This window comes from Aeromonas sp. 603404 (assembly GCF_049171775.1).
Taxonomy (GTDB): Bacteria; Pseudomonadota; Gammaproteobacteria; order Enterobacterales; family Aeromonadaceae; genus Aeromonas; species Aeromonas veronii_A.
The window spans coordinates 1-54,138 of the sequence record NZ_JAAKPE010000008.1 but is presented as its reverse complement, the minus strand read 5'-3'; the positions used below and the strand labels follow the sequence as shown (position 1 = coordinate 54,138).

Below are 54,138 nucleotides of genomic sequence, written 5' to 3'. Positions count from 1 at the left end.
TTATTGGGGAAATTCGCTCATATAATCGCCGCCACTATGATGATTCGGAAGGATTCGATGGCAAAGTTGCTGGTGGCCGTATTCGGGCTGCTCTGTTCCTGTCTGGTGTTGGCAGGGGCGGCGCCCCAGGATACCCCACTCAAGCCCGGTATGGAGCCGCTACTCAGCTGGTTCAACGGGGCCTTTACGAGCCGGGAGCAGGCCAGTTACGACAGCCGCTTTACCAGTGCCGAGCTGCGCCTGATGGAGATCTGGCCCGGCTATCAGGGCTATCGCTGGGTCTATGCCGAGCAGTACCTGAGTCTGCGCTCCGTCCGTCCTTTCCGCCAGCGCATCTATCGCTTCTCACCCGCCCCTGACGGGCGGATCCTGATGGCCGAACTGACCATGCCCCGTGCCACCGATTTTGCCGGTGCCTGGCATGATCCCGCCCTGCTCGACAGTCTGACCCCGCAGCAGCTCTCCTTGCGCCACGGTTGCGAGATCTGGCTGACCCGCACCCCCTCCGGCGAATATGCCGGTCATACCCGGGTGGGCCACTGCTCCACCGATTTTGGTGGTGCCACGACGCTGGTGCAGCATATCTGGATTGGCCCCGACAGCGTCAGACTGCTGGATCGCGCCTATGACAACGCAGGGAGCCCGCGCTGGGGTAGCCCGGGTGAGGGGTATGTCTATTTACGTCGTTCCAAAGGGTTTGGCCAGTAGGGGAGAGTGCGTCTGGCTGCGGGAACATGAAGGATGAAAAACAGGGATCGTAAAAAAGGCGCCCATTGGGCGCCTTTTTCAGAATTCTTCAGAAGTAAAATTACTTCTTGGTGGTCATCGCACCGAAACGCTTGTTGAACTTGTCTACGCGGCCGCCGCTAGAAACTTCTTTCTGCTTGCCGGTGTAGAACGGGTGGCACTCGGAGCACACGTCCAGGTTCAGATCTTTACCGATGGTAGAGAAAGTGTTGATGACGTTACCGCAAGAGCACTTGGCGGTGATGGCTACGTAGTCAGGATGGATACCAGCTTTCATGGACAACCTCAATTAATAGGCCGTGTCGCCATCCGATCTCTTGTCGGACACCACACGATTGTTGAACACAGTTTCAAAGGCTGCGAATAATATAGGAAATGCCTGAGATCAGGCAAGTGGCTTCGCAGAAAAAATAGGCAACCCCTGGTGAATTCTTCCCAAACGCTGGATCTGGTTCGTGTCGCTGTCCCGGTACCGTTACGCCGTCACTTCGACTATCTCTCTCCCCTGCCGTTACCTGCCCCCGGTTGCCGGGTCGAGATCCCTTTCGGTCCCCAGACCCTGGTCGGGCTGGTGGTGGATCATCCGGCCGACAGCCAGGTGCCCCGCAACAAGCTCAAGCCCATCAAACGGGTATTGGACACGGCTCCGGTGCTGGGGCCGGATATTCTGGCGCTGATGAACTGGAGCGCCAGCTACTACCAGCATCCGCTGGGGGAAGTGCTGCCCCATGCCCTGCCGGTGTTGGTGCGCAAGGGGGAGCCAGCCGCCTATCGGGAGCTGGAGTTCTGGTTTGCCACCGAGGCTGGCATGGCCATCGACCTTAACGAGCTCAAGCGGGCGGCCAAGCAGCAGCAGGCGCTCGCCCTGCTGCGCAAGGGGCCGCAGACCCCCTCCGCCCTCAAACAGGAGGAGATCCAGAGCGCCGCTCTCACCGCGCTGGAGAAGAAGGGGTTGCTAGAGAAGCGCTCACTGGAGCCGAGCCATGACGGCGATTGGGCTGCCCGCTTCGAGCCGGGGGAGGGGCTGCGCCTCAACGGCGAACAGGCATTGGCCGTCTCTGCCGTTACCAGCCAGAGCGACAAGTTCGGCGCCTTTCTGCTGGATGGCATTACCGGTTCCGGCAAGACCGAGGTCTACCTGAGCATCCTCGAACCCCTGCTCAAGGCGGGCAAGCAGGCGCTGGTGATGGTGCCGGAGATCGGCCTCACCCCGCAGACCATCAACCGCTTTCGCCGCCGCTTCAACGTGCCGGTGGTGGCGATGAACTCCGCCATGAACGACAGGGAGCGGCTCGACGCCTGGCTCGCTTGCCGCGACGGCGCCGCCGCCATCCTGATCGGCACCCGCTCGGCGGTGTTCACCCCGTTTCACAACCTCGGCATCATCATCATCGACGAAGAGCACGACGGCTCCTTCAAGCAGCAGGATGGTTTTCGCTACCACGCGCGGGATCTGGCGGTGATGCGGGCTCATCGTGCCGGTATCCCCATCCTGCTTGGCTCGGCCACCCCGTCACTGGAGACGCTGCACAACGCCCGCACCGGCAAGTATCACCATCTCACCCTGACTCGCCGAGCCGGCAATGCCCAGACCGCCCGGCAGGTGATTCTGGATATCAAAAACGTGCGGTTGCAGGCCGGGCTATCCCCTCAGCTGGAGCAGTTGATGGCGGAGCATCTGGCGGCGGGCAATCAGGTGATGCTGTTTCTCAACCGCCGTGGCTATGCCCCGGCCCTGATCTGCCACCAGTGCGGCTGGAGCGCCGCCTGCGAGCGCTGCGATGCCTGGTACACCTGGCATCAGGCCGGACGACGGCTGCACTGCCACCACTGTGACAGCGTACGCCCCTTGCCCCACCACTGCCCCGAGTGTGGCAGCAACGAACTGATCGGTTCGGGAGTGGGCACCGAACAGCTGGAACAGCTGCTTACCACGGTTTTCCCGCAATATCCGGTAGTGCGCATCGATCGGGACAACACCCGCCGCAAGGGGGAGCTGGAGACCCATCTCGGCGACATCAAGGCGGGTAAGTACAAGATCCTGATCGGCACCCAGATGCTGGCCAAGGGCCACCACTTCCCGGATGTGACGCTGGTGGGTCTGCTGGATGTGGATGGTGCCCTGTTCAGCGCCGATTTTCGCGCCGCCGAGAAACTGGCCCAGCTCTACACCCAGGTGGCGGGCCGCGCCGGTCGCGCCAGCAAACCCGGGTTGGTAGTGCTGCAGAGCCACCATCCGGAGCACGCCCTGCTGCAGGATCTGACCCAGAATGGCTACGGCCACTTCGCCGATACGGCGTTGAAAGAGCGCCGCCTGCTGGGGCTGCCACCCTTCAGCTATCAGGGGCTGTTCCGCGCCGAGGCCAACGGCCGCGACGAGGTGCAGCTGTTCCTCGCCCGCCTCGCCGATACCCTGCGCAGCGCCCGCTATCCCAACGTTCAGGTGCTGGGGCCCATCAGCGGCTTTATGGAGCGCAAGGCGGGCAAATTTCGCATGCAGTTGCTGCTGCAGGGGCCGAACCGGGCACCGCTGGCCCAACTGCTGGATTGGGTGGTGAAGGAGCTGGAAGGCTGGCCCGAGACCAAAAAGGTGCGCTGGAGTCTGGATATCGACCCCACCGAGCTGAGTTGATGGTGGCACCGGAGCCGGTCGCTGGCAGTTATCGTCAGCGACCGATGGGTGATTTCATTTCAAGGCTCAGACCCGCAGATCGATCTGCTGCACCCAGCCTCCTTTACCCTGTTCGGTGAGATAGAGGCCGGATTGGCGCAGCACCCCCTGATTGCCGCTCTCCCCCAGATGGTTGAAGGGGGTGTCGAGGGGGCGCAGCAGGATGGCGCCGATCCCCAGCTCCACCAGAGCGATGGGGGCGTGATCCGGATGCCAGAACTGCAGGGCTGAAAACTGGCTATCCCCCTCATCCAGCACCCCGTTGCCATCCTCATCCAGGGTGGCCAGCTCGCCGAAGCCATTGCCGGAGCGAGCACCAAACAGCTCGCCCCCATCGTCTATGGTGCCGTTGCCATTGCGATCCAGCGCCACAAAGCCGCTGCCTTCACTCAAGCCCGGCAGGCTATCCTCCTTGCCATCCTGATCAATATCGAAAGTGACCCGTGCCTCGGTCAGATCGGCAATCTTGCCATCCAGACTCAGCACCAGCGGATCTTTGAGGGCATTGAGGGTGGTGCGCCGCTGGCTTACCTCCAACTGGCGCCAGTCGAGCACAAAGCCGAGATCGAGCTGAATAGTCTGACCATCCCGAGTCGCTACGCTGGCCGATGCCACCACGTTGAGCTGCTCCTGTTGCAGCAGGGTGTCAGTCACCTCCACCAGTTGATCCGGCTCGGCGGCTTGAGCAGCGGCATCTCCTTGGGTCACTCCATCGCCTCCCTCTTCGGAGGGGTTGATCGGCTTGGGCAGCTCGATTTCGTGGCCCAGCATCGCCTCGATCATCAGCTTGATCAGCCGCTGGCGGTTATCTAGTCCATCGTCGGGAATACCATCCTGCTCTTTGCCGACGTCCGCTGCGGGCGGGGCGGGAGGTGTTGTCGCTTGCTGGCTGGCGGCCGATTGCCTCGCGGTTTGCAGCGTCAGGGCGCTGGTGAGGGTCAGGGTGCTGCTGCGTTCGCCGGCCACTGCCGCGTTGTTGCCTTCCGGTGGATTGACGACGGGTGGCACGGGCCCTAGGTTGCGCACCTTGCGGCTCTGGGCCTGCTGTTGCCGGTATTGCACCTCCCCCTGGAGGTCGTAGTGATCGATGCGCATATATTCGCCCTCGGCGCTATACATCTGGTCAGTTATCGACCTGTTAGTGAGCAGGGCTTAACACCAAATAGGACTAATCAGGGAGGTGGTTAGTACTAGGTTGCAAGGTGGTGGCGTGGCAGGATGGCAAGAGACTGGATGGTGGCGCTCTAGTTGAACATTTTCAGGTAACGCGGCGCACTCTGGCTGACAAGCGGCATCGGTGAGGATAGGGAGAATTACATGGGAAATTGTCTGGTGATGGACGTGGCGGGCTATGGTGGATTCCTGTCTGGCGCCCCTTGCATCAATGATGTTGAGGGCTTCACTCATGCGTAACTGTCTGGTGATGGGAGCGGCAGGATACATCGGTTCCTATCTGGTGCCCCACCTGCAAACGCTGGGCTACAGGGTGATAGCCGGGGCGCGCCGTCCCTGCCGCTTGCCTGAGGGGGTCGAGTTTCGCCTCGCCGATAGCCTCAAGCCGATCACCTTGCTGCCTGCGCTGGCGGGCATAGATACCGTCTTCTATCTGGTGCATGCCATGGGGGCGGGGGCCGATTTTCACCGGCTGGAGCAGCAGGGGGTAAAGAACTTCGCTGCCGCCGCTCGTGCTGCCGGGGTGCGCCGCATCATCTATCTCGGGGCGATCCAGCCGGAGCAGTGCAACAGCCGTCATCTCAACTCCCGCCGCCACTGTGGCGAGTTGTTTCGTGACTCCGGCGTGCCGACGGTGGAGCTGCGCGCCGGTATCATCATCGGGCCCGGTTCGGCGGCGTTCGAGGTGATGCGGGATCTGGTGTTCAACCTGCCGATGATGGTGACGCCCAAATGGGTGCGCTCGCGCACGCCGCCGATTGCGCTGTCCAACCTGCTTCACTATCTGGGCGGGCTGGTGGAGGCCGACGAGGTGGATGGCCGCATCTTCAATGCGGTCGGCCCCGAGCTGCTCAGCTACCAACAGCAGTTGCAGAAGTTCGCCGCTCATATCGGCAAGCGCTGCCCCATCATTCCCATCCCGTTTCTGAGTCCGCGCCTCTCCGCCTGGTGGCTGCAGTTTGTCACCTCTGTGCCGCAGCCGGTGGCCAAGGCGCTGGTGGGGGGTCTCAAGCACGATATTCCGGCCGATGATGGCCCGCTACGTGCCCTGCTGCCGCAGACTCTGCTCAGCTTCGATGAGGCGCTGGCGGAGAGTCTGGCGCTGGAGCAGAAGCTGGGTGCCGAACAGCAGGGGCAGGAGACCCCCCTCGGCCTGCGCTGGCGCCATCCCGAATATGGCTTCTACGACCGCACCGCCAGCGGCGAGGCCATCTGCCTCGCCTCCCCCGAGGTGGTGTGGCAGGTGTTGCAGCAGCTGGGGGGTGAGCAGCGCTACTTCTACATGAACGAGCTGTGGGTGGTGCGCGAATGGATGGATCATCTGATCGGCGGTCCGGCCCGCACCCGTGGCCGCACCAATCCCGATCGCTTCGTGAAGGGTGACATGCTCGACTCCTGGCAGATCCTCGGCGTGGATGAGGGGCGCAGGCTCGATCTCTTGTTCAACATGAAGGCCCCGGGCGTCGGGCGGCTGGAGTTCAACATCCTGCCGGAGGAGTCCGGGTTGACCCGCATCCGGGTCACCGCTCACTGGCACCCGCAGGGCGCCTGGGGGCTGGCCTACTGGCTCGCCATGCTGCCGTTCCACCTCTTCATTTTTCAGGGGATGACAGAGGCCATCGCCCGTCAGGCCGAAGCCAGGGCAGGTATCCCGGTGATGGATTAACCCCTCTTCACATTATCCCCGCTGATAGAGTGCCCCATTCGGGGCATTTTTTATGCGGCGGCCATGCCAGGTTATGGCAGATAGTGGTAGGCGTCTCATGGCAAAGGCTGGCATCATGCCGCGGTCTTGTTTACCGCGGATAGATAATCAGTCAGAAAAAGAAGGGATTATGAAGAAAAAACCGTCAATTTTGGGGGGCGCCTGCATCATTGCCAGCGTCTGCGTGGGGGCCGGCATGCTCGGTCTGCCGAGTTCGGGGGCGGGGGCCTGGACCCTCTGGTCGGTGCTGGCGCTGACCGTCACCATGGTGATGATGACCCTCTCCGGCTGGATGCTGCTGGAATCCTTCCAGCACCACGACATGCGGGTCTCCTTCAATACCGTGACTCGCGAGCTGCTGGGGGAGAAGCTCAATCTCCTCAACAACCTCTCGGTCTACTTTGTTGGCGGCATTCTGCTCTACGCCTATATCACCTCCTCCGGTGCCATCCTGCAGGGCATTCTGGGGATCGACAGCAAGCTCGCGTCCGTGTTGTTCGTGGCGCTCTTCTCTGCGGTGGTGTGGCACTCGACCCGCGCCGTTGACCGCATCTCTGTGGTGCTGATCGCCTTCATGATCCTCAGTTTCGCCCTCGGTGTGGCCGGGCTGCTCGGCAGTATCAAGCTGCCGACCCTGCTCGATCTGGCGGGCAGCGAGAGTCGCTACGCCCCCTATGCCATGGCGATGCTGCCGGTGGCGCTCACCTCGTTCGGCTATCACCACTCTGTGGCCTCTCTGCGTGCCTACTACCAGAACGAGCAGCAGGCCAGATGGGCCATTCTGGGGGGAACCCTGATCGCGCTGGCGCTCTACGTGCTCTGGCTGCTGGGGATCTTCGGCAACCTGCCCCGTCAGGATTTTGCCCCCGTGATTGCCAAGGGGGGGGACGTGAGTGTGCTGCTCTCCGCGCTTTCAGGGGTGATCGAATCGGAGAAGGTGGCCAGCGCCATCAACGGCTTCTCCATGGCGGCCATTCTCTCCTCCTTTATCGGGGTGGGGCTCGGGGTGTTCGACTATCTGGCTGATCTGTTCAAGTTCGACAACAGCCGCGCCGGTCGCTGCAAGACCTGGGCGGTCACCTTCCTGCCGCCGCTGCTGCTCTCCCTGCTCTTCCCGTTCGGTTTCCTGCTGGCCATCGGTTATGCCGGTGCCGCCGCCACCATCTGGACCTGCATCATTCCGGCACTGCTGGTGCTGCGCACCCGGGCGCGGGCCGAGCGGGGCGAAGTGACACCCCACTTCGTTACCCCTGGTGGCAAGCTGATGGCCTGGTTGCTGATCCTGTTCGGATTGGCGACCGCGCTGTTCCACTTCCTGTCGATGGCAAATCTGTTGCCGGTCTATCTGGGCAACTGAGTCAGGTCTACAGCACTGACAGAAAGGGCGGCAAGGCCAACTTGCCGCCCTTTTTGCTCCATTTTTACCCCACATGGCAGGATCTATAACTAAAGTGGTAGTTGTTGGTGGGGTAAGTTGCTGAAATAACTGGTCTGATCTGGCTGATGGCAGCATGATCTGCTGGGCATGCCCACCGCTTTCTTTTATGATCCCCGCCCTTCTGCGTGCCCCCTGCCGGCACCTCATTTGCACCAACCACATCGGGGTCCCCCATGTCCGATCTGCGTCAAGAAGCACTCGATTACCACGCCCAGCCCGTACCGGGCAAAATTGCCATCGCCCTGACCAAGCCAGCCGAAACCGCCCGCGATCTGGCGCTGGCCTACAGCCCGGGTGTCGCCGAGCCGGTACGCGAGATCGCTGCCAACCCGGCCGATGCCTACCGCTATACCGGCAAAGGCAATCTGGTGGCCGTCATCTCCAACGGCACCGCCATTCTGGGGCTGGGCAATCTGGGGCCGCTGGCCTCCAAGCCGGTGATGGAGGGCAAGGCCCTGCTGTTCAAGCGCTTCGCCGGCATCGATGCTATCGACATCGAGGTGAAGCACGAGACCAGCCAGCAGTTCATCGACACGGTGGCGGCTATCGCCGATACCTTCGGCGGCATCAATCTGGAAGATATCAAGGCACCGGAGTGTTTCGAGATCGAGCAGGCGCTGATCGAGCGCTGCGATATTCCGGTGTTCCATGATGACCAGCACGGTACCGCTATCGTCACCGCCGCCGGGCTGCTCAATGCGCTGGAGATCCAGGGCAAGCTCATCAGCGATAGCCGCATCGTCTGCATGGGGGCGGGGGCTGCCGCCACCGCCTGCATGGACCTGCTGATCAAGTGTGGTGCCAGGGCGCACAACATCTTCATGCTGGATCGTCAGGGTGTTATCCACTCCGGCCGCAGCGATCTCAATAAGTACAAGCAGCGCTTCGCCAACGAGACCCCGCTGCGTACCCTGATGGATGTCATCGAAGGAGCTGATGTGTTTGTCGGTGTTTCAGGCCCCGACGTGTTGCCCGCCGAAGCGGTCGCACTGATGGCGCCCAACCCGGTGATCTTCGCCTGCTCCAACCCGGACCCGGAGATCAAGCCTGCGCTGGCCCACGCCGTACGCAGCGACCTCATCATGGGTACCGGCCGCTCCGACTACCCGAACCAGATCAATAACGTGCTCTGCTTCCCCTTCATCTTCCGCGGAGCCCTCGACGCCCGTGCCAGCCGCATCAACGATGCCATGAAGATTGCTGCGGTCGAAGCGATCCGCGCGCTGGCCAAGGAGCTGGTGCCAGCCGAGGTGCTGACCGCCGCCGGGGTTAGCGAGCTTGCCTTCGGCAAGGATTACGTCATTCCCAAGCCGATGGATGCCCGTCTGCTGCCGCGCGTAGCCCGCGCCGTGGCGCTGGCGGCGGTGGCCTCCGGCGTCGCCCGCATCGAGCTACCTGCGGACTACATGCTGTAATCCAGCGTTGCAAACGGCCCCATAGCGGGGCCGTTTTTATCTCTGCTTCTGGCGACAGTCGGAGGCGTAACCCGGGTAACAGGTTGGGGCATATGGAGGCAAATCGGGTTCAAAGGTGGTCAAACAGCGCTCTCCTCTGACACAATATTGCCACTATGACGCTAACGAGAATCAAGATGCAGCAGCCTGTCAGCGGCCGTTTGGCCCACGCCCTCTCCTTCTTGCGCCATGATGGTCGCCACTTTGCCCAGTTTGTCTGGGGCCGTTTCCAGCAGGACAGATTGACGGTTACCGCCGGTTATCTGGCCTATGTCACCCTGCTTTCACTGGTGCCGATGATCGCCGTGGTCTTTGGCATGATGTCCGCCTTCCCGGTGTTCCAGAGCCTCAAGCAGGCGATGGAGCAGTTCGTCTACCACAACTTCGTGCCGACCGCGGGCGATATGCTCAAGGAGTACATCGACGGCTTCGTCGCCAATGCCACCAACACCACTGCTGTGGGGATTGGGGCGCTGGTGGTGGTGGCGTTGATGCTGATCTCCGCCATCGACAAGAACCTCAACTACATCTGGCGCTCGACCCAGGGCCGCCCGCTGGCGCAGGCCTTTGCCATGTACTGGATGATCCTGACCCTGGGGCCTGTGCTTATCGGGGCCAGTATCGCCATCTCCTCCTATATCTTCTCGCTGCGGCTGTTTGGCGCCGAGAGCCTGTTCGGCATCGGTTATCTGCTGTTGCGCGGTTTGCCGTTCCTCTTCTCGGTGCTCACCTTCCTGCTGGTCTATACCGTGGTGCCGAACTGCAAGGTGCGGCTGATCCACGCCTTTATCGGTGCGCTGGTAGCGGCGACCCTGTTCGAGCTGGCCAAGCGCGGCTTTGCCATCTATATCACCAACTTCCCCTCCTATCAGGCCATCTACGGTGCGCTGGCCACCATCCCGATTCTGTTTGTCTGGGTCTATTTAAGCTGGCTGGTGGTGCTGCTCGGTGCGGAGACCACAGCCTGCCTCGGTGAGTACGAGAAGCCGGCGAGCGAGGAGCTTGGCTAAGCCATCGCCTTGGCCACCGGTTTATTGGTAGCATCGACGACCGCCCCTGCAATCGAGCTGGGGCGGTCGTTCTGTTTTGAGAGGAGAGGGATGTGATTGCACTGATTCAGCGGGTCAGCGAGGCCAGCGTGACTGTTGAGGGGGAGGTGACCGGCGCCATCGGTCAGGGATTGCTGGTACTGCTCGGAGTAGAGCAGGGGGATGACGAGGCCAAGGCCGACAAACTGCTGCACAAGGTGAGCGGCTATCGGGTCTTCAGTGACGAGAATGGCAAGATGAACCTCAATGTCGGTCAGGTCGGCGGCAGCCTGCTGGTGGTCTCCCAGTTTACCCTGGCGGCCGATACCAAGAGCGGGATGCGCCCGAGCTTCTCCTGCGGTGCCCACCCGAGCGAGGCCGAACGCCTCTATGACTACTTCGTGGCGAAGGCTGCTGCCAGCGGCATCCCGACCGAAACCGGGCGTTTTGCCGCCGACATGAAGGTGGCGCTGGTCAACGACGGCCCGGTTACCTTCTGGCTACAGGTCTGAGGATGTCTCGTCCCGCGGTGTGACGTGGACGATCACGTTGATAAGCCCCGCAACCGGATAGGGGGTTGCGGGGCCAATCCACTGTTCGATCAGCGTCAGGGCGTGGGTTAGCTCAAGCGCGGTGCGCGGCAGCAGGTTGATGACCAGAGTGCCGCTGAGGCGGGGAGCCAGCGCCCGGTAGAGCCGCTCCTGAAACAGCAGCAGCGGGTTGCCATCCTGACTGAAGAGATCGAGCAGGATGAGGTCGTACTGCTGCTCGCTCTGCTCGAGAAAGGCGAGGGCATCGGCCTGATGGAGTGTCGGAACGGCTTGCCCATCGTGCGCCTGATGCTGGAAAAACTGCTGATAAACGGTCAGCACCTCTTCGTCGAGGTCAACGCACTCGTGGCGAGCATCGGGCCAGCGCTGACTCAGATGGCGGGTGAGATCGCCGCCACCCAGCCCCAGTTCGAGGATTTGCTCAGCCCGCTCCGGTAGCAGGCAGGCGATGACCCGCTGATGGGGCAGACAGAGGGTCGCGGGGTCGGCGAGCGACATGGCGGATTGCACCACGCCATCTATCTCCAGCCAGCGGTGCTGGTCATTTTCCTGTACCGTGAGGCGGCGCTGGGGTTTGACGCTGAGGTGCAACAAGTGATCGGCTTGGTACGCTTGCAGATTGAAGTCCATGAATTTGCACGGCAAGATGGTTTCCGACCAGTGTAACTCAAGGATGAAACTATGTACCGGGTAGTCACCCCTCAGACAGTCGCCGAGCCGGGTACTTACTGCAAGCTGCGCTGGAAACGTCTGTGTAAGCCCTTCCATCTGCCAGTCGGCGCAAACTCAAGGATCGCTTTATGTATCGGGTAGTCACCCCTCAAACGGCAGCCGAGCTGGATGCCTACTACCAGTTGCGCTGGGAACTTCTGCGTAAGCCCTTCAATCTGCCCGTCGGTTCCGAGCGGGACGAATACGACACCGTCGCCATTCACCGGCTGATGTTGGCCCCCGATGGCACTCCCATCGCGGTGGGGCGCCTCTTTATCGGCGGTGACGAGGCGCAGATCCGCTTTATGGCGCTGCGTCCCGAATATCGCGGCCAGGGGCTGGGCGCCAAAATGGTGGAGGATCTCGAGGAGCTGGCCCGCAGCGAGAAGGTGAAACGGCTGGTGATGAACGCCCGTCAGGAGGCGGTGGAGTTCTATCGCAAGTGCGGTTTTCTCGAAGTGGGGGGCGGCCCCGTCTCCTTTGGTCGGATTCCCCATCGCCAGATGATCAAATCCCTGAGCCCGTTGCAGACTATCCAGTACCGGCCGGAGTGGTGTCAGGATCTCACCACCCGCTGGTCGCGCGGGGTACCCATCAGCGAGAAGATGGGGATGCATATCAGCCACTACGATGGCCAGACTTTCCACCTCAAGGCCAATTTGGCGGCCAACTTCAACGTGCATGGCAGCATGTTCGCCGGTAGTGTCTACAGCCAGTGCGTGCTGGCGGGCTGGGGGCTGATCTGGCTGCAGCTTAAAGAGGAGGGGCTGGTGGGCGAGCCGGTGCTGGCCGAGAGCACCATCAAATATCATGGCTCGGTCGATGAGGAGCCCGAGGCGCGAGTGGCCCGCGAGGGGATGCCCGCCGTGCTGCAGCCGCTCAAACGGGGGGAGCCTGCCACCTTCAGCCTCAAGATCCAGCTGTTCAGCGGCAGTAAACTGGCGGCGGAGTTCTGCGGCCACTACGTGGTGCAGCCGCCCCGTCGTCCGGGCCAGTAACCGCGTCGTTTCCCCATCAAACAACAAGGCCTCATTATGAGGCCTTGTCTGTTTTTACCCTTGCCGGCTGTCGCTTGCCTGCCCGGCTTGGGTCTGCACTTGGGCCTGGTTTTGGGCTTTCGGCGCGGGAGCCGGTCGCCAGAGCGGGGCACTGTTGCCTTGCGGAGGATAGCGTACTCCCACTTCCCAGCCGCAGGCGTCCTGCTTCTGAGGGAAGCTCCAAGCCAGCGTGGGTTCCGTCAACGGCCCTCGCCACTGGCCGAGCAGCTCGGCGCAGCGGTTGCCATTGAGGATCCCCAGATCGAGCTGCCACTGCTCGTTGACCAGATCGATCCCCCCTTGCAGCGCCAGCAGATGGGTGATGGTGGAGGCACCAGCCTGCTCGATCTGCAGTTGCCCCTTGTCGATCTTGCCCAGCAGCTTGATGCGGTAGAAGGGGGTGTCACCCTCCTGCATCGCCTGCCACAGCTGATCCGGCGTCAGGGTGGGTGGGGTCGCCCCCTTGAACCACTGATCCAGCAGCGGATCTATCTTTACCTTGTCCCAGAACGGCTCGTCGGCATCGAGGGCAAAGCTGCCCTGCAGGGTCTGGCGCCACTCGCCCGCCGTTTTGCCGTGTTCGGCTTGCAGGTCGGCGCTCACGTCCGCCTTGCCGGCAAAGGAGACCGGGGAGTGGAATAGCTTGCCCCATTGCTGTAGATCCAGCTTGGTCGCCTGCAGTTGGAGGCGGCTGCTCTGGCCCGGTTCGCGGCCCCACTGGCCACTCAGGCTGAGGGAGCCCTCATCCGGCAGCGAGCTGGTGAGCTTGCCCAGTTGCCAGGAGCTGGGGGTCAGCTCCCCATACAGTTCGCCGTTGCGGGCGCTGAGGCCATCCCACACCAGCTCGAACCACTTGCTCTCGATACGAGCACGGCCGAGCAGCGGGCCGGGTTGGTTATCGCGCAGGGCGAGATCGCTCAGATAGAGCTGCCAGCCGGTCAGCGACAGGGGCAGGGTATCGTCGAAGGAGAGCACCTTGAGCTTGTCGAACGCCAGCTTGCGGATATCGACCTGCTGCGGGCGCCAGCTCTGCCAATCCTGCCACCACCCTTGCGGCAGGCTGATATCCATGCCGCTCAGCGCCACGTCTTTCAGGGTCAGCTTCTGCTGCTGGCTATCGAGGGAGAGCTCGACATTGAACTCCCCTTCATAGGCCTTGCCCTGCAGTTCGCCGTCGATCTGCTGGGGCGAGAAGGCGAGCTTGCCCTTGATCTCCTCCAGCTGGAACAGGCCACGGCCCATGTCGCCCAGGGTGCCGCTCAGATAGCCGGTGGGCTGGCTGCCCGCCTGCCAGTTGAAGGCGGTGAGCTGGCCGCTGAAGTTGTTGAAGGAGAGTTCCTGATTGATGTCGTTGAGGCTGACGCCGTCCAGCTGACCACGATCCAGCGATACGCTTGGCAACGGGAAGCGCTGCGGGAAGCCTTGCTGTGTCAGATCCCCCAGCTCGACCCGCATGCCGCGCGCCTTGAGGTCATGCAGTTGCAGGGTGCGAGCGGGCCAGTCCAGCACCATGCCGGTCTCCAGCAGACCGTCAAACAGGTTGGTCACCAGCTTGTCGGTGCGCAGCACTTCTCCTTCCAGCCGTCCTTGCAGGTTGAGACGGGCGAAGGTGAACTGCGGAGTCTCCAGCTGGCCGATATTGAGGCTCAGGTTGGCCTGTGGTTGCCGTTTCGGGTCGATCAGCTCCCAGTCACTCAGGGTGGCATTGAGTCCACGCAGGGTCAGCTCGGGGCTCTCCAGACTGAGCCTGTCTATGGTGCTGTCGCTGATGGTGAGGGAGTGCACCGGCAGGCTAGGTAGCTGGTTGGGCAGCGGCAGCTTGATGGCGGGGCGAATGAGATCGAGATGGGCGATGCGCACGTCGCGGCTCAGCCAGTCGATGCTCTCGACCTCCAGATAGATCTTGTCTAGGGAGACCGCATCGCCGTAACGCACCTGCTCCGCCAGCAGGGTGTAGGGGTGCAGCGGGTTGAACACCAGTCGCCCTATGGTGACCGGCACGCCGGTCTGCTGGCTGATCCAGCTGGCGATGGGGCCTTTGGCGCGCTCGGCGTCGAACAGGCCGAGGGCAACCCAGACAAACAGCAGCAGGAAGGCGAAGGTGTAGAGCAGGCCGCGTAGCCAGGAATTCATGGGTGCTTTCCTCCTGTTTTGGGGTGTGTTGTCAGGCGTTTGAGTAGTGGTCTCGCAGACCGAGCCAACGGCGAATCAAGGGTTCGACATGGCTTGGGTGCCTATCCATAAGGAAGCGCGCCATCTTTTGCACCTGCGGAATAAGCGGTTGATCCCGCACCAGATCGGCGATCTTGAGATCGGCCAGACCGGTCTGGCGAGTGCCGAGCAGTTCCCCCGGGCCGCGCAGTTCCAGATCGCGCTGGGCGATGAGGAAGCCGTCGTTGGTTTCCCGCAGCACCCCGAGCCGGCTCTGGGCCGTCTTGGACAAGGGGGCATGATAGAGCAGCACGCAGTGAGAGGCTACCGCCCCCCGGCCAACCCGGCCGCGCAACTGGTGCAACTGCGCCAGCCCGAGCCGTTCCGGATTCTCGATGATCATCAGGCTGGCGTTGGGCACATCCACCCCCACCTCGATGACGGTGGTGGCGACCAGCAGTTGCAGTATGCCTGCCTTGAACTCCTCCATCACCCGCTGTTTCTCCACCGGCCGCATCCGGCCGTGTACCAGCCCGATATGCAGACCGGGCAACAGGTTCTGCAGCTCGGTAGCGGTATCCTCGGCGGCCTGACACTCCAGCACCTCCGACTCCTCGATCAGGGTGCAGACCCAGTAGGCCTGCTTGCCTTCGGTGCAGGCGAGCTTGACCCGTTCGATCACATCGCCACGACGACTGTCGGGCAGCGCGACTGTGGTGATGGGGGTTCGGCCCGGCGGCAGCTCGTCGATGACCGAGGTGTCGAGGTCGGCATAGGCGGTCATCGCCAGAGTGCGGGGGATGGGGGTGGCGGTCATGATGAGCTGATGGGGATGTACCCCTTCCCGCTCCCCTTTCTCGCGCAGGGCGAGGCGCTGATGCACCCCGAATCTGTGCTGTTCATCGATGATGACCAGCGCCAGACGCTGGAACACCACCTGCTCCTGAAAGATGGCGTGGGTGCCCACCACCATCTTGACGCTGCCATCGGCAATGGCGGCCAGCGCCTCCTCCCGCGCCTTGCCTTTCTGCTTGCCCGCCAGCCAGCCGACTCCGATGCCGAGCGGCTCCAGCCACTTGGCGAAGTTGATGGCGTGCTGTTCCGCCAGCAGTTCGGTCGGCGCCATCAGCCCCACCTGACAGCCGTTGCCGATGGCCTGCAGGGCGGCCAGCGCTGCGACCAGGGTCTTGCCGGAGCCTACGTCACCCTGCACCAGCCGCATCATGGGGTGACTCTGTTGCAGATCCTTGCTTATCTCGGCCACCACCCGGCTCTGGGCGCCGGTCGGCTTGAACGGCAGGGCGCCGAGCAGCTGTTCGACCAGCGCAGGCGCCGGTTTGAGGGCGCGGGCCAGCTGGGTTTGTGCCTGAGCGCGCACCTTCAAGACCGAGAGGTTGTGCGCCAGCAGCTCCTCCAGTACCAGTCGCTGCTGGGCCGGATGTTGGCCGCTTTCCAGCAGCGGCAGCGCCACCGAGGGAGGCGGGCGATGCAGCAGCTTCAGGGCGGCGGCCAGTTCAATCTGATGGGGATAGAGTCCGGCGGGCAGCAGCTCCTCCACGCCGTAGAGGTCGAGCTGGGCCAGCGCCTGATCGGTGAGATTGCGCAGGGTGAGCTGGCGCAGCCCTTCGGTAGTCGGGTAGACGGGGGTGAGCGCCTCTTCGGTCTGACCAGCTTGCTCCTCACCGAGCAGCTTGTACTCGGGGTGGGCCATCTCCAGCCCGTATTTGCCGGGGCGCACCTCGCCAAAGCAGCGCATCAGGCGGCCCGTCGCCAGACTGTTCTTCTGGGCGGCGGTGAAGTTGAAGAAGCGCAGGGTGAGGGTGCCGGTACCATCGCTGATGCGACAGACCATCATGCGGCGGCGCCCCATCACCAGCTGAGTGTCCTGGATTTCGCCCTCGACTGCGCCGTGCAGGCCGGGCGGCAGATCGCCGATGGGCCACACCTGGGTGCGGTCCTCGTAGCGCAGGGGGAGGTGGAACAGCAGGTCCTGTACCGTGGCCAGCCCCAGCCGCTCGAGCTTCTCCAGCATCTTGCTGCCGACACCCTTGAGGCTATCGAGAGGAATTTTATCCAATTTCATCAATTAGATGCCCGAAAACACTGTAAATATGTCCAGATGATAGGGGTTGTTGTGGGGCCGATGCAAGCCGAGTTGCTGCTGGCTGGGCCGTCAAGGCGGGGGAAACGGCGGATATAACAAAGGCCTGCCGAAAACGGGAGGCCTTTGTGCGGCTGCCAACAGGCAAGGTGCGGGCGTATGGCGCCCAAGGTCAGATGATGCGTTTGAGCAGCAGGTGGGCCTTGACCCGGTGGATCCGTCCCAGCAGCTTGCGCACCTGTTCCGGGTAGTCCTGAATCTGCTCCACCTGATCGAAGTGGCTGATCCGCTTGGTGTTGGTCAGGATGTTCTCCCGCTCCGCGTTGAACTGGGGACGCAGCAGGTGGCGACGATCGTGCACCAGCAGGCCATTCTCCAGATCCAGCGCCCAGGCGCGGGGGTTGAGGTTGTTGCCGGTGAGCAGGGCCCACTCGTCATCCACGAAGATCCCCTTGAGATGGTAGGAGTTGCGCTCGCAACACCAGAGCATCAGGTTGAGGCGACCGTCGTCGATGTGGCGCTGGTTGCGCTCGGCAAACTTGCGCAGGTTGGTTTCGTAGAGATAGGGCAGGCCACCGATGGTGGAGAACTTCTCTTCCGGCGGAATGAAGAAGTCGTTGGCGGTCTTGTCGCCCACTACGATGGTCACCTTGCAACCGCGCTGCAGCAGATCCTCGATATCCTTGCTCAACTCCTTGGGGGGGTTGAAGTAAGGGGTGCAGATGAAGATCTCCCGCTCGGTGGCGCGCACCAGATTGCGGATCATCAAGTTGAGCTGATTGTTGCGCTTACCCAGACCCACCATGGGGGTGACGGCCACCTCCTGGGTGTTGACCGGCATGGTGCTGAAACGGTACTGGCTCTGGCGCAGGTTCTGCTTGAAGCGGCGGATCGGCCCCTTCAGCTGTTTGGCGCTGGGGATGTCGCTGTGATCCAGTCGCTGCACCGCGTCGCTCTTCACGAACAGGTCATCCACATAGTTGACCATGCTGCGGGCCAGCTCCGGGCTGGTGATCTGGTGATAGCGATCGAAGCGGTAGCGATCTTGCTGGTGCAGGTAGATGTCGTTGAGGCTGGCACCGGAGTAGAGCACCACATCATCAAAGATGAAGCCCTTGAGGTGGAGCACGCCGAGCAGCTCGCGCCCTTTGACCGGCACGCCGTAGATTTCGATCTGGTGCTCGTGTTCGGCAGCCATGGCCTGATACATCAGGTGGTTGCCGCCCTGCTTGCCTTTGCCGATCAGGCCGCGCTGGGCACGGTGGAAGTCGACGAACAGCTTGATGTCGAGGGCCGGATTGCGCTGCTTGGCGGCGTAGAGGGCGGAGAGGATCTCCCGGCCCGCTTCGTCATCCTGCAGATAGAGCGCGACCAGATAGATGCGCCGGGTGGCACTGGCGATAAGCGCAAGAATGCGGCGTTTGAAATCCTGGGCGCTGTAGAGCACTTCAAACTGATCCGCTGCGACGGCGATCTGGGGCAGGCGCGCCAGCAGTTGTCGATAATGGGCCGATGAATGCATAGATAAACCTGAAATCACGGGGTTAAGCGTTCCACTCGGAGCGATGAATAGGCGATTCTAGCAATCTCGCCCTCTCAGCCAAAGAAAGAATCATCAGAAAGATGAAAAAGGCCTCACGAGTGAGGCCTTTTTGTCAGCATTTCCCCCTTGTCAGAGGAAGCTGTAGATGATCATCGCCATCACGCCGCCGGTGGTGCCGATGATGGTCTCCATCACGGTCCAGGTCTGCAGAGTCTGCTTCTCGGTGAGGCCGAGGTAGCGGTTGGCCAGCCAGAAACCGGAGTCGTTGACGTGGGAGAGCACGATGGCACCGCCGCCGATGGCGATGGTGACGGCCGCCAGCTGGGCACCGTTCAGGCCGAGCGGCTCCAGCATCGGCAGCACCAGACCACAGGCGGTCAGCATGGCGACGGTGGCGGAGCCCTGAATCACCCGCACCGCGGCAGCCAGAATGAAGGCCAGCGCGACGATGGGCAGACCGGAGTCGGCCAGCATGTTGCCCAGAGCGGCACCCACGCCGGAGTCAACCAGCACCTGCTTGAACACGCCACCGGCACCGGTCACCAGAATGATGACGCCTGCCGGCTGGATGGCGCTGTTGCAGACGCTCATCACCTCGTCACGGGACATGCCGCGGCGAATACCCAGCAGGTAGAAGGCGGCCAGACAGGCGACCATGATGGCGGTGAAGGGGTGACCGATGAACTCCAGCCAGTTGTGCAGGGTCGAGCCCGCCTCGACGAAGCGGCCGACGATGGTCTTGAGGCCGATCAGCAGCAGTGGCAAACCGATGAGACCCATGGCCAGCCCGAAGGAGGGCAGGGATTTGCTGTCATCGTGGACGCTGTTTTGGGCATCGGCAGGCAGCGGCACATCGACGATCTTGCTGATGAAGTCACCGAACAGCGGGCCCGCCAGGATCAACGCCGGCACGGCGGCGATCAGGCCGAACAGGATCATGTAGCCGAAGTCGGCACCCAGCTGGGATGCCACCAGGATCGGGCCCGGCGCCGGAATAAGGAACGCCTGACAGGTGGCGATACCGGCCAGCAGGGCGATACCGATCTTCACTACGCTGCCGCCGCCACGACGGACGATGGCGAAGGCGACGCCGATTAGCAACACCACGGCCACGTCAAAGAAGAGCGGCAGGGCGCAGACAAAGCCGGTCAGGGCCATGGCCCAGTTGGCGCGCTTGACGCCGAACTTGCCGAGCAGAGTGTGGGCTACCCGGTCGAGGGCACCGGTCACTTCCATCACCTTGCCGAACATGGCGCCCAGCGCCACCACCACAGCGACGAAACCGAGGGTGCCACCCATCCCTTTCTGGATGGTGGCGGCGATATCGGCCGGGTTCATGCCAGCGGCGAGACCCGCCACCATGGAGACCAGGATCAGGGCTACCACGGCGTGGAGCCGGGCCTTCATCACCAGGAAGAGCAGCAGCACAATCGAGCCGGCGGCTGTCATGATCAGGGAGAGGTCAGACATTGTTATGCGTTCCTTTTTCCAAGTTCAGTCGTGACACCTTGCCGATCCGTCGGCAAACCATATCTTTATGATTTATTTAGATTTATGGCAAGGGCTCAACATCATATGCCCAGGTGACTATGGGTTTGCTCAGTCTGTGGCAGACTTCACATTTTCAATCGTTACCGGTAACATGTTACCGGTAACGTGTTAGATTAGAACCCATCAACAGCTGGTTTTTTGAAAAGTGGGACAGAGGTCAAATTATGGCGGGTAAGTGCATTATCGTGATGGGTGTGTGTGGTAGCGGCAAATCCAGCGTGGGTCTGAAAGTGGCCGAAGCGCTGGGCGCCAAGTTCATCGATGGTGATGACCTGCACCCCAAGGCCAACATCCAGAAGATGGCTGGCGGCAACCCCCTCAACGATGAGGATCGTGCCCCCTGGCTGGAGCGGATCCGCGACGCCGCCTACAGTCTCGAGCAGAAGAACGAGACCGGCATCATTGTCTGTTCCGCCCTCAAAAAGAAGTACCGCGACCAGATCCGCGAAGGCAACGAGTCGGTCAGCTTCATCTTCCTCGATGGCAGCCAGCCGCTGATCCTCGAGCGGATGCGTGCCCGCAAGGGCCACTTCATGCGTGAAAGCATGGTACAAAGTCAGTTCGATACTCTGGAGCGCCCGGATGGCGAAGCCGGTGTATTCCACATTGATATAGACGGCACCTTCGAACAGGTGGTTGACCGCGCCGTCACAGCATTGGAGCAAGCCCAATGATTCATCAGGTAATTTCCGACGTCACCGCTCGCATCCGCGAGCGCAGTGTCGCCCGTCGTCAGGCATTTCTGGCCCGCATCCAGCGTCAGGCAGAGCAGGGCAAGACCCGCGCCGCGCTGGCCTGTGGCAACCTGGCTCACGCCGTGGCCGCCTGCAGCAGTGACGAGAAGGGTCGCATTCTCGATATGACCCGCGCCAACGTCGGCATCGTCACCGCCTACAACGACATGCTGAGCGCCCATCAGCCCTATCAGGGCTATCCGGATCAGATCAAGGCAGTGCTGGCCGAGCTGGGCCACAGCGCCCAGGTTGCTGGCGGCGTGCCCGCCATGTGCGACGGCGTGACTCAGGGTCAGCCGGGGATGGACATGTCCCTCTTCTCCCGCGACCTGATCGCCCAGGCGACCGCGCTGTCGCTCTCTCACAACACCTTTGATGCCACCCTGCTGCTCGGTATCTGCGACAAGATCGCTCCGGGCCAGATCATGGGGGCCCTCTCCCACGCTCACCTGCCGACTGCATTTGTTCCTGCTGGCCCGATGGCGAGCGGCATCAGCAATGACGAGAAGGTGAAGGTGCGTCAGAAGTACGCTGCCGGTGAAGTGGGTCGCGATGCCCTGCTGGAGATGGAGTGCGGCGCCTACCACGCGGCAGGCACCTGTACCTTCTACGGCACTGCCAACACCAACCAGCTGGTATTCGAGGCTATGGGCCTGATGCTGCCGGGCTCCGCCTTTGTGCATCCGCATAGCGAGCTGCGCCGTGCCCTGACCGCCGAAGCGGCCCGCCGCATCAGCGCCATGATCCCGGGTTCTCCGGCCTATCGCCCGCTGAGCGAAGTGCTGGATGAGCGCTCGCTGGTCAACGGTCTGGTGGCCCTGCTCGCCTCCGGCGGCAGCACCAACCACAGCATCCACATGGTGGCGCTGGCCCGCGCGGCCGGTCTGGTACTGACCTGGGATGACATCAGCGATCTCTCCGACGTGGTGCCGCTCTTGGTTCGCATGTACCCGAACGGCCCGGCCGACGTCAACGCCTTCGAACAGGCAGGCGGCGTGCCCGGCCTGATGCGCCGTCTGGCGCAAGAGAGGCTGATCCACATGGATGCCACTCCGGTCTTTGGCGAGATGCAGGATTACCTCAGCCGTCCGGCACTGGTCGATGGCCAGCTGGTATGGCAGCCGGTGGGCGAGAGCGGCGACGCGAGCGTGTTGTCGCCTTCCGGTAGCGTGTTCCAGGCCACCGGCGGCACCAAGCTGCTGGCGGGCAATCTGGGCCGCGCCGTGGTCAAGGTCTCCGCCGTGGCTCCCGAGTATCGGGTGATTGAAGCACCAGCGCGGGTCTTCTCCTCCCAGCATGCGGTGGAAGCGGCCTACAAGGCGGGCGATCTCAATCAGGATGCCGTGATCGTGGTGCGCCACAATGGACCGGCCGCCAACGGTATGCCGGAGCTGCACAAGCTGATGCCGGTGCTCGGCAACCTGCAGAAGGCGGGCTACAAGGTGGCGCTGGTCACCGATGGCCGTCTCTCCGGTGCCTCCGGCAAGATCCCGGCCGCCATCCACGTCACCCCGGAAGCGCTGCACGGCGGGGCCATTGGCCTGCTGGCCGACGGCGATCTGCTGCGGGTTGATGCGGTAAACGGCAGCCTCGACTGCCTGACCGATTTGAGTGGCCGTACCCAGGCCGAGATTGACCTCACTCTGGAACAAGAGGGGTGGGGCCGTGAACTGTTCAGCGTGATGCGTCGCGCGGTATCGAGCGCCGAGTGTGGCGCCACCATCTTTGACTAAGGAAGAGCTATGCAGAACTGGAAAGTGACCCCGGCCGAGGTGTTTGCCGCCTCCCCGCTGGTACCCGTGATGGTTATCAACGAGCTGGATCAGGCCCTGCCGATGGCCAAGGCGCTGCTCGACGGCGGCATCTCTGTCTTCGAAATCACCCTGCGCACCCCGGTGGCGCTTGATGCCATCGCCCTCATTGCCAAGGCGATGCCGGATGCCATGGTCGGTGCCGGTACCGTGCTCAACTGCGAGCAGTTTGACGCAGCCGTTGCCGCCGGTGCCCGCTTCGTCATCTCCCCGGGGATGACGCCGGCCCTGCTGGCCCACGCGGCCAAGAGCACCGCGCCGCTGATCCCGGGTGTGGCAACTCCGTCTGAAGTGATGCAGGCGCTGGAAGCGGGCTATGACCACCTGAAGTTCTTCCCGGCCGAAGCGAACGGCGGCACCAAGGCGCTCTCCGCCATTGCCGCGCCGCTGCCCCAGGTGAAGTTCTGCCCGACCGGCGGTATCGGCCCGAAAAACGTGGCCGACTATCTGGCGCTCAAATGCGTGGCCACTGTCGGCGGCTCCTGGATGCTGCCGGCCGATGCGGTCAAGAGCGGCAACTGGGAAGAGGTGACTCGCCTCTCCCGCGAAGCGGTTGAGTTGGTAAAACGCTAAGCATCAGTTGTGCAGAAAACCAAACAGGCCACCCTCGGGTGGCCTGTTTGTTATCGGCGTGATTTAAGTGGGTGAGGGAAGGGATTAACCCAGACTCTCCCCGACATAGAGGGAGAAGCCGATATCCTTGCGGGTGTCGGGTTGGGATTGGCCGTTGAGACGTGCCAGCAGCATGGTGGCCGCCTCCCGACCGATCGCTTCCCGCGGGGTGGCGATACTGGCCAGCTTGGGGGTCATGGCGTGGCCAATGTCGAGGGCGTTGCAACCGGCGATGGCGATCTGCTGGGGCACCGGGATCCACTTGGCTTGACACTGCAGCAGAGCACCCACCGCCAGGTCATCGTTGGTGCAGAACAGGCCATCGAGGTCGGGATAGCGTACCAGCGCCTGATCCAGCAGCTCGCCCCCCAGAGTGAAGCTGGAGGATTGTTCGGTCAGCAGATGCTGGCCGGTGAGGCCGAAGTCGGTCATCGCCTGATAGTACCCCTCCATCCGCAGCTGGGTACGTACGTCGAGCCGCGCCCCCAGATAGACCACCTTGCGTCGGCCCCGGCGCAGCATCTCTGTTACCATGGCCCGGGCCGCGGCTCTATGATCCATGCCGACCACCATGTCGATGGGGGTTTGTGGCAGATCCATGGTCTCCACCACCGGAATGCCGGCGGTGGCGATCATCTTGCGGGTGCGTTCGGTGTGCTGGCTGTCGGAGAGGATCAGCCCATCCACGTGATAGGAGAGCAGGGACGCGACCTGTTCCTCCTCTCTCTCCGGACTGTAACCGTAGTGGGCCAGCAGGGTCTGGTAGCCAGCCGGTCGGGTCACCGACTCGATGCCATGGATCACCGCCGAGAAGACCTGGTTGGAGAGGGAGGGGATCAGGATGCCGATCGCCTTGCTGGTCGCGTTGGAGAGAATGTCCGGCGCCCGGTTGGGGATATAACCCAGCTCTTCCACCACAGCCGCGATCCGCTCGCGGGTCCCCTCCGCTACGGTCTGCGGGTCGCGCAGATAGCGGCTGACAGTCATCTTGGTCACGCCGGTCTGGTCGGCGATATCTTGCAGGGTGGGGCGGCGCTTGCGGGTGGGGCTCATAGGGGTGTCCAGCGTGGATGTTACATGTAACATTACCGTTTTTGGCGGATAAAGTCAGCATATGAAGCCGTTTTTGCAGGAGTTTTCCGATGATCAGAGGCAAGCAGTTCGTGGATGTCCGGTTCGAGCAACAGGATGTGGAGGGGGAGCAGTTCTCGGAGTGCCGCTTTATCGGCTGCAACTTCTCCTGGCTGGATTTGAGCGATAGCCGCTTCATCGACTGCAGCTTCTACGATCGGGAGAGTGAACGGGGCTGCCTGTTGCAGGGTTGCGATCTGCGCGAGGCCAGCTTCCTGCGCTGCGATCTCACCATGGCCGATTGCAGCCGCAGCCAGTGTCTGGGGTTGGAGATGCGCGACTGTCAGGCGGTCGGTATCAACTTCGGCCACGCCAGCTTCGCCAATCAGATCACCGCCAAAAGCTACTTCTGCGAGGCCCATCTGACCGGCAACAACTTCAGCTACGCCAGCTTCGAGGGTTGCCTGCTGGAGAAGTGCGAGCTGACCGGCAACCGTTGGCAGGGGGCCAACCTGTTTGGTGCCTCGCTGGCGGGTTCCGATCTCAGCGGCTCCGAGTTTGGCCAGATCGACTGGACCAGCTTCAAGCTGCAGGGCTGCGATCTGCGCCAGTGCGACCTGCCGGGGCTGGATCTGCGGCGGGTCGATCTGCAGGGGGTGCAGATCAACGAGGATCAGCAGCAGACCTTGCTGGAGCAGATCGGTCTGGTTGTCTTCCCCTGAGTCGAGCGAAAAATTAGGTAATTTTTCATCAAATTAAGCCGACAGTGGGGAGGGCGCTCCTGAAACGACAAAAGCCTGCGTGATGCAGGCTTTTGCTAGTGAGCGTGTGATGCGTTTGTCGGCCGGGTTGACTCAACCCTTGGCCAGCCATTTGGTCGGGTTGATCGCCTCGCCCTGATAGCGAATTTCGAAGTAGAGGCCCGGTCTGTCCTGACCGCCACTGTCACCGACCAGTGCCACCGGTTCACCCTGTTCCACATTCTGGCCAACCTGACGCAGCAGCGACTGATTGTGACCGTAGAGGCTCATATAGCCCTTACCGTGATCGATTACCAGCAGCATACCGAAGCCATCGAGCCAGTCGGCGTAGACCACCTGGCCCGGCGCGACCGCCTTGACCTGGGTTCCTTCGCTGGCGCCGATCAGGGTGCCTTTCCACTTGAGCTGGGCGGTGCGCGGCGAGCCGTAGGCGATGAGGATCGGCCCCTGTACCGGCCAGCGCAGGCTGCCATTGGTCTTGAGCCCGCTGTAGTAACCTGCGGTCCCAATCCCCGAGCCTCGCTCCGGTTTGGTACTGGACATCTCTTCGACCGGTTCTGCCGGTTTGACGGTTTTGTTCTGCTGGGCGGCGAGTCGTTGTTGCTCGGCGCGGCGCTGTTCGGCCAGCTTGCGCTGACGCTCCTGCTCCGCTTTCAGCTTGGCCAGCCGTTCCCGCTCGGCCCGTTCACGGCGCTCCTGCTCTTCACGCTTGCGACGCAGCTCTTCCAGCCGGGCTTTCAGCGCCTTCTCCGCCTTGACCAGCTTGGTGAGCTTCTGCTCGTCATCCTGTACCGACTGCTGCAACTGGTTGCGCACCTTGGCCCGGCTCTGCTGGCTGGCCAGCAGGGTCTGGTGATGCTCTTGCTGTTCGGCAAGCAGGGTTTGCAGTCTGGTTTCGGTCTCTTTGGTTGCCTGCTGGTTTTTCGCCAGCTTGTCGCGGGTGACGCGCAGGGCGTCGATGGCCTCGATGCGGGCCTTGTTGAGGTAGTCGTAGTAGTCGAGGGAGCGGCTCAGTTTGGCCGGATCCTGCTGATTGAGCAGCAGTTTCAGGTAGTCGTGGTTGCCCGCCTGAAAGGCGCTCTCCGCCTGTTTGGCCAGCAACTGCTTTTGATGTTTGGCTTGAACTTCCAGCGCCAGCTTGTCTTTTTGCAGGGTCGCCAGCTTCTGCTGGTTCTGCTTCAACTGCTGTCTGGTCTGGTTGAGTTTGGCGGCGGCGGCCGAGATGGCCTGCTCGTCAGCCTTGAGCTGGGTATTGAGCTTGGCAAGCTCCTGCTTGCTGAGCTTGATGGTCTTCTGTTGCTCTTTGATCTGGGACTGCATGGTGCCCAGCTGCTGATTGGCGGCCAAAGCCGATTTGCTGGCGCCAAACAACAGGCAAAAAAACAGCGCGCCGGCCAACAGGCCGACGCGACTGGTTTTCTGTGAAATAACTTCGCATCCCCGCATGGGGAAGGATTATTTCAGAATCATCAGGGGCTTGCCAGTCATTTCCGGCGGCACCGGCAGACCCATCAGGGTCAGCATGGTGGGGGCCAGATCGGACAGTTTGCCACCTTCAACTACCTCGGCTTTGCGACCGAAATAGATGAGCGGAACCGGCAGATTGGTGTGGGCGGTGTGGGCCTGACCAGTCTCTTCGTCCAGCATCTTCTCGGCGTTGCCGTGGTCGGCAGTGATCAGGCACTCGCCACCCACTTCGGCCAGCGCGTCGGTGACACGACCGATGCAGTGGTCAACGGCTTCACAAGCTTTGACTGCGGCATCAAACACACCGGTGTGACCAACCATGTCGCCATTCGGGTAGTTACAGATGATGACGTCGTACTTGCCGCTCTTGATGGCCGCAACCAGCTTGTCGGTCAGCTCTTCGGAGCTCATCTCCGGCTGCAGGTCATAGGTCGCCACTTTCGGGCTGGCCACGATCTCGCGATCTTCGCCGGTGAAGCAGGACTCTTCGCCACCGTTGAAGAAGAAGGTGACGTGAGCGTACTTCTCGGTTTCGGAGATGCGCAGCTGGGTCTTGCCCTGCTTGGCCAGCCACTCACCCAAGGTGTTGACCAGAGCGGTCGGCGGGTAGGCACAGGCAGTTTTGATGTCGGCCGCGTATTCGGTCAGCATCACGAAGTTCAGCTTCGGCTCAACGGCACGAGCGAAGCCGGTGAAGTCGGTGTCAACGAAGGCGCGGGTGATTTCACGGGCACGGTCGGCACGGAAGTTCATGAAAATCAGCGCATCGCCATCTTCCATCGGTGCAGCTTCGCCGATGCGGGTGGCTTTGACGAACTCGTCGTTCTCGTCGCGGGCATAGGCGGCAGCCAGTGCTTCGGTGGCGCTATCGGCGGTGAACTCGCCCTTGCCCTGGGTCATCAGGTCATAGGCTTGCTGCACGCGATCCCAGCGGTTGTCACGGTCCATGGCGAAGTAACGGCCGATCATGGAGGCGAAACGACCCTTGCCCAGCTTGGCGAACAGGGCGTCGAACAGCTCGATGGAGGACTGGGCGGAGCGCGGCGGAACGTCGCGGCCATCCAGGAAGGCGTGCAGGTAGATCTTCTCGGCGCCACGCTTGGCGGCCATTTCGATCATGCCCATGATGTGCTCTTCGTGGCTGTGTACGCCACCCGGGGACATCAGGCCCATGATGTGAACTGCTTTGCCGTTGGTCACGGCAGCGTCAACAGCCTTGGCCAGCTCGACGTTCTGGAAGAATTCGCCATCCTGGATGTCTTTGGAGATGCGGGTCAGCTCCTGATAGACGATGCGACCGGCACCGATGTTGACGTGGCCCACTTCGGAGTTGCCCATCTGGCCATCCGGCAGACCGACGTCCAGGCCGGAACCGGAGATCAGGGTGCTGGTGTAGTCACGGGCCAGACGATCGAGGTTGGGAGTCTTGGCGGCAGCGACGGCGTTGTGCTCTTGCTTGGTGCTGTAGCCCCAACCGTCCATGATGACCAGAACCAAAGGTTTCTTAGCTGTTGACATAAGACTATGTCCTCTCGGATTGGAAAAAATGCGGGAAATGAAACTAGCGTAATATTACTACATCTGCCGAAATAGTCACCTGATAGCCAAGGGGCGCTCCCGCGGCCCCGCAAGCCACGCCCTTCCTGCCATGCTCGCTGCCCAATGATGATGGGAGCCTGCTCGCGCTTTGCCGCCAAGATGGCTGATCTTATCAATACCCCCATGTATACTCGGGCCCTTGTCTTGGTCCCTGGATAGTAGAAGATGCAAGAGTATTTGGATTTTGCGGCCCGTAACCCGCTGCTGACCGCAGCCTGGTTGGGTCTGGCTGGCACCCTGGTTTACACCACTGTGCGTGCCCGTTTGTCACCGGTAAAAACCGTCAACAATCACACTGCGACCCTGCTGATCAACCGCGAGAATGCCACCGTGGTGGATATTCGCAGTCAAGAAGAGTACGCCAAGGGCCATCTGGCCGGTGCCCAGCACCTGCCGCTGACCCAGATCCAGAGCAATAATCTGGGCCCGGTTGAAAAGCATAAAGATGCCCCCATCATAGTGGTGTGCGAGTCGGGAATGACTGCGGGCGGCGCGGGCCGTCAGCTGAGCAAAGCTGGCTTCAAGCAGGTTTATGTGCTCGGCGGTGGCATGGCCCAATGGCGTGCAGAAAATCTGCCGGTAACCAAGAAACGCTGATTTAAGCAGGGCCTGAGCCCACTTATCCATATAACAAGGAATCAAACGAAATGGCTGACGAGATCAACAACCAGGAAGTACAACCGGAATTCCACATCCAGCGTGTTTACACCAAGGATGTCTCTTTCGAAGCGCCGAACACCCCGCACATCTTCCAGAAAGAGTGGCAGCCGGACGTCAAGCTGGATATGGATACCAAGACCAACATCCTGGCTGAGAACGTGTACGAGGTTGTCCTGACCCTGACCGTAACCTGCAAACTGGAAACCGAAACTGCCTTCCTGTGCGAAGTACAGCAAGCTGGTATCTTCACCATCGGTAACCTGCCGGAGCCGCAACTGGCTCACTGCCTGGCTGCCTTCTGCCCGAACATCCTGTTCCCGTATGCCCGCGAAGCCGTGGCCAACATGGTGAGCAAGGGTTCCTTCCCGCAGCTGAACCTGGCACCGGTCAACTTCGATGCCCTGTTTGCCCAGCACATGGCGCAAGCACAGGCCCAGCAGGCGACTGCGGAAGCCTGATAATGGCTGACCAGATCGCTATCTCGGTCTTGGGGGCGGGGTCTTATGGCTCCGCCCTTGCCATTTCTCTGGCGCGCAATGGTCATCCGACCCTGCTGTGGGGTCACGACCCCGCTCATGTCGCCGAGCTGGAACAAGACCGCTGCAACAAGGCATTTTTGCCTGATGTCCCTTTTCCCGCCGATCTGCAGCTGACTGCGGATCTGCAACGTGCGGTACAAGCTGCCCCCGTGCTGCTGCTGGTCGTGCCGAGCCATGTATTTGGTGATGTACTGACCCGGATCAAACCCTTCCTGCGCCCCGATACCCGTATCGCCTGGGCCACCAAGGGTCTGGAGCCGGACAGTGGCCGTCTGCTGCAGGATGTAGCCCGTGAAGTGCTGGGTGACGAGATACCGCTGGCGGTGATCTCCGGTCCCACCTTCGCCAAGGAGCTGGCTGCCGGTCTGCCGACCGCCATCTCGGTCGCCTCGACTCACGACGAGTTCGCCGACGATCTCTCCCACCTGCTGCACTGTGGCCGCTCGTTCCGGGTCTATACCAATCCGGATTTCGTCGGTCTGCAACTGGGTGGGGCGGTCAAGAACGTCATCGCCATCGGTGCCGGCCTCTCCGACGGGCTCGGGTTTGGCGCCAATGCCAGAACCGCGCTCATCACCCGGGGTCTGGTGGAGATGCAGCGTCTAGGTGCGGCGCTGGGTGCCGATGCCAAAACCTTTATGGGGATGGCGGGGCTCGGGGATCTGGTGCTCACCTGTACCGACAACCAGTCGCGCAACCGTCGCTTCGGGCTGGCCCTCGGGGCTGGCAAGGATGTGAACACCGCCATGACCGAGATCGGTCAGGTGGTGGAGGGATATCGCAACACCAAAGAGGTGCATCTGCTGGCGGCCCGCTGCGGCGTCGAGATGCCCATCTGCGAGCAGATCTTCAAGGTGCTCTACGAGGGTAAGAACCCGAAAGAGGCGGCCATCGCCCTGCTGTCGCGAGACAAGAAGGACGAGTAATCTGCCGATTGCCCATGCAAAAGGCCCTACCAGATGGCGGGGCCTTTTCTTTGCTGCAAGGGCTGCAAATCAGTAGTAGGAGTGGTCGCCGCGCTGGTGCTCGGTGGCGTCTTTCACACCGTTGAGCTCACCCGGGAACTTCTCCAGCAGCTGCTTCTCGATTCCCTCTTTCAGGGTGTAATCGACCATGGAGCAACCGTTGCAACCACCGCCAAACTGCAGGATGGCCAGTTTGTCTTCAGTCAGCTCGACCAGGGTGACTTTGCCACCGTGACCGGCCAGCATAGGGTTCACTTCGGACATCAACACGTACTCGATGCGCTCGATCAGCGGCGCGTCGTCGGCCACTTTACGCATCTTGGCGTTCGGTGCTTTCAGGGTGAGCTGGGAGCCCATCTGATCGGTCACGAAGTCGATGGTGGCATCCACCAGGAAGGGGGCGCTCAGGGGATCGACCATGCAGTCGAAGCCGCTGAAGGGCAGGTGTTGATCTTCCGGGTCCACGGCATCGGGCGGGCAATACGATACGCCACACTCGGCATTCTGGGTTCCCGGATTGACCACAAACACCCGGATATTGGTGCCATCAGGCTGTTTTTCCAGCAGTTTACGGAAATGGGCCTGGGCGGCGTCGGAAATGCTGATCATCACTATCCTCATAAACCTGAGTGTACGACTAGGGTATTCATGATAACGCGGTTATTAATGCTTGGGTAGCATGCCGATGGCTACTTGCTGTGCCGCAGGGTACGACAGATTGCCCACACTTCCACCTTTGTGATGCCGCTCTCATGGAGCAAACGGCTGAGCTGACCGGCGGTGGCGCCTGTGGTCACGACGTCATCGAGCAGGGCGACATGGCGATAGTGGTGGGGGCGGATCCGGAATGCCCCGCGCAGATTGCGCCGCCGCTGCCCGGCGCTCAGGGTTGTTTGTTGCGGGGTCGACTTGATGCGCTGCAGTAGGGTGTTGTCGCAGGGAATGTCGGTGAACTCGCCAAGGGCTTGTGCGATCTCCTCCGCCTGATTGAACCCACGCCGCCATTGCCGCCACCAGTGCAGGGGAACCGGAATGATCGCCTCCGGCGGCTCGCAGCCATCCAGATGATCGGCCAAGAGGCGTGCCAGTAGCGGTGCCAGCAGGATCTGACCGGAATATTTGAGCCGGGGGATCAGCATGGGGTAGGGGGCCCGGTAGTCGCCAATCACCTGCAACCGCTCCCAGGGGGGAGGTCTGCGCTGGCAGCGACCACAGACCGGTATGCTCTCTTCTATACAGGCAGCCAGCGGTGCGGCGCAGAGGCGGCATCTTGGCTCTGATTGATGCAACGCCTGCCGACACCAGCTGCAGAGCAGGGGCTCGTTGTCGCAAGGCTGATGGCAGAGCAGGCAACTCCCTTGCCAGTCACCGTGGCTGCCGAGCAGCGGGCTTGCTTTAGCGAGCAGTCGCTTTAACATGCTGACCCCAAGAGCATGAACAGGGATCTTGAGTCTAGATGAGCATATCGGTAGAGCAGTTTGGCCAGGGGCCCGATCTGGTGCTGTTGCACGGTTGGGGGATGAACGGCGCGGTCTGGCATGGCATTGCCCAACAGTTGGCGTCCCACTATCGGGTTCATCTGGTGGATTTGCCCGGCTTTGGCAACAGCCTGCTGGCAGACGAGGTGGATTATAGCCTGCCCTGGCTTGCCGAGCAGGTGGCTGCTATCTTGCCGCAGAATTGCCATCTGCTTGGCTGGTCGCTCGGCGGTCTGGTGGCAAGCCAGTTGGCGCTGACTCATCCCGATCGGTTGCACTCCCTGATCACGGTAGCCAGCTCTCCCTGCTTTATGGCGCGGGACGAGTGGCCCGGAATTGCCCCCAAGGTGCTGACCGGTTTCAACCAGATGCTGGCGGGGGATTTTCGCCAGACCATAGAGCGCTTTCTGGCGATCCAAGCAATGGGCAGTGAACATGCCCGGGACGATATCCGTCAGTTGCGCCACTGGCTGGCCGAGCGGCCGGTGCCCGAGTTTGCCGCACTCGAGGCCGGACTGAGGCTGTTGGCCGAGATTGATCTGCGCGAACCGCTGCTGGAGCTGGATCTGCCCTGGTTGCGGATCTATGGGCGACTGGATTCATTGGTACCCAAGGCGGCCATTCCCCTGCTGGATGATCTCTATCCTGCCAGCCGCAGCGTGACCCTCAATAAGGCCTCACACGCACCTTTTATCTCCCACCCTGACGAATTCATTGAAATCGTTCGAGATTTTGTTGGATAAAAAATAGTCAACAAGCTTCATTAATCCTCTGGTCTGGCGGATAATTAAGCTGTGACCAGAGGAGTAACATCATGCGTATTGATTCTGCTTTCAACAGCGGGGTACAGGGATTTCAGCGAGCCGAGCAGATTGCCGACAAGGCATCCAATCAGATCGCCCGTCTCAACACCCCCAGCGGGGATCAGGTGCAAGTGACCGATGAGCTCGTCAATCTCAAGGTGGCCGAGCTGCAGGCTGGCGCTTCCGCCAAGGTAGTGCAGACCGCCAGCGATATGATGGGAACCCTGATCGACATCCGGGTGTGAGATGAACATCAATGTCAGTCTGCCTCCGCTTATCCCGACACAGCTGCAACCCCAGGTGGAAGCGGCGAGGACGGATAATCGCCGGGCAGAACTGATCCCGCAGGCCCGGGCGGGCCAAGCCTCCGTTGCCGAATCCGAAGTCGGCTCCCAGAAAGAGAAATCCAAAGCCGGTCAGGCCTCCAGCAATCAGACCTCCCAGAACAGCCGTGAAACCGGGCAATTAGCGCCGACGACACTGCCAGACAATCGCTTTGTCGAGGCCACCGGTGAGGATGGGCAGCGCAAGCAGCAAGATCCCAAACAGCAGGAGCAGCAACAGCGGCAAGAGCAGCAGGTTCAGGATCTTGTCGAGCGTGACAAGGAGGTGCGTACTCACGAGCAGGCTCACCAGTCTGCGGGTGGAGAGTACGCCAGCTCGCCCACCTATCAGTTTACGCAAGGGCCGGATGGCAAGCGTTATGCTACGGGTGGCGAAGTCCAGATCGATACCAGTGTCGTACCCGGTGACCCTGCGGCTACCATCGCCAAGATGCAGCAGATCCGCTCTGCAGCGCTGGCGCCTGCCGAGCCTTCCGCGCAGGATTTGGCCGTTGCACGCAGCGCCGCCGCGAGTGAAGCCAAGGCGCGCAAAGAGCTGATGGCCGAGCAGAGCGCGAAATCGGGCGGTGTGCTGAGTGCCTATATGGACAAGCGCAACAGCGTCATCGCGGGCCACTATCAACAGGCTGTCAGCCCGGCTTCTACCCAGTCCCTCAGTCTGCATATCTGAATCACCCTCGCCAAACTTTCAGCTGCTTTGCCTGTTTTGCAACTAACCTGAAGATCAGGCCCATTCCAATTTCACAGGAGCTGTCATGCATTTCGATGAAGTCAAAGCGGAAGATTTCACCACCTTCTCCCGTGTACCGCCCCCCCACCTGCAGATGGAGCAGTTTCTGATGCAGCTCGGAGGAGGAGGAACTGAAGGAACCAGTTTCAAGAAGAAAGTGATGCTGGCGGCTGGCTGGAGCCACACCGGCGTCGTCTCTTACGGCAAGTATCCGCAAGAGGCCTGCAAGGCATTCAACCGACTGCGGGAGGTGCTGGCCCAGCATGGAGAGCCCGAGAGCATACTTGCTGCCCTGACGCAGTAATCCTGAGCTTCGCGTGTAAAAAAGCCCCTTGCGGGGCTTTTTGCATTTAGAGACGTTCCGGACGGTGTCGTTACTTTTTCGCTTTGGAGAGCGCTGCCGCGAAGGCGTTGCCCATGGCACCACCCATAGGGGGGCTTTGGCGCGGCTCATTTCTTGGCTTGGCGTTGCCAGCACTGCTGTTGCGCGCTTCAGCCGACTTGCGGGCAGCTTGTCCCGCTTTCTCGTCGAGGCGCATGGTCAGGCTGATCCGCTTGCGCGAGGCGTCCACTTCCAGCACCTTGACCCGCACAATGTCGCCCGCCTTGACCACCTCGCGGGGATCCTTGACGAAACGGTCGGTCAGGGAGGAGATATGCACCAGCCCGTCCTGATGAACACCGATATCGACGAAGGCGCCGAAGTTGGTGACGTTGGTGACCACCCCTTCTAGTACCATCTCTGGCACCAGGTCGCTGATCTGCTCCACCCCTTCCTTGAAGGTCGCGGTTTTGAACTCGGGGCGCGGGTCGCGGCCCGGCTTGTCCAGCTCGCCGATGATGTCGGTGACGGTAGGTACGCCGAATTGCTCATCGGTGTAATCGGCCGGTTTCAGGCTGCGCAGCAGGCTGCTGTTGCCGAGCAGACTCTCCACGGTCTGCTCCAGCTTGGCGAGGATCCGCTCCACCACCGGATAGGACTCGGGGTGCACCGCCGAGCTGTCGAGGGGATTGCTGCCGCCGCGAATGCGCAGGAAGCCGGCGCACTGTTCGAAGGCTTTTGGGCCGAGTCGGCTCACTTTCAGCAATTGCTGACGGCTCTTGAATGCGCCGTGCTCATCCCGGTAGGCGACGATGTTCTGGGCCAGCGTCTGGGAGAGGCCGGAAACCCGGTTGAGCAGGGCGACCGAGGCGGTATTCACATCGACCCCGACCGCGTTCACGCAATCCTCGACCACCGCATCCAGTCGGCGGGCCAGCTGGCTCTGGCCGACGTCGTGCTGATACTGGCCCACCCCGATACTCTTGGGATCGATTTTGACCAGTTCGGCCAGCGGGTCTTGCAGGCGGCGGGCGATGGAGACGGCGCCACGGATCGAGACGTCGAGATCCGGGAACTCCTGGGAGGCGAGTTCGGAGGCGGAGTAGACCGAGGCCCCCGCTTCGCTCACCACTATCTTCTGCGCCTTGGCGGCGGGGTAGCGCTCGAACAGGTCGCTGACCAGGCGGTCGGTCTCCCGCGAAGCGGTACCGTTGCCGATGCTGATGAGCTCGACCTTGTGTTTCTGGCACAGCTCGCTCAGGGTCTTGAGGCTCTGATCAATCTGGCGTTTTGGTTCGAACGGATAGATGGTGGCGTGATCGACCAGTTTGCCGGTGGCATCCACCACGGCAACCTTGACCCCGGTGCGGATGCCCGGATCCAGCCCCATGGTGCAGCGCATGCCCGCTGGGGCCGCCATCAGCAGATCCTTGAGGTTCATGGCGAACACCTTGATCGCCTCCTCCTCTGCCGACTCGCGGATGCGACCGATCAGCTCGGTCTCCATTTGAAGCGACAACTTGATCTTCCAGGTCCAGCTCACTACCCCCTGCAGCCATTTGTCGGCCGGGCGGTTCTGCAGATTGAGCTTGAGGTGGTGGGCAATGATCCCTTCGCAGGGGCTGGCACTCTCGTCGTCACCGGTGACCAGCGCCAGATTGAGGATCCCCTCATTGCGGCCGCGCAGCATGGCCAGCACCCGGTGGGAGGGGGCCTTGTGCAGGGGTTCGTCGTGTTCGAAATAGTCCTTGAACTTGGCCCCTTCCTGCTCCTTGCCTGCCACCACGCGGGCGCGCAGGGTGGCATTTTGCCACAGGTAGTCGCGCAGCTTCTCCAGCAGGTCGGCCTGCTCGGCGAAGCGCTCCATCAGAATATAGCGGGCGCCGTCGAGGGCAGCCTTGCTGTCGGCAATGCCCTGTTCGGGATTGAGGAAGGTGGCTGCAGCTTGCTCGGGATCCTGCATCGGGTCGCTGAGCAGCAGGTTGGCCAGCGGCTCCAACCCGGCTTCGATCGCCATCTGCCCCTTGGTGCGGCGTTTGGGCTTGTAGGGGAGGTAGAGATCTTCCAGCCGGGTCTTGCTGTCGGCACCATTCAATTCGCGCATCAGCTCGGGGGTCAGCTTGCCCTGCTCTTCGATGGAGCGAATGATCACCTGACGGCGATCTTCCAGTTCACGCAGATAGCCGAGGCGGCTCTCTAGGGTGCGCAACTGGCTATCGTCCAGACCGCCGGTCACCTCTTTACGGTAACGGGCGATAAAGGGCACGGTCGAGCCTTCATCCAGCAGGCGCACTGCGGCCTGCACCTGCTCCGGGCGAGCATTGAGCTCACCGGCAATCTGTCTCTCTATGGTTTGCATCATGATGTTGTTGAGGGCCTCTGTGGTCGAGTCCGCGCCATCAGGCGCCAAGTGTGAGCACTATATGGGGTCGTGTTGCGGGATGCCACCCTGCGCCGGGGTCTGCACCCGTCAGACTGATAAGTCGCAGGGGAGAGCGCATATCTTGCCATTGCACCTGTGACTCAGGATGTGCCTGTGGCAAGCAGCTCACCAGTAGTCCGGCTATTTGGGGTAGCTGATCTCGTTGATATACCAGCAGACGTCACCAACTGGCGTACGGACGATGGCTTCATCACCGACCTCTTTCTTGAGCAGGGCGCGGGCCATGGGGGAGTCGATGGAGATGTAATCCTTGCGCTCGAAGATCTCGTCATAGCCGACGATGCGAAAGCGCTTGGTCTCGCCCTCTTCGTTTTCCACCTCGACCCAGGCACCGAAGAAGACTTTGCCCTCCTGCGCGGGGGCATAGTCGACGATCCCCAGCTCTTCGAGACATTTGCGCAGGTAACGCACCCGCCGATCGATCTCCCGCAGTCGCTTCTTGTTGTACTGGTAGTCGGCATTTTCGCTGCGATCCCCCAGGCTGGCGGCCCATGCCACCTTTCTGGTGACCTCGGGGCGCTCCTGACGCCAGAGGAAATCGAGCTCTTCTTTCAGCTTGTTGTAGCCTTCGCGGGTGATCAGCTTTGTCTTCATGGTGATGCGGACCTGGTCAAAGAGGGGTAATCATCGCTAACTGCTCGGGAATATTAGCTTTTGTCCTCCTTCTGTCGAGAGAAATTGCGCCAGCTTGGCGGGAGCCATTCAGCGGTACTGGTCTGGAGGAGGGCTTGACGGCCGTCACGCTCTGATCATGGGTAATAACCGGTAACATATTTATGCTTTTCTCCCGCGATATCCCCCCCTAGTATGGTGGGCAGCTAAAGAATGAAGAGGCAAAGCAATGAGTCAGCAGCAATACAAGGTCCTGGTCGTGGACGATGACCTGAAATTACGTTCCCTGTTGGAGCGCTATCTCACCGAGCAGGGATTCGTAGTGCGCGGCGTGGCCAATGGCGAGCAGGCCGATCGCTTGCTGACTCGTGAAAATTTCAGCCTGATGGTGCTCGACCTGATGTTGCCGGGGGAGGATGGGCTCTCCATCTGCCGTCGTCTGCGGGAAGCGGGCAACCAGATCCCGGTGCTGATGCTCACCGCCAAGGGGGATGAAGTGGATCGCATCGTCGGGCTCGAGATGGGGGCTGATGACTATCTGCCCAAGCCGTTTAACCCCCGCGAACTGCTGGCGCGGATCCGTGCCGTGCTGCGCCGCCATACCGTCGAGCTGCCGGGGGCTCCCTCTGCTGCAGAAAAGGTGGTCAACTTCGGAGCTTTTCAACTCAATCTCGCGACCCGCGAGCTGAGTCGGGATGGCGAGCCGATGGCGCTCACCAGCGGTGAATTTGCGGTGCTCAAGGTGCTGGTCAGCCATCCGCGCGAGCCGCTCTCCCGCGACAAGCTGATGAATCTGGCCCGTGGTCGTGAATACACCGCCACCGAGCGCAGCATCGACGTGCAGGTCTCTCGCCTGCGCCGCCTGCTGGAACAGGATCCGGCCCAGCCCCGCTACCTGCAGACCGTGTGGGGTCTGGGGTATGTCTTTGTGCCAGATGGTGACGGTGCATGAAAAAGGTCGGCAGCATGTTCTCGCGCATGCTCTGGTTTCTGGCCGCCGTTCTGGTGGTCTATCAAGCAGTCTCCTACGTCACCTTCTACAACTATCTGCTGGCGCCAACCGTCAAGCAGATCAGTCACTTGCTGGCCAATCAGGTCAAGCTGATCTTTCCGGTCAACACTGAACAACTGGCGCTGAGCGAAGATGCCGAGGCGCTGGTCTATGTGACGACCGGTACCGACATCTATACCCAGAGCGAGGCGGTGCAGCATGGCTTCAACGATGCCAAGCCGTACCCCTATCTGGAGGAGAACATCAGTCGCGAACTGGGTGGCCCGGCCAAGGTGCGGGTCGAGATCCAGGATCACTACATCATCTGGATCCAGCCGCCGCAGGCCAGCAAAATCTGGGTGCGGATCCCGCTGACCGAGATCGAAGATGACGATATCGAACCCCTCATCATCTATCTGAGCGTGCTGCTGGTGATCACCCTGTTTGCGGCCTGGCGCTTTGCCCGGCAGCTGGTGCGCCCGCTCGAGGATCTCGAGGCTGGCGCGGTTGCAGTGGCCAGAGGGCATTTCCCGGAGGCACTGGGGGAGCTGGGCTCAAGGGAGGTGCGGCGGCTGACCCGCACCTTCAACCATATGTCCCACTCCATCAAGAGCCTGATCGAAGAGCGTAATTTGATGATGGCGGGGGTCTCCCACGATTTGCGTACCCCGCTGACCCGCATCCGGCTGGCGACCGAGATGATGTCCTCCGGTGACGAGTACCTCAAGGAGAGCATCAACGCCGACATCGATGAGTCCAATGCCATCATCGATCAGTTCATCGACTACATCCGCCCGGATGAAGGGCAGGATCTGGAGCCGATCGACCTGACCCAGCTGGTGCACGATACCTTGCTGATCTACTCGGAGCAGGGGCTGGAGGTCGATCTGGCGCTGCCGCAAGAGGCGGTGCGGGTGGCCTGCAATCCGGTCAGTATCCGGCGGGTGTTGAACAACCTCTCAAGCAACTCGCAGCGTTATGGGGCGAGCCGCTTGCATGCCGAGCTCAAGGACGACGGGCACTGGGTGCGCTTGCGCCTTTCCGATGATGGCCCCGGGATTCCAGAGCAGGACTACTCCCGGGTGCTCAAGCCGTTTACTCAGGGTAATGTGGCGCGTACCGATGGCGGTAGTGGCTTGGGGTTGGCGATCGTGGCCAAGATAGTCGCCCAGCACCATGGCACTATCCGGTTGGGAAGTTCGGATCTCGGCGGCCTGCTGGTCGAGATGCGGCTGCCGAAACATCAGCCACAGGAGTGGATGGATTGAGAGAAGGGCGTATCCGTGGATACGCCCTTCTGCATTGTCAGCTCTTGGTTTCGACTGATGCTCGATAGCGTTTGCCGTACTTGAGCTGCTGGATCAGCAGGGCGGCAACGATGAGCGCCAACCCGATGGGGGTGGCCGGATGGATGGCTTCGCCGATCAGCAGATTGAGCAGCACCAGCGAGGCAAACGGAGAGATGAAGATGAGGTTGCTGATGGGGGCCGTGTTGGTGGCATGGCGCAGCGCCATCAGCCAGAGCACGAAACCGAAGCCCATTTCGAACAGTCCCACATAGATGGCACCAGCCCATCCCTGCCAGGCGGTCATGGCAAAATCGGAGAGCAACCAGGTCGCCACGACGATAAAAGGCAGGCTGATCATAAAGCCGAGCAACAGGCTGACAATGGGATCGCCCTGATTGCGGGTGTTGAGGATCCAGTAGCTGGCCCAGATGAGGGTCGAGACCAGCGCCAGCGTCACGCCGAGGGGGCTGTCGAACTGGAGGCCGAATACATCCCCTCTGGTGGCGATCACCAGCGCGCCAAAATACCCCAGCACGATAGCGACGCCATCACGCCGACGCAGCTTCTGGCCGAGGAAGGGGACGGCCAGCAGACTGAGGGTAATGGCCCAGGTGTAGTTGAGGGTCTGTGCCTGCTGGGCAGGCAGCAGATCATAGGCTTTGAACAGCAACAGGTAATAGAGAAAGGGATTCAGCACGCCCAGAGTCAGGTAGTAGAAAGGGCGGGCCTTGATGTAGCTCCCCAGCAGCGGCAGTTTGCCCTGTTTGGCGACGACGGCTGTCAGCGTGAGAGTCGAGGTGAAGGCGGCCACAAGCAACAGTTGCACAGGTTCGAAATAGGCGAGGGAGATCTTGAAGGCGGTGGCGACCGTCGACCAGAGGGCAACGGCGCAAAGGCCATACTGATAGGCTTTCTTTTGATCTTTGAGCATGGGATGTCGTTCCACTGACAGAGGCAAGCGCACAGTCTACCAGTCTGCTTGTAACATTGTCGTTACCTTGGTGTCGGCAGCAGAGTGTGTTGCCGCAGGCGAGATCCATCTGTCACATAAAACTGCGCATAATCTGTTCGCTCTCCCTTGCGCAAATTTGAAAAATCCGTATAATCCCCTCCGCTTACCCATGAGGTAAGCCAGACGATATGTCTGCTGCTGAGTTTCCTGTTTACAGGAGCCAGCCATACAGTCCTCCCGATATGGGGGGAAACGTGAAAAATCACACCTCTGGCGGGAGTAATCTCGGTCGGGCGGTGTTGATTTATGTTCTTTTATCTATTGGAGCTCTGTCAATGCAGAACCAAAGAATCCGTATCCGCCTGAAGGCTTTTGATCATCGCCTGATTGATCAATCCACTGCGGAAATCGTTGAAACTGCTAAGCGCACTGGCGCGCAGGTTCGCGGTCCTATTCCGCTGCCGACTCGCAAAGAGCGCTTCACCGTCCTGATCTCCCCGCACGTCAACAAAGATGCGCGTGATCAGTACGAGATCCGCACTCACAAGCGTCTGGTAGACATCGTTGAGCCGACTGACAAGACCGTAGACGCCCTGATGCGTCTGGATCTGGCAGCTGGTGTAGACGTCCAGATCAGCCTGGGTTAATTACGGAAAGAGGTTGATAACAATGACAATCGGTCTTGTAGGTCGCAAAGTGGGTATGACTCGCATCTTCACTGAAGATGGCGTTTCTATCCCGGTGACTGTTATCGAAGTTGAAGCTAACCGTGTAACTCAGGTCAAATCTGTAGAAACCGACGGCTACAACGCTATTCAGGTTACCACTGGCGCCAAGAAAGCCAGCCGTGTGACCAAGCCGGAAGCTGGCCACTTCGCCAAAGCTGGTGTAGAAGCCGGTCGCGGTCTGTGGGAATTCCGCCTGAACAACGGTGAAACTTTCACTGTTGGTAGCGAGCTGAAAGTAGATCTTCTCGCTGACGTTAAGCTGGTAGACGTTACCGGCACATCCAAAGGTAAGGGCTTTGCTGGTACTGTTAAGCGCCACAACTTCCGCACCCAGGATATGACCCACGGTAACTCCTTGTCTCACCGCGTTCCGGGTTCTATCGGTCAGAACCAGACTCCGGGTCGTGTATTCAAGGGCAAAAAGATGGCTGGTCACATGGGTGCTGAGCGTGTAACGACTCAGAACCTGGAACTGGTTCGTGTTGACGCTGAACGCAACCTGCTGCTCATCAAAGGTGCAGTACCGGGTGCAACCAACGGCAACGTGATCGTCAAACCTGCCGTCAAAGCGTAACGTCTGAGGAGATAGTAATGGAATTGGTAATGAAAGACGCCAAGAGCGCTCTTGAAGTTTCCGAGACTACCTTCGGGCGCGAATTCAACGAAGCTCTGGTTCACCAGGTCGTCGTTGCATATGCCGCTGGTGCCCGTCAGGGTACTCGTGCGCAGCTGACTCGCTCTGAAGTGTCTGGTGGCGGCAAAAAGCCGTGGCGTCAGAAGGGTACTGGTCGTGCCCGTGCTGGCTCCATCCGTTCGCCCATCTGGCGTTCCGGTGGTGTGACTTTTGCTGCTAAGCCGCAAGATCACAGCCAGAAAGTAAACAAGAAGATGTACCGCGGCGCTATCCGTAGCATTCTGTCCGAGCTGGTACGTCAAGAGCGCCTGATCGTTGTTGAGAAGTTCGGCATCGAAGCTCCGAAGACCAAAGAACTGATCGCCAAGCTGAAAGAAATGGAACTGACTGACGTTCTGATCGTGACTGCTGAAGTCGATGAGAACCTGTTCCTGGCTGCTCGCAACCTGTACAAAGTTGACGTGCGTGACGTTGCCGGTATCGACCCGGTCAGCCTGATCGCTTTCGACAAGGTTCTGATGACTGCTGATGCAGTTAAGCAAATCGAGGAGATGCTGGCATGATCCGTGAAGAGCGTCTGCTGAAAGTTCTGAAGGCTCCGCACATCTCTGAAAAGAGCACCATGGTTGCAGAAAAGCAGAACACTATCGTGTTCAAAGTTGCTGTTGATGCTACCAAGGCGGAAGTCAAAGCTGCAGTTGCGAAACTGTTCGAGGTCGAAGTTGAGACCGTCCGTACCCTGAACATGAAGGGTAAGACCAAGCGCGCAGGTGCACGCGTAGGCCGTCGTTCCGATTGGAAAAAGGCTTATGTGACCCTGAAAGCTGGTCAGGACATCGACTTCATGGGCGCAGCCGAGTAAGAGGAGTTCTCAAAAATGGCAATCGTTAAGTGCAAGCCTACTTCTCCGGGCCGCCGCCACGTCGTCAAGATCGTCAATCAAGAGCTGTACAAGGGCAAGCCCTTCGCCGCTCTGCTGGACAGCAAAAGCAAGTCCGGTGGTCGTAACAACAACGGCCGTATCACTACCCGTCATATCGGTGGTGGTCACAAGCAGCACTACCGTATCGTCGACTTCAAGCGCGACAAAGACGGTATCCCGGCTAAAGTAGAGCGCCTGGAATACGATCCGAACCGTACCGCTAACATCGCTCTGGTGTTGTATGCAGACGGTGAGCGTCGTTACATCCTGGCTCCGAAAGGCCTGAAAGCTGGTGACGCGATCGCTTCTGGTGCTGATGCAGCCATCAAGGTAGGTAACGCCCTGCCGATGCGCAACATCCCGGTTGGTTCTACCGTTCACGCTGTAGAGATGAAGCCTGGTAAAGGTGCCCAGCTGGCTCGTTCCGCTGGTACTTTCATCCAGATCCTGGCTCGTGAAGGTAACTATGTAACTCTGCGTCTGCGTTCCGGCGAAGTACGTAAAGTTCTGGCCGAGTGCCGCGCTACCATCGGTGAAGTCGGTAACTCCGAGCACATGTTGCGTCAACTGGGTAAAGCCGGTGCAAACCGCTGGCGTGGTATTCGTCCGACCGTTCGCGGTATGGCGATGAACCCGGTTGACCACCCGCACGGTGGTGGTGAGGGTCGTAACAAGGGCATGCAGCCTGTGTCCCCATGGGGCCAGAAGGCTAAAGGCTTCAAGACCCGTAAGAACAAGCGTACCGACAAGTACATCGTACGTCGTCGTAACAAGTAATTGTTAACATAGAGGAATCACCATGCCACGTTCTCTCAAGAAGGGTCCATTTATTGACCTGCACTTGCTGAAGAAGGTAGAGAAAGCGGTGGAAAGCGGGGATAAAAAGCCGGTTAAAACCTGGTCCCGTCGTTCAATGATCATCCCGAACATGATCGGTTTGACCATCGCTGTCCATAATGGTCGTCAGCACGTTCCGGTTTTCGTTACCGAAGAAATGATCGGTCACAAACTGGGTGAATTCGCACCGACTCGTACTTATCGCGGCCATGCTGCTGATAAGAAGGCTAAGAAGCGCTAAGGGATAAATGATGGAAGCTATCGCTAAACACCGTTATGCCCGTACTTCTGCCCAGAAAGCTCGTCTGGTAGCCGATCAAGTACGTGGTCTGTCCGTAGACAAGGCTCTGAATATCCTGACCTTCAGCCCGAAAAAGGCTGCAGTGCTGGTTAAGAAAGTGCTGGAATCTGCCATTGCAAACGCTGAGCACAACGAAGGCGCCGATATCGACGCGCTGCGTGTTGCTACTATCATGGTCGACGAAGGTCCCTCCATGAAGCGCATCCGTCCGCGTGCCAAAGGTCGTGCGGATCGTATCCTCAAGCGTACCGCTCACATCACTGTAGTGGTATCCGACGCTAAGGCTGGGAGATAAGCAATGGGTCAGAAAGTACATCCTAATGGCATTCGCCTGGGTATTACCAAGCCTTGGAATTCTACCTGGTTCGCGAACACCAAAGACTTCGCTGACAACCTGTACAGCGATTTTCAAGTACGCCAGTTCCTGACCAAGGAACTGAAAAACGCGTCCTTGTCCAAGATCACCATTGAGCGTCCGGCCAAGAGCATCCGTGTGACCATTCACACCGCTCGTCCGGGTGTTGTAATCGGTAAGAAAGGCGAAGACGTTGAGAAGCTGCGCAAAGCTGTAGCCACTATTGCTGGCGTGCCTGCTCAGATCAACATTTCCGAAGTCCGCAAGCCGGAGCTGGATGGCAAACTCGTTGCCGACAGCATCACTTCCCAGCTGGAGCGTCGTGTAATGTTCCGTCGTGCTATGAAGCGCGCCGTACAGAACGCAATGCGCCTGGGTGCCAAGGGCATCAAAGTGGAAGTTTCCGGTCGTCTGGGCGGCGCTGAAATCGCGCGTACCGAATGGTACCGTGAAGGTCGTGTGCCGTTGCACACCCTGCGTGCCGACATCGACTACGCAACTTCTGAAGCCCACACCACTTACGGTGTGATCGGCGTTAAAGTTTGGATCTTCAAGGGCGAAGTTCTGGGCGGTCTGGCTGCTGTTAACGCTGCCGCTGCTCAAGAGCAAGCTCCTGCAAAGCCCAAGCGTGACAACAAGCGCCGCGCTGCTAAGTAAGGAGATTCGGTAAATGTTGCAACCTAAGCGTACTAAATTCCGCAAGACCCACAAGGGTCGTAACCGCGGTCTGGCCACCTCTGGTAACGAAGTATCCTTCGGTACCTTTGGCCTGAAGGCGACATCCCGTGGTCAACTGACTGCTCGTCAAATCGAAGCAGCCCGTCGTGCCATGACCCGTCACGTTAAGCGTCAAGGTAAGATCTGGATCCGTGTGTTCCCGGACAAGCCCATCACCGAAAAGCCCCTCGAAGTTCGTATGGGTAAAGGTAAGGGTAACGTGGAATACTGGGTTTGCCCGATCCAGCCTGGCAAGGTTCTGTACGAGATGGACGGTGTACCTGAGGCTCTGGCGCGTGAAGCGTTTGCCCTGGCCGCAGCTAAGCTGTCTGTTCAGACCACTTTCGTAATTAAGACGGTGATGTGATGAAAGCCCAAGATCTGCGTCAAAAGAGCGTCGAAGAACTGAACCAGGAGCTGCTGGGCCTGCTGCGTGAGCAATTCAACATGCGCATGCAAGCGTCCACCGGCCAGCTGGCTCAGACTCACACTCTGAAACAAGTGCGTCGTGACGTCGCACGTATCAAGACTGTACTGACTGAGAAGGCAGGTGCGTAATGACTGACAAGATCCGTACTCTGCAAGGTCGTGTAATCAGCGACAAGATGGACAAGTCCATCACTGTTGCTATCGAGCGCAAGGTAAAGCACCCGATCTACGGTAAGATCATCAAGCGCACTACCAAGCTGCACGTGCATGACGAAAACAACGAGTGCAAAGCTGGCGACCTCGTGGAAATCCGCGAATGCCGCCCGCTGTCCAAGACCAAGTCCTGGACCCTGGTTGCCGTTGTAGAAAAGGCCTAATCGGTACTTTGTAGTCCAAGCGGCCCCTTTCAGGGGCCGTTTGTTTTTTAGGCTACCTTTTCTGAAAATCCTGTGTTATAGTTTCGCGCCTTTTGAAGGCAGCCAGATCCCATTAGGGATAAGAAGTAAACAAAGCGGAGCACTAAGATGATCCAGATGCAAAGTATGCTGGGTGTTGCCGACAACTCCGGCGCTCGCAGTGTAATGTGTATTAAGGTTCTGGGTGGCTCGCACCGCCGTTACGCCGGCATCGGCGACATCATCAAGGTTTCCATCAAGGAAGCCATTCCTCGCGGTAAAGTGAAGAAAGGTGATGTGTATAACGCGGTGGTCGTACGCACCCGTAAAGGCGTTCGTCGTCCGGACGGCTCTGTCATCCGTTTCGACAACAATGCGGCTGTGTTGCTTAACAACAACCAACAGCCAATCGGTACTCGTATTTTTGGCCCGGTGACCCGTGAACTGCGTAATGAGAAGTTCATGAAGATTGTGTCCCTGGCACCCGAAGTACTGTAAGGAGTCGAACGATGGCAGCTAAAATCCGTCGCGAAGACGAAGTGATTGTTCTTACCGGCAAAGACAAGGGCAAGCGTGGCAAAGTCACTCAAGTCCTGATTGCAAAAGGTAAGGTAATCGTGGAAGGCATCAACCAGGTGAAGAAACACCAGAAGCCGGTACCCGCACTGGGTCAGGCTGGCGGTATCGTCACCAAAGAAGCCCCCATCGATGTATCAAACGTAGCGCTGTTCAACTCTGCCACTGGCAAAGCTGACCGCGTTGGTTTCCGGATTGAAGACGGCAAAAAAGTCCGTTTCTTCAAATCCACCGGCGAACTTGTGAAGTAATTGGAGTTTAACGATGGCGAAACTGCATGATTACTACAAATCCGATGTAGTAAATGAACTGTCCAAGCAGTTCGGTTACAAGACTATCATGCAAGTCCCTCGGATCGAGAAAATCACCCTGAACATGGGTGTTGGTGAAGCGATCTCTGACAAGAAATTGCTGGAAAATGCTGCTGCCGATATGGCTGCCATTTCCGGTCAGAAGCCGCTGATCACCAAAGCTCGCAAATCTGTTGCGGGCTTCAAGATTCGTGAAGGCTACCCGATAGGTTGTAAAGTAACCCTGCGTGGCGAGCGTATGTGGGAGTTCCTGGAACGGCTGATCTGCATCTCCGTACCGCGTATCCGTGACTTCCGTGGCCTGAACGCTAAAGCGTTCGACGGTCGTGGTAACTACTCCATGGGCGTGCGTGAGCAGATCATCTTCCCGGAAATCGACTATGACAAAGTCGATCGCGTCCGTGGTCTGGATATCACCATCACCACTTCCGCGAATACCGATGAAGAAGGCCGTGCTCTGCTGGCTGCCTTTAACTTCCCATTCCGCAAGTAAGGTTAGGGTTATGGCTAAAACATCCATGAAAGCGCGCGAAGCAAAGCGTGCCAAGCTGGTAGCCAAGTACGCGACCAAGCGTGCCGAGCTGAAAGCTATCATCGTTGACATGAACGCTTCTGAAGAAGCGCGTTGGGATGCTGTACTGCAACTGCAACAGCTGCCCCGTGATTCCAGTCCGTCCCGCCAGCGTAACCGTTGCAATATTACTGGTCGTCCGCACGGTTTCCTGCGCAAGTTTGGCCTGTCTCGCATCAAGGTGCGTGAGCATGCCATGAAGGGCGAAATTCCGGGCCTGAAGAAGGCTTCTTGGTAACGAATCTCGGGAGTTAGACTTATGAGCATGCAAGATCCGATCGCGGATATGCTGACCCGCATCCGTAACGGTCAGGCGGCGAGCAAAGTTGCGGTTTCCATGCCTTCTTCCAAGCTGAAAGTGGCTATCGCCAAAGTGCTGAAAGAAGAAGGTTACATCGCTGGCTACTCCGTAGCTGGTGACGTGAAGCCGGAACTGGAAATTGAACTGAAATATTTCCAGGGCAAGCCAGTTGTAGAACTGATCCAACGCGTGAGCCGTCCCGGCCTGCGTATTTACAAGCGCACTACTGATCTGCCGAAAGTTATGGGCGGTCTCGGTGTTGCTATCGTGTCCACGTCTAAAGGTGTGATGACTGACCGTGCTGCCCGTAAAGCAAGCATGGGCGGTGAGATCATCTGCTACGTCGCTTAATAGGAGGTAGGAAATGTCTCGTGTTGCTAAGGCACCCGTCACTATTCCTGCTGGCGTAGAGGTGACTCTGAACGGCCAGGAACTGTCCATCAAAGGTGGTAAAGGTTCCCTGGTTCGCTCTATTCACGCCGGTGTAGAAGTGACCAAAGAAGACAATGTACTGAAGTTCGCCCCGCGCGACGGCATCGCTGGTGCTGACGCTCAGGCCGGTACTGCCCGTGCATTGGTCAACAACATGGTAATCGGTGTTACCCAAGGCTTCGAGCGCAAGCTGCAGCTGGTTGGTGTAGGTTATAAAGCCTCCATCAAGGGCAATGCTGTTGCGCTGGCTCTGGGCTTCTCTCACCCGGTAGAGCATGCGCTGCCGGCTGGTGTGACCGCTGAGTGCCCGACTGCCACAGAAATCGTTCTGCGTGGTGTCGACAAGCAGCTGGTTGGCCAAGTCGCCGCCGATATCCGTGCTTACCGCGCTCCGGAGCCCTACAAGGGCAAGGGTGTACGCTATGCCAACGAGCAAGTGCGTACTAAAGAAGCTAAGAAGAAGTAAGGTAACACTATGGACAAGAAAGCAGCTCGTCTCCGTCGTGCTACTCGTGCTCGGAAAAAGATGCAGGAACTGGGAGCTACCCGTCTGGTTGTTCACCGTACCCCGCGTCATATCTATGCGCAGGTTATTGCAGCCAACGGTTCCGAAGTTCTGGCCTCTGCTTCCACAGTAGAGAAAGCCATCAGTGAAGCTCTGAAATACACCGGTAACGCAGATGCGGCTACCGCTGTAGGTAAAGCTATCGCTGAGCGTGCTATTGCCAAAGGCGTTCAGAACGTATCTTTCGATCGTTCCGGTTTCAAGTATCACGGTCGCATCGCTGCCCTGGCAGCTGCCGCACGTGACGCTGGTCTTCAGTTCTAAGCTAGGAGTCGAAGATGGCTAAAGTCGAATCTCAAGCCGGCGAACTGCAAGAAAAGCTCATTGCAGTAAACCGTGTTTCGAAAACTGTTAAAGGTGGTCGTATCATGTCCTTCACCGCGTTGACCGTGGTGGGTGATGGTAACGGCCGTGTAGGTTACGGTTACGGTAAAGCCCGTGAAGTTCCGGCTGCTATTCAAAAAGCAATGGAACAGGCCAAGCGTAACCTGAACAAGGTTGAACTGAACAACGGCACCCTGCACCACCCGGTGAAAGGTGTTCACTCCGGTTCCACCGTGTTCATGAAGCCGGCCTCTCAAGGTACTGGTATCATCGCAGGCGGCGCCATGCGTGCCGTTCTGGAAGTTGCTGGTATCCACAACGTGCTGGCTAAGACCTACGGTTCCACCAACCCAATCAACGTTGTTCGCGCAACTGTAGACGCTCTGGTTCACGGTCAGTCACCGGAACAGATCGCTGCCAAGCGTGGTCTGCGCGTTGAAGAAATTCTGGGGTAATGCGACATGGCTAACACTGTAAAAGTAACTCAAACTCGCAGCTCTATCGGCCGTCTGCCAAAGCACAAGGCGACTCTGCGTGGTCTGGGTCTGCGTCGCATTGGTCACACCGTTGAGCTGGAAGATACTCCTTGCGTACGCGGTATGATCAACCAGGTTTATTACATGGTTAAGGTGGAGGGCTAAGCATGCGTCTGAATACTCTGTCTCCGGCCGCTGGTTCCAAGCGCGTTAAGCACCGTCCGGGCCGTGGTATCGGTTCTGGTCTGGGCAAGACCGGTGGTCGTGGTGTTAAAGGTCAAACCTCTCGTTCCGGTGGCGGTAAAGTCCGCAACGGTTTCGAAGGCGGCCAGATGCCTTTGAAAATCCGTCTGCCGAAGTTCGGTTTCTTCTCTCGCAAATCTTTGGTATCTGCCGAAGTGCGCCTGAACGAAATCGCCCTGGTAGAAGGTGATGTAGTCGACGTGAGCACTCTGAAGCAAGCCGGCGTTCTGACCAAGAACATCGTGTTCGCTAAAGTTGTTCTGTCTGGCAACATTGACCGTGCTGTGACCGTTCGTGGTCTGTCCGTCACCAAAGGTGCACGTGCAGCCATCGAGGCCGCTGGCGGTAAAATCGAGGAATAATCAGTACAATGGCTAAGAAACCAGGATTGGATGTTAAAGCACAGGGTGGTCTGAGTGAACTGAAGAGCCGTCTGCTCTTCGTTCTCGGGGCGATTATCGTTTTCCGTGCAGGCTCTTATGTGCCGATTCCTGGTATTGACGCCGCCGTACTGGCCGAGTTGTTCCAGCAACAGAAGGGCACCATCATTGAGATGTTCAACATGTTCAGTGGTGGTGCACTATCGCGTGCTTCTATTCTTGCGTTGGGGATCATGCCGTACATTTCGGCGTCGATCATTATCCAGCTGCTGACAGTGGTTCATCCTGCTCTTGCTGAACTCAAGAAAGAGGGTGAATCCGGCCGTCGCAAGATTAGCCAATATACCCGTTGGGGCACGCTGGTTTTGGGAACTTTCCAGGCCATTGGTATTGCAACCGGTCTGCCGAATATGATGCAAGGACTCGTGACTCATCCGGGTTTGGGCTTCTATTTCACAGCGGTTGTGAGTCTGGTCACCGGTACCATGTTCTTGATGTGGTTGGGTGAGCAGATTACCGAGCGTGGGATTGGTAATGGTATCTCGTTGATTATTTTCACAGGTATCGTTGCTGGTCTGCCGCATGCCATTGGCGCTACGGCCGAACAGGCACGTCAAGGGGAATTGCACATCCTGCTGTTGTTGTTGCTGGGCTTGATTGTTTTCGCAGTGACTTACTTTGTGGTGTTCGTGGAGCGTGGTCAGCGTCGTATCGTCGTTAACTATGCCAAGCGTCAACAAGGCCGCCAGGTATTTGCCGCGCAAAGCACGCACCTGCCGTTGAAAGTGAATATGGCTGGTGTGATTCCTGCGATTTTCGCATCCAGTATCATCCTCTTCCCGGGTACCATTACCTCCTGGTTTGGTCAGGGTGAGGGTAAAGTCGCTGATATCCTGCAACAGGTCTCTATGGTCCTGCAGCCGGGTCAGCCGCTTTACGAGATGCTGTATGCAGCAGCCATTATCTTTTTCTGTTTCTTCTATACCGCGCTGGTGTTCAACCCCCGCGAGACAGCAGATAACCTGAAGAAGAGTGGAGCCTTTATCCCGGGGATCCGCCCGGGCGAGCAGACAGCACGTTATATCGATAAGGTTATGACTCGCCTGACATTGGCAGGTGCGCTCTATATAACCTTTATCTGTCTGGTACCCCAGTTCCTGATGACTGCCTGGAACGTACAGTTCTACTTCGGTGGCACTTCGCTGCTGATTATTGTGGTGGTTATCATGGACTTCATGGCTCAGGTACAAACCCATATGATGTCTCATCAATATGGTGACGTCCTGAGGAAGGCCAACCTGAAGGGCTACGGCCGCTAAAGGTCGGCGTAGTTACGGAGTTAAGCAATGAAAGTTCGTGCTTCCGTTAAGGCAATCTGCCGTAACTGCAAAATCATCAAGCGTCACGGTGTGGTGCGTGTGATTTGCAGCGAGCCAAAGCATAAACAGCGCCAAGGCTAATTTTTTACGGTTAGTACTTGCAACAAATAGTTGTGCTGGCTAATATAGCCAGCCAACTTTTGTTGTGTATTGGTTGACCGCCACGTATCCGCTCACGGGCTTTGTGGTGGTCGTAATCTACTATATGTAGGAGTGAATAGTGGCCCGTATCGCTGGCATTAACATTCCTGACCATAAGCATGCAGTCATTGCTTTGACTGCGATTTATGGCGTCGGTCGTACCCGCTCCAAGGCCATTTGTGCCGCAGCCGGTATCGCTGAGAATGTGAAAATTAAAGACCTGGACGAAGCTCAGATCGAGAGTCTGCGTGAACAAGTAGGTAAATTCACCGTTGAAGGTGACCTGCGTCGTCAGATTTCCATGAACATCAAGCGATTGATGGATCTGGGTTGCTACCGTGGTTTGCGTCACCGTCGTAGCCTGCCTGTTCGTGGTCAACGTACCAAGACCAACGCTCGTACCCGTAAGGGTCCGCGCAAGGCTATCAAGAAGTAACGGGAAGGTAGAAAATGGCTAAAACTCCGACTCGTGCTCGCAAGCGCGTTAAAAAGCAAGTGAGCGACGGTATTGCGCACGTTCATGCATCTTTCAACAACACAATCGTGACCATTACTGACCGTCAGGGCAATGCTCTGTCTTGGGCTACTTCTGGTGGTTCCGGTTTCCGTGGTTCTCGTAAGTCCACCCCGTTCGCTGCTCAGGTAGCTGCCGAGCGCGCTGGTGAGATGGCCAAAGAATATGGCGTCAAGAACCTGGAAGTCATGGTCAAAGGTCCGGGTCCCGGTCGTGAGTCTTCCATCCGCGCCCTGAACGCGGCTGGTTTCCGCATCACTAACATTACTGATGTGACTCCGATCCCGCACAACGGTTGTCGTCCTCCCAAGAAGCGCCGCGTGTAACGCTGTAGCTACTTGGTCTAGGATTGTTGGAGAAAGAAGATGGCAAGATATATCGGTCCTAAGCTTAAGCTTAGCCGTCGTGAGGGCACAGACCTCTTCCTGAAGTCTGGTGTTCGTGCGATTGATTCTAAGTGCAAGATTGACACCGCTCCTGGTCAGCACGGCGCTCGCAAGCCCCGTCTGTCCGATTACGGTGTGCAACTGCGCGAGAAACAAAAAGTTCGTCGTATCTACGGCGTATTGGAAAAACAGTTCCGCAACTACTACCGCGACGCTGCCCGTCAAAAGGGTAACACCGGTGAAAACCTGTTGCAGCTGCTGGAAGGTCGTCTGGACAACGTCGTATACCGCATGGGCTTCGGTGCTACCCGCGCTGAATCTCGTCAGCTGGTGAGCCACAAGGCCATCATGGTAAACGGCCGCGTTGTGAACATTCCTTCTTTCCAGGTTTCCCCTGAGGACGTGATCTGCGTTCGTGAGAAGGCTAAGAAGCAAGCGCGTATCAAAGCTGCCCTTGAGGTTGCTGGTCAGCGCGAGAAGCCGACTTGGGTAGAGGTTGATGCCGCTAAAATGGAAGGTGCCTTCAAGCGCCTGCCAGAGCGTTCCGACCTGTCTGCCGACATTAACGAACAGCTGATCGTCGAGCTTTACTCCAAGTAAAGCTAGCTTCTAAAGAGAGGACACAATGCTGGGTTCTGTAACAGATTTTCTTAAACCGCGGCTAGTTGACATCGAGCAAGTTAGCCCGACTCATGCGAAAGTGACTCTTGAGCCACTTGAGCGTGGCTTTGGTCACACGCTGGGCAACGCCCTGCGTCGTATTTTGCTGTCTTCTATGCCCGGTTGTGCAGTTACTGAAGTCGAAATTGACGGGGTACTGCATGAGTACAGCAGCAAAGAAGGTGTACAGGAAGACATTCTTGAAATCCTGCTCAACCTGAAAGGTATCGCTGTGAAGCTGGAAGGCAAGGACGAGGTAACTCTGTCCCTGACCAAGTCTGGAACAGGCCCCGTTACCGCAGGTGATATCACTCACGGTGATGAAGTCGAGATCGTAAACCCGGAGCACGTAATCTGCCACCTGACTGGTGCCAATGCTGAAATCAGCATGCGCCTGAAAGTTCAGCGCGGTCGTGGTTATGTGCCTGCTTCTGCTCGTGTTCACAACGATGACGAAGAGCGTCCTATCGGTCGCCTGCTGCTGGACTCCGCGTTCAGCCCCATCGTTCGTATTGCCTACAATGTTGAGGCAGCACGTGTGGAACAGCGTACCGACTTGGACAAGCTGGTCATCGACATGGAGACCAATGGTACCCTGGATCCTGAGGAAGCTATCCGTCGTTCTGCCACTATTCTGGCTGAGCAACTGGAAGCCTTCGTGGATCTGCGCGATGTCAGCGTGCCCGAGAAGAAAGAAGAGAAACCCGAGTTTGATCCGATTCTGCTGCGTCCTGTCGATGATTTGGAGCTGACAGTTCGTTCTGCGAACTGTCTGAAGGCAGAAGCTATCCACTATATTGGTGATCTGGTACAGCGTACCGAAGTTGAGTTGCTTAAGACTCCTAACCTCGGTAAGAAGTCCCTGACTGAGATCAAGGACGTGTTGGCCTCCCGTGGTCTGTCTCTTGGCATGCGCCTTGAGAACTGGCCGCCCGCCAGCATCGCTGACGAGTAATCCAGATTACGGGTTTCACAGATTTAGTTAGAAGGATAAGGTCATGCGCCATCGTTTGAGTGGTCGTCAACTGAACCGGAACAGCAGCCATCGTCAGGCTATGTTCCGCAACATGGCCAGCTCCCTGGTTCGTCATGAGATCATCAAGACGACTCTGCCTAAGGCAAAAGAGCTGCGTCGTGTAGTTGAACCGCTGATCACCCTTGCCAAGACTGATAGCGTTGCTAATCGTCGTCTGGCATTTGCCCGCACTCGCGACAACGCGATCGTGGCTAAGCTGTTCAATGAACTGGGCCCGCGCTACCTGGAGCGCGCCGGCGGTTATACTCGCATTCTGAAATGCGGTTTCCGTGCTGGCGACAACGCCCCTATGGCTTATATTGAGCTGGTAGACCGCCCGGCAGCTGCTGAAGCAGCTGCTGAGTGATAAAGAAAAAGCCGGGCTTGTCCCGGCTTTTCTTTTAATCCATTCTGACACTGCCTCAACTGCCTCAACTGCCTCAACTGCCTCAACTGCCTCAACTGCCTCAACTGCCTCAACTGCCTCAACTGCCTCAACTGC

The 54,138-nt window shown here is 59.3% G+C and carries 64 protein-coding genes; 49 read left to right on the top strand and 15 right to left on the bottom strand.

The window, feature by feature from the left end; genetic code table 11:
• The first annotated feature begins 57 nt into the window (after positions 1-57).
• Complete coding sequence (locus G5306_RS12365; protein ID WP_268012668.1) at positions 58-708, top strand: chromophore lyase CpcT/CpeT; 651 nt, start codon at positions 58-60, stop codon at positions 706-708.
• A 100-nt stretch (positions 709-808) separates the two neighbouring features.
• On the opposite strand, the gene rpmE is transcribed toward G5306_RS12365, so the two are convergent.
• A complete protein-coding gene (gene rpmE, locus G5306_RS12360; protein WP_005340673.1) occupies positions 809-1,024 on the bottom strand; it encodes a 50S ribosomal protein L31 in 216 nt (71 codons plus the stop codon).
• Between the two features lie 147 nt (positions 1,025-1,171).
• Between rpmE and priA the strand changes: the two genes are divergently transcribed.
• Entirely contained in the window at positions 1,172-3,379 is a 2,208-nt protein-coding gene (gene priA / locus G5306_RS12355; protein WP_421312921.1) for a primosomal protein N', read from the top strand.
• 66 nt (positions 3,380-3,445) lie between these two features.
• Here priA and G5306_RS12350 read toward each other — a convergent pair whose 3' ends face one another.
• The gene (locus G5306_RS12350) at positions 3,446-4,537 is read right to left on the bottom strand and encodes a hypothetical protein (protein ID WP_421312920.1); all 1,092 of its coding nucleotides are present in this window, start codon (positions 4,535-4,537) and stop codon (positions 3,446-3,448) included.
• Between the two features lie 286 nt (positions 4,538-4,823).
• Here G5306_RS12350 and G5306_RS12345 point away from each other — a divergent pair, with 286 nt between their 5' ends.
• The 5 genes from G5306_RS12345 to dtd all read left to right on the top strand — a co-directional run bounded on the left by G5306_RS12345 (position 4,824) and on the right by dtd (position 10,728).
• The gene (locus G5306_RS12345; protein ID WP_069527629.1) at positions 4,824-6,257 is read left to right on the top strand and encodes a DUF2867 domain-containing protein; all 1,434 of its coding nucleotides are present in this window, start codon (positions 4,824-4,826) and stop codon (positions 6,255-6,257) included.
• A 169-nt stretch (positions 6,258-6,426) separates the two neighbouring features.
• Entirely contained in the window at positions 6,427-7,653 is a 1,227-nt protein-coding gene (locus G5306_RS12340) for an aromatic amino acid transporter (protein ID WP_100652317.1), read from the top strand.
• Between the two features lie 254 nt (positions 7,654-7,907).
• Complete coding sequence (locus tag G5306_RS12335) at positions 7,908-9,149, top strand: malic enzyme-like NAD(P)-binding protein (RefSeq protein WP_368208629.1); 1,242 nt, start codon at positions 7,908-7,910, stop codon at positions 9,147-9,149.
• A 176-nt stretch (positions 9,150-9,325) separates the two neighbouring features.
• A complete protein-coding gene (locus G5306_RS12330; RefSeq protein WP_005340664.1) occupies positions 9,326-10,198 on the top strand; it encodes a virulence factor BrkB family protein in 873 nt (290 codons plus the stop codon).
• 92 nt (positions 10,199-10,290) lie between these two features.
• Positions 10,291-10,728: a D-aminoacyl-tRNA deacylase gene (gene dtd / locus G5306_RS12325; RefSeq protein ID WP_368208630.1), complete on the top strand. Its 438-nt coding sequence runs from the start codon at positions 10,291-10,293 to the stop codon at positions 10,726-10,728.
• Here the strand turns inward: dtd and G5306_RS12320 are convergent.
• Positions 10,717-11,397, bottom strand: coding sequence for a spermidine synthase (locus G5306_RS12320; RefSeq protein WP_368208647.1), 681 nt, complete (start codon positions 11,395-11,397; stop codon positions 10,717-10,719). The genes dtd and G5306_RS12320 overlap by 12 nt on opposite strands.
• Positions 11,398-11,567: 170 nt before the next feature.
• On the opposite strand from G5306_RS12320, the gene G5306_RS12315 reads away from it, so the two are divergent.
• Positions 11,568-12,476, top strand: a complete 909-nt coding sequence (locus G5306_RS12315) for a YiiD C-terminal domain-containing protein (RefSeq protein WP_421312919.1) — start codon at positions 11,568-11,570, stop codon at positions 12,474-12,476.
• Positions 12,477-12,530: 54 nt separating this feature from the next.
• Here the strand turns inward: G5306_RS12315 and G5306_RS12310 are convergent, their stop codons facing one another.
• The 4 genes from G5306_RS12310 to gntU all read right to left on the bottom strand — a co-directional run bounded on the left by G5306_RS12310 (position 12,531) and on the right by gntU (position 19,780).
• On the bottom strand, positions 12,531-14,648 hold the full coding sequence (locus G5306_RS12310) for an AsmA family protein (protein WP_421312918.1): 2,118 nt from the start codon (positions 14,646-14,648) through the stop codon (positions 12,531-12,533).
• Between the two features lie 31 nt (positions 14,649-14,679).
• Positions 14,680-16,749 carry an ATP-dependent DNA helicase RecG gene (recG, locus tag G5306_RS12305; protein WP_421312917.1) on the bottom strand — a complete coding sequence of 690 codons (2,070 nt, stop codon included), beginning with the start codon at positions 16,747-16,749 and terminating at the stop codon, positions 14,680-14,682.
• Between the two features lie 190 nt (positions 16,750-16,939).
• Positions 16,940-18,289 carry a CDP-diacylglycerol--serine O-phosphatidyltransferase gene (pssA, locus tag G5306_RS12300; protein ID WP_005342654.1) on the bottom strand — a complete coding sequence of 450 codons (1,350 nt, stop codon included), beginning with the start codon at positions 18,287-18,289 and terminating at the stop codon, positions 16,940-16,942.
• A 150-nt stretch (positions 18,290-18,439) separates the two neighbouring features.
• Positions 18,440-19,780 (bottom strand): gluconate transporter, encoded by a 1,341-nt coding sequence (gene gntU, locus G5306_RS12295; RefSeq protein WP_069527617.1) that lies wholly within the window; start codon positions 19,778-19,780, stop codon positions 18,440-18,442.
• Positions 19,781-20,025: 245 nt separating this feature from the next.
• Here gntU and G5306_RS12290 point away from each other — a divergent pair, with 245 nt between their 5' ends.
• Genes G5306_RS12290 through G5306_RS12280 form a run of 3 tightly spaced genes read left to right on the top strand, consistent with a single transcriptional unit; the run spans position 20,026 to position 22,979 of the window.
• Positions 20,026-20,535, top strand: a complete 510-nt coding sequence (locus G5306_RS12290; protein ID WP_005340649.1) for a gluconokinase — start codon at positions 20,026-20,028, stop codon at positions 20,533-20,535.
• Positions 20,532-22,328 (top strand): phosphogluconate dehydratase, encoded by a 1,797-nt coding sequence (gene edd / locus G5306_RS12285; protein ID WP_337073731.1) that lies wholly within the window; start codon positions 20,532-20,534, stop codon positions 22,326-22,328. Before G5306_RS12290 ends, edd begins: the two co-directional genes overlap by 4 nt.
• A 9-nt stretch (positions 22,329-22,337) precedes the next feature.
• A complete protein-coding gene (locus tag G5306_RS12280; RefSeq protein ID WP_005342660.1) occupies positions 22,338-22,979 on the top strand; it encodes a bifunctional 4-hydroxy-2-oxoglutarate aldolase/2-dehydro-3-deoxy-phosphogluconate aldolase in 642 nt (213 codons plus the stop codon).
• Between the two features lie 84 nt (positions 22,980-23,063).
• On the opposite strand, the gene G5306_RS12275 is transcribed toward G5306_RS12280, so the two are convergent.
• The gene (locus G5306_RS12275; RefSeq protein WP_076493932.1) at positions 23,064-24,071 is read right to left on the bottom strand and encodes a substrate-binding domain-containing protein; all 1,008 of its coding nucleotides are present in this window, start codon (positions 24,069-24,071) and stop codon (positions 23,064-23,066) included.
• An 89-nt stretch (positions 24,072-24,160) separates the two neighbouring features.
• On the opposite strand from G5306_RS12275, the gene G5306_RS12270 reads away from it, so the two are divergent.
• On the top strand, positions 24,161-24,811 hold the full coding sequence (locus tag G5306_RS12270; protein ID WP_042059194.1) for a Qnr family pentapeptide repeat protein: 651 nt from the start codon (positions 24,161-24,163) through the stop codon (positions 24,809-24,811).
• Positions 24,812-24,943: 132 nt separating this feature from the next.
• On the opposite strand, the gene envC is transcribed toward G5306_RS12270, so the two are convergent.
• Entirely contained in the window at positions 24,944-26,296 is a 1,353-nt protein-coding gene (gene envC, locus G5306_RS12265) for a murein hydrolase activator EnvC (protein ID WP_421312916.1), read from the bottom strand.
• A gap of 9 nt (positions 26,297-26,305) precedes the next feature.
• Entirely contained in the window at positions 26,306-27,835 is a 1,530-nt protein-coding gene (gpmM, locus tag G5306_RS12260) for a 2,3-bisphosphoglycerate-independent phosphoglycerate mutase (protein ID WP_204384904.1), read from the bottom strand.
• Between the two features lie 246 nt (positions 27,836-28,081).
• Between gpmM and G5306_RS12255 the strand changes: the two genes are divergently transcribed.
• The 3 genes from G5306_RS12255 to gpsA are packed head-to-tail and all read left to right on the top strand — an operon-like array spanning position 28,082 to position 30,041.
• Entirely contained in the window at positions 28,082-28,513 is a 432-nt protein-coding gene (locus G5306_RS12255; protein ID WP_005340640.1) for a rhodanese-like domain-containing protein, read from the top strand.
• 50 nt (positions 28,514-28,563) lie between these two features.
• The gene (gene secB, locus G5306_RS12250) at positions 28,564-29,034 is read left to right on the top strand and encodes a protein-export chaperone SecB (RefSeq protein WP_005340639.1); all 471 of its coding nucleotides are present in this window, start codon (positions 28,564-28,566) and stop codon (positions 29,032-29,034) included.
• Positions 29,035-29,036: 2 nt separating this feature from the next.
• Complete coding sequence (gene gpsA / locus G5306_RS12245; protein WP_005356865.1) at positions 29,037-30,041, top strand: NAD(P)H-dependent glycerol-3-phosphate dehydrogenase; 1,005 nt, start codon at positions 29,037-29,039, stop codon at positions 30,039-30,041.
• A gap of 69 nt (positions 30,042-30,110) precedes the next feature.
• On the opposite strand, the gene nfuA is transcribed toward gpsA, so the two are convergent.
• Together nfuA and G5306_RS12235 are read right to left on the bottom strand one after the other, a co-directional pair.
• A complete protein-coding gene (gene nfuA, locus G5306_RS12240) occupies positions 30,111-30,689 on the bottom strand; it encodes a Fe-S biogenesis protein NfuA (protein WP_005340636.1) in 579 nt (192 codons plus the stop codon).
• A gap of 80 nt (positions 30,690-30,769) precedes the next feature.
• Positions 30,770-31,498: a ComF family protein gene (locus G5306_RS12235; protein ID WP_421206243.1), complete on the bottom strand. Its 729-nt coding sequence runs from the start codon at positions 31,496-31,498 to the stop codon at positions 30,770-30,772.
• Between the two features lie 38 nt (positions 31,499-31,536).
• On the opposite strand from G5306_RS12235, the gene bioH reads away from it, so the two are divergent.
• The 4 genes from bioH to G5306_RS12215 all read left to right on the top strand — a co-directional run bounded on the left by bioH (position 31,537) and on the right by G5306_RS12215 (position 33,739).
• Entirely contained in the window at positions 31,537-32,301 is a 765-nt protein-coding gene (bioH, locus tag G5306_RS12230) for a pimeloyl-ACP methyl ester esterase BioH (protein ID WP_371167210.1), read from the top strand.
• A 71-nt stretch (positions 32,302-32,372) separates the two neighbouring features.
• Positions 32,373-32,606, top strand: a complete 234-nt coding sequence (locus G5306_RS12225) for a flagellar hook protein FlgE (protein ID WP_042054219.1) — start codon at positions 32,373-32,375, stop codon at positions 32,604-32,606.
• Position 32,607: 1 nt separating this feature from the next.
• Entirely contained in the window at positions 32,608-33,375 is a 768-nt protein-coding gene (locus tag G5306_RS12220) for a putative metalloprotease CJM1_0395 family protein (protein WP_279476717.1), read from the top strand.
• Positions 33,376-33,460: 85 nt separating this feature from the next.
• On the top strand, positions 33,461-33,739 hold the full coding sequence (locus tag G5306_RS12215) for a hypothetical protein (RefSeq protein ID WP_005355353.1): 279 nt from the start codon (positions 33,461-33,463) through the stop codon (positions 33,737-33,739).
• Between the two features lie 70 nt (positions 33,740-33,809).
• Here G5306_RS12215 and G5306_RS12210 read toward each other — a convergent pair whose 3' ends face one another.
• On the bottom strand, positions 33,810-36,119 hold the full coding sequence (locus tag G5306_RS12210; protein ID WP_371167211.1) for a Tex family protein: 2,310 nt from the start codon (positions 36,117-36,119) through the stop codon (positions 33,810-33,812).
• 201 nt (positions 36,120-36,320) lie between these two features.
• Entirely contained in the window at positions 36,321-36,794 is a 474-nt protein-coding gene (gene greB / locus G5306_RS12205; RefSeq protein WP_005355349.1) for a transcription elongation factor GreB, read from the bottom strand.
• 247 nt (positions 36,795-37,041) lie between these two features.
• Here greB and ompR point away from each other — a divergent pair, with 247 nt between their 5' ends.
• Positions 37,042-37,764 carry a two-component system response regulator OmpR gene (gene ompR / locus G5306_RS12200; RefSeq protein WP_005340625.1) on the top strand — a complete coding sequence of 241 codons (723 nt, stop codon included), beginning with the start codon at positions 37,042-37,044 and terminating at the stop codon, positions 37,762-37,764.
• Positions 37,761-39,071 carry a two-component system sensor histidine kinase EnvZ gene (gene envZ, locus G5306_RS12195; RefSeq protein ID WP_421312915.1) on the top strand — a complete coding sequence of 437 codons (1,311 nt, stop codon included), beginning with the start codon at positions 37,761-37,763 and terminating at the stop codon, positions 39,069-39,071. Before ompR ends, envZ begins: the two co-directional genes overlap by 4 nt.
• A gap of 37 nt (positions 39,072-39,108) precedes the next feature.
• Here the strand turns inward: envZ and G5306_RS12190 are convergent, their stop codons facing one another.
• Complete coding sequence (locus tag G5306_RS12190) at positions 39,109-40,023, bottom strand: DMT family transporter (protein WP_005355344.1); 915 nt, start codon at positions 40,021-40,023, stop codon at positions 39,109-39,111.
• 356 nt (positions 40,024-40,379) lie between these two features.
• Between G5306_RS12190 and rpsJ the strand changes: the two genes are divergently transcribed.
• The 28 genes from rpsJ (at position 40,380) to rplQ (ending at position 54,003) form a co-directional block, all read left to right on the top strand.
• Positions 40,380-40,691: a 30S ribosomal protein S10 gene (gene rpsJ / locus G5306_RS12185; RefSeq protein ID WP_005307944.1), complete on the top strand. Its 312-nt coding sequence runs from the start codon at positions 40,380-40,382 to the stop codon at positions 40,689-40,691.
• Positions 40,692-40,713: 22 nt separating this feature from the next.
• Positions 40,714-41,346, top strand: coding sequence for a 50S ribosomal protein L3 (gene rplC, locus G5306_RS12180; protein WP_005340620.1), 633 nt, complete (start codon positions 40,714-40,716; stop codon positions 41,344-41,346).
• Between the two features lie 17 nt (positions 41,347-41,363).
• Positions 41,364-41,969, top strand: a complete 606-nt coding sequence (rplD, locus tag G5306_RS12175) for a 50S ribosomal protein L4 (protein ID WP_005340616.1) — start codon at positions 41,364-41,366, stop codon at positions 41,967-41,969.
• Entirely contained in the window at positions 41,966-42,268 is a 303-nt protein-coding gene (gene rplW, locus G5306_RS12170) for a 50S ribosomal protein L23 (RefSeq protein ID WP_005307955.1), read from the top strand. The genes rplD and rplW overlap by 4 nt, the downstream gene beginning before the upstream one ends.
• Positions 42,269-42,283: 15 nt before the next feature.
• Entirely contained in the window at positions 42,284-43,105 is an 822-nt protein-coding gene (gene rplB / locus G5306_RS12165) for a 50S ribosomal protein L2 (RefSeq protein WP_005340614.1), read from the top strand.
• A gap of 22 nt (positions 43,106-43,127) precedes the next feature.
• On the top strand, positions 43,128-43,406 hold the full coding sequence (gene rpsS, locus G5306_RS12160; RefSeq protein WP_005307960.1) for a 30S ribosomal protein S19: 279 nt from the start codon (positions 43,128-43,130) through the stop codon (positions 43,404-43,406).
• A 10-nt stretch (positions 43,407-43,416) separates the two neighbouring features.
• Positions 43,417-43,761, top strand: coding sequence for a 50S ribosomal protein L22 (rplV, locus tag G5306_RS12155; RefSeq protein ID WP_005319741.1), 345 nt, complete (start codon positions 43,417-43,419; stop codon positions 43,759-43,761).
• A 3-nt stretch (positions 43,762-43,764) separates the two neighbouring features.
• A complete protein-coding gene (rpsC, locus tag G5306_RS12150; RefSeq protein ID WP_005307962.1) occupies positions 43,765-44,478 on the top strand; it encodes a 30S ribosomal protein S3 in 714 nt (237 codons plus the stop codon).
• A gap of 13 nt (positions 44,479-44,491) precedes the next feature.
• Complete coding sequence (gene rplP / locus G5306_RS12145; protein WP_005340612.1) at positions 44,492-44,905, top strand: 50S ribosomal protein L16; 414 nt, start codon at positions 44,492-44,494, stop codon at positions 44,903-44,905.
• Entirely contained in the window at positions 44,905-45,096 is a 192-nt protein-coding gene (gene rpmC / locus G5306_RS12140) for a 50S ribosomal protein L29 (RefSeq protein ID WP_005307965.1), read from the top strand. Before rplP ends, rpmC begins: the two co-directional genes overlap by 1 nt.
• Positions 45,096-45,344: a 30S ribosomal protein S17 gene (gene rpsQ / locus G5306_RS12135; protein ID WP_005307966.1), complete on the top strand. Its 249-nt coding sequence runs from the start codon at positions 45,096-45,098 to the stop codon at positions 45,342-45,344. The genes rpmC and rpsQ overlap by 1 nt, the downstream gene beginning before the upstream one ends.
• Positions 45,345-45,491: 147 nt before the next feature.
• Entirely contained in the window at positions 45,492-45,860 is a 369-nt protein-coding gene (rplN, locus tag G5306_RS12130) for a 50S ribosomal protein L14 (RefSeq protein ID WP_005307975.1), read from the top strand.
• A gap of 11 nt (positions 45,861-45,871) precedes the next feature.
• Entirely contained in the window at positions 45,872-46,189 is a 318-nt protein-coding gene (rplX, locus tag G5306_RS12125; protein ID WP_005307977.1) for a 50S ribosomal protein L24, read from the top strand.
• Positions 46,190-46,202: 13 nt separating this feature from the next.
• Positions 46,203-46,742, top strand: a complete 540-nt coding sequence (gene rplE / locus G5306_RS12120) for a 50S ribosomal protein L5 (RefSeq protein WP_005331162.1) — start codon at positions 46,203-46,205, stop codon at positions 46,740-46,742.
• A gap of 10 nt (positions 46,743-46,752) precedes the next feature.
• Positions 46,753-47,058, top strand: a complete 306-nt coding sequence (rpsN, locus tag G5306_RS12115; protein WP_005340609.1) for a 30S ribosomal protein S14 — start codon at positions 46,753-46,755, stop codon at positions 47,056-47,058.
• A gap of 21 nt (positions 47,059-47,079) precedes the next feature.
• A complete protein-coding gene (rpsH, locus tag G5306_RS12110) occupies positions 47,080-47,472 on the top strand; it encodes a 30S ribosomal protein S8 (RefSeq protein ID WP_005307980.1) in 393 nt (130 codons plus the stop codon).
• Positions 47,473-47,485: 13 nt separating this feature from the next.
• A complete protein-coding gene (gene rplF / locus G5306_RS12105) occupies positions 47,486-48,019 on the top strand; it encodes a 50S ribosomal protein L6 (protein ID WP_005307981.1) in 534 nt (177 codons plus the stop codon).
• A 9-nt stretch (positions 48,020-48,028) separates the two neighbouring features.
• A complete protein-coding gene (gene rplR / locus G5306_RS12100; protein WP_005340606.1) occupies positions 48,029-48,382 on the top strand; it encodes a 50S ribosomal protein L18 in 354 nt (117 codons plus the stop codon).
• A gap of 14 nt (positions 48,383-48,396) precedes the next feature.
• Positions 48,397-48,897 carry a 30S ribosomal protein S5 gene (gene rpsE, locus G5306_RS12095; protein ID WP_005342686.1) on the top strand — a complete coding sequence of 167 codons (501 nt, stop codon included), beginning with the start codon at positions 48,397-48,399 and terminating at the stop codon, positions 48,895-48,897.
• Positions 48,898-48,903: 6 nt separating this feature from the next.
• Positions 48,904-49,083, top strand: a complete 180-nt coding sequence (gene rpmD, locus G5306_RS12090; protein ID WP_005307985.1) for a 50S ribosomal protein L30 — start codon at positions 48,904-48,906, stop codon at positions 49,081-49,083.
• Positions 49,084-49,085: 2 nt separating this feature from the next.
• The gene (rplO, locus tag G5306_RS12085) at positions 49,086-49,523 is read left to right on the top strand and encodes a 50S ribosomal protein L15 (protein ID WP_005342691.1); all 438 of its coding nucleotides are present in this window, start codon (positions 49,086-49,088) and stop codon (positions 49,521-49,523) included.
• A gap of 8 nt (positions 49,524-49,531) precedes the next feature.
• Positions 49,532-50,860, top strand: coding sequence for a preprotein translocase subunit SecY (secY, locus tag G5306_RS12080; RefSeq protein WP_005307989.1), 1,329 nt, complete (start codon positions 49,532-49,534; stop codon positions 50,858-50,860).
• 27 nt (positions 50,861-50,887) lie between these two features.
• Entirely contained in the window at positions 50,888-51,001 is a 114-nt protein-coding gene (gene rpmJ / locus G5306_RS12075) for a 50S ribosomal protein L36 (RefSeq protein WP_005319705.1), read from the top strand.
• Between the two features lie 139 nt (positions 51,002-51,140).
• Positions 51,141-51,497 (top strand): 30S ribosomal protein S13, encoded by a 357-nt coding sequence (gene rpsM / locus G5306_RS12070; protein ID WP_005307991.1) that lies wholly within the window; start codon positions 51,141-51,143, stop codon positions 51,495-51,497.
• Between the two features lie 14 nt (positions 51,498-51,511).
• Entirely contained in the window at positions 51,512-51,901 is a 390-nt protein-coding gene (gene rpsK / locus G5306_RS12065) for a 30S ribosomal protein S11 (RefSeq protein WP_005307993.1), read from the top strand.
• A 39-nt stretch (positions 51,902-51,940) separates the two neighbouring features.
• On the top strand, positions 51,941-52,561 hold the full coding sequence (gene rpsD / locus G5306_RS12060) for a 30S ribosomal protein S4 (RefSeq protein ID WP_005342696.1): 621 nt from the start codon (positions 51,941-51,943) through the stop codon (positions 52,559-52,561).
• A 25-nt stretch (positions 52,562-52,586) separates the two neighbouring features.
• A complete protein-coding gene (locus G5306_RS12055; RefSeq protein WP_005307997.1) occupies positions 52,587-53,576 on the top strand; it encodes a DNA-directed RNA polymerase subunit alpha in 990 nt (329 codons plus the stop codon).
• Between the two features lie 43 nt (positions 53,577-53,619).
• Positions 53,620-54,003, top strand: coding sequence for a 50S ribosomal protein L17 (gene rplQ / locus G5306_RS12050; protein WP_005307999.1), 384 nt, complete (start codon positions 53,620-53,622; stop codon positions 54,001-54,003).
• Positions 54,004-54,138: the final 135 nt, after the last annotated feature.

Coding starts and splice junctions, on each gene's coding strand:
- G5306_RS12190 (WP_005355344.1), bottom strand. CDS start 40,023: ATGCTCAAAGATCAAAAGAAAGCCTATCAGTATGGCCTTTGCGCCGTT.
- G5306_RS12280 (WP_005342660.1), top strand. CDS start 22,338: ATGCAGAACTGGAAAGTGACCCCGGCCGAGGTGTTTGCCGCCTCCCCG.
- rpsK (WP_005307993.1), top strand. CDS start 51,512: ATGGCTAAAACTCCGACTCGTGCTCGCAAGCGCGTTAAAAAGCAAGTG.
- rpmE (WP_005340673.1), bottom strand. CDS start 1,024: ATGAAAGCTGGTATCCATCCTGACTACGTAGCCATCACCGCCAAGTGC.
- G5306_RS12235 (WP_421206243.1), bottom strand. CDS start 31,498: ATGTTAAAGCGACTGCTCGCTAAAGCAAGCCCGCTGCTCGGCAGCCAC.
- rplV (WP_005319741.1), top strand. CDS start 43,417: ATGGAAGCTATCGCTAAACACCGTTATGCCCGTACTTCTGCCCAGAAA.
- G5306_RS12340 (WP_100652317.1), top strand. CDS start 6,427: ATGAAGAAAAAACCGTCAATTTTGGGGGGCGCCTGCATCATTGCCAGC.
- gpmM (WP_204384904.1), bottom strand. CDS start 27,835: ATGTCAACAGCTAAGAAACCTTTGGTTCTGGTCATCATGGACGGTTGG.
- secY (WP_005307989.1), top strand. CDS start 49,532: ATGGCTAAGAAACCAGGATTGGATGTTAAAGCACAGGGTGGTCTGAGT.
- G5306_RS12225 (WP_042054219.1), top strand. CDS start 32,373: ATGCGTATTGATTCTGCTTTCAACAGCGGGGTACAGGGATTTCAGCGA.
- G5306_RS12310 (WP_421312918.1), bottom strand. CDS start 14,648: ATGAATTCCTGGCTACGCGGCCTGCTCTACACCTTCGCCTTCCTGCTG.
- gpsA (WP_005356865.1), top strand. CDS start 29,037: ATGGCTGACCAGATCGCTATCTCGGTCTTGGGGGCGGGGTCTTATGGC.
- nfuA (WP_005340636.1), bottom strand. CDS start 30,689: ATGATCAGCATTTCCGACGCCGCCCAGGCCCATTTCCGTAAACTGCTG.
- recG (WP_421312917.1), bottom strand. CDS start 16,749: ATGAAATTGGATAAAATTCCTCTCGATAGCCTCAAGGGTGTCGGCAGC.
- rplD (WP_005340616.1), top strand. CDS start 41,364: ATGGAATTGGTAATGAAAGACGCCAAGAGCGCTCTTGAAGTTTCCGAG.
- bioH (WP_371167210.1), top strand. CDS start 31,537: ATGAGCATATCGGTAGAGCAGTTTGGCCAGGGGCCCGATCTGGTGCTG.
- rplP (WP_005340612.1), top strand. CDS start 44,492: ATGTTGCAACCTAAGCGTACTAAATTCCGCAAGACCCACAAGGGTCGT.
- G5306_RS12345 (WP_069527629.1), top strand. CDS start 4,824: ATGCGTAACTGTCTGGTGATGGGAGCGGCAGGATACATCGGTTCCTAT.
- rplF (WP_005307981.1), top strand. CDS start 47,486: ATGTCTCGTGTTGCTAAGGCACCCGTCACTATTCCTGCTGGCGTAGAG.
- G5306_RS12335 (WP_368208629.1), top strand. CDS start 7,908: ATGTCCGATCTGCGTCAAGAAGCACTCGATTACCACGCCCAGCCCGTA.
- rplR (WP_005340606.1), top strand. CDS start 48,029: ATGGACAAGAAAGCAGCTCGTCTCCGTCGTGCTACTCGTGCTCGGAAA.
- rpmD (WP_005307985.1), top strand. CDS start 48,904: ATGGCTAACACTGTAAAAGTAACTCAAACTCGCAGCTCTATCGGCCGT.
- rpmC (WP_005307965.1), top strand. CDS start 44,905: ATGAAAGCCCAAGATCTGCGTCAAAAGAGCGTCGAAGAACTGAACCAG.
- G5306_RS12055 (WP_005307997.1), top strand. CDS start 52,587: ATGCTGGGTTCTGTAACAGATTTTCTTAAACCGCGGCTAGTTGACATC.
- secB (WP_005340639.1), top strand. CDS start 28,564: ATGGCTGACGAGATCAACAACCAGGAAGTACAACCGGAATTCCACATC.
- rplO (WP_005342691.1), top strand. CDS start 49,086: ATGCGTCTGAATACTCTGTCTCCGGCCGCTGGTTCCAAGCGCGTTAAG.
- rplW (WP_005307955.1), top strand. CDS start 41,966: ATGATCCGTGAAGAGCGTCTGCTGAAAGTTCTGAAGGCTCCGCACATC.
- ompR (WP_005340625.1), top strand. CDS start 37,042: ATGAGTCAGCAGCAATACAAGGTCCTGGTCGTGGACGATGACCTGAAA.
- rplQ (WP_005307999.1), top strand. CDS start 53,620: ATGCGCCATCGTTTGAGTGGTCGTCAACTGAACCGGAACAGCAGCCAT.
- G5306_RS12210 (WP_371167211.1), bottom strand. CDS start 36,119: ATGATGCAAACCATAGAGAGACAGATTGCCGGTGAGCTCAATGCTCGC.
- rplN (WP_005307975.1), top strand. CDS start 45,492: ATGATCCAGATGCAAAGTATGCTGGGTGTTGCCGACAACTCCGGCGCT.
- G5306_RS12320 (WP_368208647.1), bottom strand. CDS start 11,397: ATGGACTTCAATCTGCAAGCGTACCAAGCCGATCACTTGTTGCACCTC.
- G5306_RS12255 (WP_005340640.1), top strand. CDS start 28,082: ATGCAAGAGTATTTGGATTTTGCGGCCCGTAACCCGCTGCTGACCGCA.
- rpsE (WP_005342686.1), top strand. CDS start 48,397: ATGGCTAAAGTCGAATCTCAAGCCGGCGAACTGCAAGAAAAGCTCATT.
- G5306_RS12330 (WP_005340664.1), top strand. CDS start 9,326: ATGCAGCAGCCTGTCAGCGGCCGTTTGGCCCACGCCCTCTCCTTCTTG.
- gntU (WP_069527617.1), bottom strand. CDS start 19,780: ATGTCTGACCTCTCCCTGATCATGACAGCCGCCGGCTCGATTGTGCTG.
- G5306_RS12315 (WP_421312919.1), top strand. CDS start 11,568: ATGTATCGGGTAGTCACCCCTCAAACGGCAGCCGAGCTGGATGCCTAC.
- envC (WP_421312916.1), bottom strand. CDS start 26,296: ATGCGGGGATGCGAAGTTATTTCACAGAAAACCAGTCGCGTCGGCCTG.
- G5306_RS12215 (WP_005355353.1), top strand. CDS start 33,461: ATGCATTTCGATGAAGTCAAAGCGGAAGATTTCACCACCTTCTCCCGT.
- rplC (WP_005340620.1), top strand. CDS start 40,714: ATGACAATCGGTCTTGTAGGTCGCAAAGTGGGTATGACTCGCATCTTC.
- rplX (WP_005307977.1), top strand. CDS start 45,872: ATGGCAGCTAAAATCCGTCGCGAAGACGAAGTGATTGTTCTTACCGGC.
- rplB (WP_005340614.1), top strand. CDS start 42,284: ATGGCAATCGTTAAGTGCAAGCCTACTTCTCCGGGCCGCCGCCACGTC.
- rplE (WP_005331162.1), top strand. CDS start 46,203: ATGGCGAAACTGCATGATTACTACAAATCCGATGTAGTAAATGAACTG.
- G5306_RS12220 (WP_279476717.1), top strand. CDS start 32,608: ATGAACATCAATGTCAGTCTGCCTCCGCTTATCCCGACACAGCTGCAA.
- rpmJ (WP_005319705.1), top strand. CDS start 50,888: ATGAAAGTTCGTGCTTCCGTTAAGGCAATCTGCCGTAACTGCAAAATC.
- edd (WP_337073731.1), top strand. CDS start 20,532: ATGATTCATCAGGTAATTTCCGACGTCACCGCTCGCATCCGCGAGCGC.
- G5306_RS12365 (WP_268012668.1), top strand. CDS start 58: ATGGCAAAGTTGCTGGTGGCCGTATTCGGGCTGCTCTGTTCCTGTCTG.
- rpsS (WP_005307960.1), top strand. CDS start 43,128: ATGCCACGTTCTCTCAAGAAGGGTCCATTTATTGACCTGCACTTGCTG.
- rpsN (WP_005340609.1), top strand. CDS start 46,753: ATGGCTAAAACATCCATGAAAGCGCGCGAAGCAAAGCGTGCCAAGCTG.
- G5306_RS12290 (WP_005340649.1), top strand. CDS start 20,026: ATGGCGGGTAAGTGCATTATCGTGATGGGTGTGTGTGGTAGCGGCAAA.
- rpsQ (WP_005307966.1), top strand. CDS start 45,096: ATGACTGACAAGATCCGTACTCTGCAAGGTCGTGTAATCAGCGACAAG.
- G5306_RS12350 (WP_421312920.1), bottom strand. CDS start 4,537: ATGTATAGCGCCGAGGGCGAATATATGCGCATCGATCACTACGACCTC.
- G5306_RS12275 (WP_076493932.1), bottom strand. CDS start 24,071: ATGAGCCCCACCCGCAAGCGCCGCCCCACCCTGCAAGATATCGCCGAC.
- rpsJ (WP_005307944.1), top strand. CDS start 40,380: ATGCAGAACCAAAGAATCCGTATCCGCCTGAAGGCTTTTGATCATCGC.
- G5306_RS12270 (WP_042059194.1), top strand. CDS start 24,161: ATGATCAGAGGCAAGCAGTTCGTGGATGTCCGGTTCGAGCAACAGGAT.
- rpsD (WP_005342696.1), top strand. CDS start 51,941: ATGGCAAGATATATCGGTCCTAAGCTTAAGCTTAGCCGTCGTGAGGGC.
- pssA (WP_005342654.1), bottom strand. CDS start 18,289: ATGCATTCATCGGCCCATTATCGACAACTGCTGGCGCGCCTGCCCCAG.
- envZ (WP_421312915.1), top strand. CDS start 37,761: ATGAAAAAGGTCGGCAGCATGTTCTCGCGCATGCTCTGGTTTCTGGCC.
- greB (WP_005355349.1), bottom strand. CDS start 36,794: ATGAAGACAAAGCTGATCACCCGCGAAGGCTACAACAAGCTGAAAGAA.
- rpsC (WP_005307962.1), top strand. CDS start 43,765: ATGGGTCAGAAAGTACATCCTAATGGCATTCGCCTGGGTATTACCAAG.
- rpsH (WP_005307980.1), top strand. CDS start 47,080: ATGAGCATGCAAGATCCGATCGCGGATATGCTGACCCGCATCCGTAAC.